Genomic DNA, 47,076 nt, shown 5'->3' with positions numbered 1-47,076 from the left:
CGATAGGGCTCTGCGATTCGTTCAAAAGTTATTTTAGCAAATTCAGATATTTCCTCATCAATCACTTGTCTACGGTATTTAGTTACTAGTACAAGGTGATAATAGAGAAGAAATACTGAATGATTATTAGTGTCTAACTCCATTGTGTTATCAACTCATTTCTTATATAGACTGATTGTAACACAGAACAAAAAGGCAATCAATCTTATATGTCTATGTCGGTATGAGGGTTATCCACGATAACCCTCATACCGAACAGCATTCATCACCCACCTATGGAGGATGGGCGACTTCTGCCTAGTTAAGTTAAATTGTCCATGTTAGTCTAGTTCACCTCCTCGTATAATATATTTAGAAAAAATTACGCTCCTTGAAAATTCAAATAAATCACAATGTAATGGTTTCCTGTTGTTATTATAACCCGCCAAGAGAAGCAGATGTATTTGTTCGTATCATGTTAAAAAAAATCATGTGCAATAATAAACAAAGATCAAAAGTCTCACTTTTTTTGAACAACAACGGAATACCCCCGAAACCTAAGTATGGAAAATAATCGGGTTACTTCACAAACTTCTAAGCATTGCCTATCTCATCAAGCTAAATGATTTGATAAATACTTATTATTCAAGGCCGATTCAATTGTATTGAAAACATTTAAATCCAAGTCTTTTTTGAAAGTCCAAGCTCGCTTAGTAACGCTTTATCTCTTTTAAATACTTTTAAAAATAATTTCTTATCAATTTCGTCTAATTCAATTTTATAAAATAAATTCGCAAGATAAATTTGAGTTATTTTAAGGTTCTTTTCCGCAATACTCGACTTATCTTGTTTAGACTTCCGGAAGTATTCGTTTAAGTCCTGTTCAGTAAATTTGGGCTGTAATCCTAAAATTGGATTTACCAATAATCCGGTGGAAGAATTCATTAGATTTACAAAAGTCCCTAATTGCGTTTGCTGGTATTCACTCATCTCGTTGTAATCAGTACCATAATGATGAATCTCAGCAATTATTTGAGACAACAAATCGGTTTCCTCTTGAATTTTTTGAATACGCTCATTCAGCTCAACTAGAGCAAGTTTGAAAGAATTTATTTCACGATGACTAATTAACATGAGAATACTTTCAAGTCGTTTTTGACTTCCTTTTTCTTTTAAAAAAATTAAACCCATTCCTATTACTGTTATGCTAGTAAGTACCCAACCAACTGGTCCCGCCAATGCCAACAATGTATTTCCAGCAGCCATTCCGCCACCACCAGCTAGTAAGGTCCCTCCACCAAGCCAAGCAAGTGCCGCATTGGTTGCTGCAGCACCTGATAAAGTAGAAATAGCCGTTCCCGTTGAAGCCACCCCAAAAGTCGTTGCTACCCCCATTGCAACCGTTGGCCCAAATGTAGCAACGGTTGAGCCTACTCCAATCCCTACAACTCCTGAGCTTACCGCTTTAAACTTCGTCATTTTAAAATCAGATTCAATTTTTTTAACCTGCGTGCTCCAATTTGAGCGAATTTTTTTTAGATTTTCCAATTCTAATGTTTTCTCACTAGGCATTCCGCGAATTTCATCAAATACTGCTTGCAACGCATTTAATTGTTTAACTAAAGGAAAAGTCGTTTCTCCTAGTTCTTCTATTTTTCCATTATTTTTTTTTACGATTGACTCTATTTCCATTTGAGCGATTTGTAATTTTGTATACTTTCTCATTTACTCTTACCTCCAAAATATACATCAATATCTTGCTTCGTTCTTAAAATTTTCTCAGGTGTAACCTTTCTTTTTTCGGCTAACTCAATTGATGCTTCAAAAGCTTTTTGGTACACTTGGCTATTTGAAAAATCTTTTATAAAGATCATTAAATCGGAGTCATCGTATATATCAGCCAAGTTTTGCAGTCCTTCAAGATAATATTCAACAAGTATTTTTTCTTGCTTAATAGTTGATAAAGGTTGTTTATGTTTGAATAATTGAATCCGTCTGTTTGTTTCACCATAAAGTGAAATTGTGAACCGCCCAATCCCGATAATATTTACTCGCATGAAAAAAACAACAGGATTAAATGCCGTTACGCCAACACCCATTCCTTGAATCGTAGCATCGCTTAGATCAATTAGACAAAAAGTACCATGTGCGATGGTTAGCATTCGTTTAACTGTTGGATTTGAAAAAGGCTCACAACTATTCCATAAATTCTTCATTATCCATTCTTCCTTGGCATATCCATTAAAATACTGAAGCATCCTTCTAATCGAATAAAATAGTCGAACAACTAATTCATTAATTAGAACCGGGATACTTTGGGCAACTTGAAAGCGAATATCAAAGCCTTGCGTAAAAATTTTCATAGCTATTTCATTCATTGATTGGTTAAAGTCTGACACTGGAATTTTAAGTGTTCTTTTTATCGCAATGATATCATTCGTCCAAGTCCATAATGGTGATGGTATCCCCATCCCCCGTCCTTTGCTCCCAGAAGAACCCGCTACATCTGATACTAAATGACCAAACCAATTGGTAAAAGCGCAAAATAATTTACTTAAGAGATTTTCCCCTTTCAGTTCAAAACCGCTATCTGCTTTTTGCAATGAAATAAGTTCACCGACAGTAACAAAATGCGACTGATTTGTAAATTGATCCAAGATCGAGAAAAACAACCCTAATAAACTTGGATGATGTGCCAACGACTTAAAGTGGTGATTGGTAGGTGTTAAACCAAAAATGCTTTGACCCGCATCGCCTGCTCCGTGTTGATCATAAGGAATGGCAAACTTATTTTCTAAGTACCGAATCGCAGATGCTAAGGAATCCCCATTCTTAGCCGGCCAACCACAAAGCTTAGCAAAATCCTTCACACGATTGTCCACCCAATTATCGGTAAGAGCTGTTAGTGGAGAATTTACAGGGTCTCCTCCAACTAAAAAGATATCCATTATTCCACATAAAGCACCTGAACTAACTGCTAGGGAATAATCTAATTTATCACACTCTGGCTTAAGTGATTTTATCGTATCGATCGTTTCATTTAAGTTCGCTAATTCTAATTGAGCTTGATTCAATTCCTTTTCGATTGTTGTATAAAATTCAAACTTGTCCCCGGCATCTTTAATTTCAAACAAGACTTTTTGAGCCATTAGATTATACTCCCATCATAAAAAATTATTCGTTGAAGCTATTTTTCTAAAAATGATTAGTGAATAAGAATCTTATTCCCTTCCTCATCATTTAACCGTTTATTCCTATTGGCCATGAGAAAAACATGCTCACTTGAATCGTTAACAAATCTTGAAATTTTCCTTCCCACCAGAATTTTCCAAACATAAAATCAGCTAAATTTCTCAAAGAAATCTTAGTAAAATTAGTAAATCTGCACGACAAAACTCATCTCTCAGTTGACGAGATATAATGGCTATTATTGTAACGCAACACAAGAAAGCGGATACGAAATATTCATTATAAATATACAAGTTTTAATTTTGTGCTTATAATTTGCTCCTTCATTATTTGTTTTTTCCTTATTCTTTTCGCGAACTGAGAATAATTAACAATGACGATCGTCTGATGAATCATAGCAAAAAGCCATAGTCGCGATCCCCCATTTGCTTTTTGTTATGATTCAAGCACCTGCAATCTCTAAGTTCTTCTAAACTTTTCTATACTCAGTCTGCTTGCTCTCTTTTAATCGCTCATTATATTTTCAATTTTAAAAAAACAAAGAACACCTTAACAGTCTAAAAAATCAGTCCTCATATTTTATTCGATAATAATCAAGAGACTTCTTAATATGATCCTGTGCAGTCTTCGTAGTATCTAACAAATAATCTTTCTCTACTTCCCAATTGGATAAGCCACGATAATAAAACATTTTCAAATCATCTGATATAATAAATGGAGTAAGATTATTTTTTAGCAATTCTTTAAACATAATTAATCGGCCGACACGCCCATTCCCATCTTGAAATGGATGGATTGCTTCAAATTCATAATGGAATGCAACAATTTCTTCAAATGTATGTTGCTTTTTGACATTATAATTTTGTATTAGGTTCTTCATTACCTTATCCACATCTTCTGGTGAAGTTGTTTCTTTTCCACCAACTTCATTAGGTAATTGCTTATACGCCCCGACATTAAACCAATCTTTTCTAGAATCACTTGTACCATTTTTCAAAATTTGATGGATTTCTTTTATCATCGATTCACTGAGTTGTTTTGTCGCCTTTTCAATCACATAATTAATTGCGGAAAAGTGATTAGCGGTTTCTACGATATCATCCACATTCACTCCAGTAGCCTCAAAACCAATTGTATTTGTTTCAAAGATATAGCGCGTTTGTTCATGAGTTAACGTGCTTCCTTCGATATGATTTGAATTATAAGTTAAATCCACTTGCACTTTATGGTAAATACCGCCTTTTATTTTTGAGTTTTTTTCTTCTCTCAAAATCTCTAATAAGTTGCGATTTTTGATTTCTTTTTTATTTAATCTGCTTGGTTTATCCGCGGATAAAGGAATTTGCCAAATTTTCCCTTTTCGAATAGCTCCTTCAATTCTACCGTGATTCGCATAATTTCGAACAGAGCGTTCAGAAATCCCCCATTTCTCAGCGGTTTCTTTTACTGATAAGTAGTCCATGGTACACCTCCACTTACTCTATTATAACAATTTATCGGCAAAAATTAAAATTTAGACAGGCAGATGTAACCTTTTATTGCCAAATAAAAAATATTGGTTTGGATGAACAATTCGCTCATCGAAACCAATATTAGATGCATCGATTTTAAAATACTCACTCTACTCCCAACGCTTTAAATACTGCATCTTCAGGCGTTTGATAAAAAATCAAATTAAAGGTACCCATTAATTCAGGAGGAACACTGCCTAAATCAGCTGCGCTTGTCATTGGTACTAATACCTTTTTTGCTCCTGCATCTTTAGCTACTTGTAAAGAGTTTGCTAAGTTTTCCACTTTAATCATGGAACCACCAATTGTAATATCTCCTAATATAACTAAGCTTGGTAAGACAGGTTTACTTAAAATCGATGAACATAAAGCAATCATTGTTGGTAAATTTAAGACTGAAGTCATGCCAATTCCATTTAAATCTTGTACATGAACGACAAAATCCTTTGTTGCTAAACTAATACTCTGGCTAATGCTTTTTGCATTTGCCCGTAGATATTTGTAAGCTGAATCCATCGCTTCTTTTGCTTCTCGATCAGAACCAATCCCTGTACGTTCAAAACGACCATTGCCGGAGCTAATTTGTGTTTCTAATTTATAAGTACCCAATTGACCGCTTTTCCCATAAGAAACTGAATAAAGATGACCTGGTTTCCCTATGCCTTCAGGAATGAGCGTTCCACCACCTTGTTCTGGTACAGGCACATATTCTTCTCTACCTTCTTCTAAATCAATATAAGAGAAATTAACATCATAAAATTCCATACCACCTATTTTCTTTAGTTGTTCTTTTACACGGCGGCGCATTTCTAGTGCAAATCGTAATACTTTTTCAACATCTTCTTTCTCGTAATTACCATCAGGATAGATTAATTTCATCATGCCAGAGACTGTTCTTCTAACAGCAATCGTGTCTCTTTGATTTAGCTGGACACCTAATTTAAAAAATGGGTCAAAACTATCTGAAAAACTTATTTTTCGCATTTCTCTCATCACTTCAGAAAGATAATCGGTAATAAAGCCATAATCATCTGTAAAAAAATCTGGACGGTATTTAGGTATTTCCCAACCTGGTAGGTAACAATGCATACGATCTAAAAATGCTGAATCGGTTCCCATGACTTCTGGAAACGGCTCAAATAAATTGGAAGTTTTTAAAATGACATCGACACTTTGATTTATATTTCCGACAAATACCATTGAAGCAGAAGCATTTTTTTCTTCTTTTCCTCTAGCAAAAGACCCCGATGCCATATAATCTTTCATAATTTGAACGCCATCATTGTCTTTAAATCGAATGCCTGCAACTTCATCAAATGCTACACAGTCCCACATGCCAACTAAACCCATTGTCCGAGTCGCCATATTATAAAATAAATTAGCAACCGTCGTTTGACCACCAGAAACTAAAATCGAATTAGGTGAAATTTCCTTATAAACATGTGACTTTCCAGTTCCGCGTGGTCCTAATTCACATAGGTTATAATTATTTTCTATCAAGGGAATTAATCTTGCTAAATGGAGCCATTTAACCCTTTCAGAAAAATGGGTCGGTTCCATCCCTACAGAGCGTAAAACTAAATCAATCCATTCTTCTGTTGTAAATGAGCCTCTCGCATTTTTGAAATCATCAATATCTAATCCTGGCATTTGAATAGGATCTACTTTTCTTGCCACAAACGGACTATTCATACGGTTGTTTTCGTCATACCAATACTCCATTGCAACAATACACCAAATACCACCACCAAGAAGTCGATCATATTTTTTTACATGCTCATCACTAATTTGAACATCTCTAAGCCCTAAATTAGAAAAAGAAGCTTCGTAACAATCTTTAGAGGCATTTAATGTAACCGATATCTTATCAATAACCGTATAGCCACCTAATTCTCGAATTCGTGCTTTGATTTTTTCTGCTTCGTCGGGTCGTACGTAGTTGCGAGCTAAGATATTTTTTACGTTTTCTACCCCTTGGTTCACTAAAGTCTCATCTAGAGAAGAAGCATACATACCTAATAAATATTCCAGTACATAAACCGGAACATTGGCGCCTTCTTTTATTTTCTTCGTTAAGTCTTTACGGACAAACTTACCAGCAAAATTTGAAGAAAGTTTATCTAAAATGACTTGATCCATTCATTCTTCCTCCTAAAAACCAAAGTCAAAATCACCTGCAAAAGGATTATCGACAACAAATTCTACTCGATCGATTTCTACATTTGTTTGTGCGTCTTTCATGATTAAATAAACTTTTTCTTGAGAATCGTATTTGCGATTAATAAAATCAAATGTAAAATTCGTAAACCGATCACTGGCTGCTGTTGAATCTGAATCGGCATAATAAGCTTGTTCATTTGAGATTCGATTACCCGTCTCGTCTTCGAAATACAATTGATATTGCGCTTTTGTTATTGACTCACTCACTGCATCTGTTTGATAGAATTCTAACGAAAGAGAAAGACCGATAACTTTTCTTTTCGTCGTCATTAATTGTACTTTTGTTTGTTCTTTCGCGCTTGAACCTCTAGCAATTGAAATTTCTAAAACAGGCACTAACAACTCTTGAGGAGAAGAACCACCATGAACATAGTTTTGTCCGCCACCTTTTTTCTTGAAAATAGTAGCTGTTTCTGGGTAGTGAACATAACGAGCATCGGCATTTTTAAGCACATCACCTAATTTCATACTTGTAATTCCGACTTCTTTATACTGATGATTACTAATAATAAAGCGGCGTTCCACTCGATCAGATTCATCAAATGATGGATTTTCAATTTTCTCATGCTCCTCAACTTTCGAACGTCGGTAAAGAAAACCATGATCACTCGTAATAATAAAGCGATAAATATTGGCTCCGTTTGAAATGCGCGGTAATAATAAAGTTAATTCATCAATTGTCTTTTGAACAGCATCAAATACTTGATGTTCCTGACCATGATCTCCTGTTCGATCAATTTGATCGTGGTATAAATAAATAACTTCCAATCCATTAAATAATTCCCGAAGTTCTTTTGCATTTCCTTTTGAAATCACTTCATCATAAGTAACAGCTAGTGAATTAGGATTTTTATTTTTTAGTATCTTATCTCGATTTATAGTTCCAGTTGTACTAATATCATTAATTTTTATTTCAAAATCATTTACATAATCCAATTTTTCATTTCTTGATTTCAGCAAGGCAGCTTTGCCAAATTCTGTAACAGAAGGCAATACGGTAAAGTTTGTTTCCATTTTTGTTGAGTACTTCTTGTCTTTTTGAAGAACCATCTGTAATTCTTTAGCCGCCTCATATCGTAAAGCATCAGATATAATCACGACTGTTTTCATTTTCTTCCTTGCATGGCTGTCATAAAAATCTAATAAGGACGGTCTTTCATCTAAATAAAGTAAATTATTCCAAGCATACGAAATTTCATCTAAGAAAACTTTGTACTCTTTCTCGACTAATCCTTGCAATTCTAAGAAGTTATCTTGATTACTAATTTGATCAAGATGCCAAATAAACTTACGATAATATTGATCAATTACAAAAGATTCTTCTTCGTAATGCAATAAGACATTTGACAATTGACGAATATTTAATTGACCTAGTAAATTTAATAACTTTTGAGCATTTAAAACAACTTGATAATGGTGATGATACTTACCACCAAAATGACTTCTTTCTTTATAAAGAACTACCTCTTGCATCGTTAAACCACCAACAACCGCTGTCGAATCTCCACTAAGCAATTGATTAATATAGTATTGTATAATCCTTTGATGAATGAATTCAAAGGTATCTGATCTGACTAGCTCTTCAATCGTAATTTTACTTAAAATACGTTCCCCGTTTATTAACTGGTATACTTCCTGACTTAAATTATCATATGCTTCTCGGTACCTAGAATCATTCATAAATAAATCCATGAATGACACAATTGCGTTTGTTTGCTCAATGACTTCATATTCTTTTAAATTCATTGGGAGATTTTGATAACCTAATTGACCAAAGAAGGCATTACTATAAAAACAAAGCACTAACTTTTGAATTGTCGGTTGTTCTGATTGAAAACCATAATATTTAAAAATAGCACCCCAAAAAGTTTCTAATAAGCCATATTTCTCAAGTTGTGAATACAAACGATTTTCTCTTAAAGAATATTCAACAAATAAAGCTTGTACCACACTATATAATTGCGGTGCATTTGCTTTTGTTACAACAGCCATTAACTTTGTTTCAAATTCTTCTTTCGTTTGGATTACACCAGACGTCACTTTTTGAAAATCTGCAATTCGAGTTTTAGCAGAAAAGAAGGCGCTGTACTGAACCATTACCTCGTGTAGCTCGGTTGGTATTTCAAGTTGATTCATAACCAACGAGATACGATCTGCATTAAATAAAGTTGAATATTTTAATAAACTAAGGAGATGGTTATTATTATCTTCATCACTCAACCTTTGAAACGGTGCGTAAATTAAATAATTATTCTCTTTGTCTTCTAATTCAAAAAAGCGTTTTGTTAAAAATTGTGTGTGTGCATCGATTTTTTTTATTCGCGCATTTTTTAATTGAATGACACCATTATCAATATCTTCTTCAAATTCTTTTTTTGGGTCAAACCAAAAAATAAGCTTCCGCTCCCCATAAGAAATAAATAATTCGTTTAATCGATCTTGAATTTGGTTTAAATTTAAATCAGACATAAATAAATCCCCTTCATTTTACGGTTCTTTTACTCCTTTGGATAAAATCACATATTTTGTTTTATCATCTGGATCTCGTTGTAGTTTATCGTAATTTACAATGACGCCATCATCCAGGTCTAATGTGATTTTTTTTAGAGCAAGATGACCGATCTTTTCGTCAAATTCTCTTAATTCACGGATTTGTTTATGAATTTTTTGAATTTCTTTTTCAAATTTAGCGCTATCTTTAGGATTTGACGTTACTGTTTTTTCAACTTCTCTTTGTTCAATTCGTCCATTATAAGCTTGATTAAGTTTTGATATGTATTCTGTTCGAAGAATTCCTAGCAAATCTGAATTATAACGATGCAGGTACATTAACCCCTTAAACCCATTTTCTTTTCCGGAATCAAATTGCCAATAAATTGGTCTTTTTTTATAAATTTGCAAATGATTACTGTAAAAATCTTTAACAAAATATCGTCGAATAATCTCACGGCTCGTTCCTGTGCCTTTCAGAGTATCCGCAATATACTGTAAATTTTCTTCTAAAGTATCTTTGCCATAAACAACCGAAACAAACTCAACAAATTTCTCCACAATGTCAATCGAAGAGTCGCTGAAAATTTGATTTTCACTTATCAATAAAAAATTATTTTCAACTGGTTTGAAAGTTGTATATTTTGATGCATCAAATTCTCCTCCCGCAAAAACTAAACCTTCAATATCTAATGAATAACGCCCAAACATACAACCTACTGCATAACTGATTAAAGACTTGATATCCCTTTCTCGATCAGCTAATGACACTGACACTTCAGCATCAGCCACTTGATAATCAAGTTCGTCTTGTAAGCCATATAAATCAATAAATATCTTATTTAACTCTTCTTCATTTGCTTTTAGCTGATCAAAGCGGGCTTGAGCTTCTTTTTCCCAAGCTTTAAATTTATCTTCAATTAAAGTTGCCACCTTATTCCCTCCAATTAAATATTCTTCTTTTAATTATACCATGCAATCGGAGGCATTCTATTAAAATTTAAATTTGCTTTTTGATAAACTCGATGAGCAACAACTAAAATCTGGAAGGAATGAGATTATGCAAAAAGAAGAAACGCTAGCAACCTATTTTTATCAGTGGATGGAGACTTTCAAGAAACCGGCCCTTGCTCCTGTCACTTATATAAAGTATCAAAATACTTATCGCCAAATTCAACAATATTTTAATAATGAAAATATTCACTCCATTTCTCGCTTATCTTACCAACAAGTATTAAACGAATTTGCAAAGACGCATGCCAAACGAACAACTGCAGGGTTTCATAAACAAATTCGAGCAGCTATTTTAGATGCCGTTGAAGAAGGCCTAATTACGACTGATTTCACCAGAAAAGCAATTATTACTGGTCGGAAAAATAAGAAAAAACAGAAATTTCTCTCTTATACAGAGTGGCAAAAATTAATTACTTACACCTCTAACAATTGTACCAATTCTTTAAATTTAATTATTTATCTGTCTGCTGTTACTGGCATGCGCTACGCTGAAGTATTAGGGCTCACCATTGCAGATATTGATTTTAAAAATAAAATTGTCACTATCAATAAAACTTGGGATTATAAATACCATACTGGTTTTAAAAGAACCAAAAATAAAAGTTCTGTTCGAACAATTGATCTAGATTACCAAACATTAGAACTCCTTAGAAAATTAATTGCTAAACGTCAATTTAAAGAAGAACATCAACAAATTTGTGTTGATTATAAATATTCCTTACCTGTTAGTGCTACGATTAATCGATATTTAGAAAATCTCTGCGAAAAGTTAGATATTCCTATTATCTCATTCCACGGATTAAGGCACACTCATGCTTCTATTTTGTTATTTAAAGGCGTCAACCTAATCAGTGTAAGCAAACGACTTGGGCACAAAGACGTAACAACTACTCAAAGTGTATATTTTCACGTCATCAAAGAGATGGAAGAACGAGAAACTGACTTAATTTTAAGTATTTTAGATGAAGCAATAAAATAACGCTCTACAAGAGTTAAAACTTTTAGACAACGCAATGGGGTCTGGACATGTTTTAGTCTATGCATTTGATGTTTTTATCAAATTATACGTAGCAGAAGGTTACAGCGAACGCGAAGCTGCTGAGCTTATAATGACTCATAACTTATTTGGATTAGAAATCGACAAACGTGCATTTCAATTGGCTTATTTTGCTCTGATGATGAAAGGGCGACAATATAGTCGTAGAATCCTAAATAAAAATATCAAATTAAATTTACACCAATTTAGTAATATTGATAATATTTCTGAAGAATTTTATGCTCGGATTGAAGAGCTGTCCTTAATGGACAAAGATCAATTTACTAACACATTGGATCGCTTTAAAGTATTAGTCGATAAGTTTAAAGCCGCAACTGAAATAGGCTCTGTAATTAATGTTACTGATATAAATTTCACTGATGTCGAAGAATTCCGAAATCTAGTTAATGTTTTCCCTGAGTTTTCAAATATGGATGAACTTTACGCTATCCCAGTTATTCACGAACAATTAAACGAGATGCTAGACATCGTTGAAATTATGATTGCAAAATATGCAGCCGTGGTAACCAATCCACCTTATCTCAATAAAATGAGTGGCATTTTAGGCTCTTATGTAACTGCGAATTATAAAGATGTAAAAACAGATTTATTCTCTGTTTTTATAAAAATGAATAGTAACTTACTTGAAGAAAATGGTTATGCAGGTTTCATGACACCGTTTGTATGGATGTTTATTAAATCTTATGAGCAACTTAGAGATTATTTAATCACGAATAAGAGCATCTCTAGCTTGATTCAAATGGAATATTCTGCTTTTGAAGAAGCAACTGTTCCTGTCTGCTGTTTTACCATAAAGAATACCCTGCTTGAACCCATTGGAAATTACTTTAAATTATCTGATTTTAAGGGTGGTATGAAAGTACAAGAAGAAAAAGTATTGGAAGGCATTCAAAACCCAGAAGTTAGTTATTTTTATCAAACCAATCAAGAAAACTTCAAGAAAATTCCTGGGGAACCTATTTCTTTTTGGGTAAGTGAAAATGTATTAAATTCATTTGATGAAGTATTACTTAGAAATATTTCAATTTCCGACGGTCAAACAAAGACGGGGAATAACAATAAGTATTTACGTCTATGGTACGAAATCTCATTTCAAAAATTTGGAAAGAAGAATATGTGGGTACCGCATGCAAAAGGTGGTACATATAGAAGATGGTACGGTAATTTAGACACAGTTATAAACTGGTCAAATGAAGCTAGACTTCACTATCAAAACGATAATGTAGCTAGAATTGCACCAGAACACATTTGGTTTCGCAAAGGCATCTCATGGACATTAATTTCAAGTTCTAATAAACTTTCAATGCGAGTCCTTCCTGACACAGCAACATTTAATTTAGCAGCACCATCAATTTTTATTCAACCAGATTTTCTTAACTCACATATTTTAGGATTATTGAATTCTCCTGTTGCTGAAAATTATAGAAATATATTTAATCCAACGCTAAATACCAATATTGGAGATATACTAAATATTCCAATAATATCGGGTAAAGAGGATATCACATCTAATATTGTGGAGCATAACATTAAAATTTCCAAAAATGATTGGGATATATTTGAAAATTCTTGGGATTTTAAAAAGCATTCATTAATCTAATTTCGTAATATAATGTAGTTTAAATAAGAGACTAACCTAAAATTAGTTTAGTCTCTTATTATCTGTATTGAAAACCAAGATTAAAACGCCATTAACAGGGCGTATTTAATATTACCGAAGTATAATAGAGAGCTTCATAATTACCTTCAGAAGCATCAGTACCTTTAACTTTCTATTTCACGATAATGAAGTGGGATGTTAGAACTAGTAGTATCTGGCCTATTATCGCTTCTTTGAGTAATAACCTATATTTTGAGAATATGACCAGAGTTTTCCTATTATAAAAGAAAATAAAGTTAAGTTAAAGGATGATTTTTAAACTCCCAGTAGTTCTCAAAAGATTGAGAATATAAATTCACATCTTTAATACATGACTGAACAATGGGTATAACTTTTTCAGACAATTTATCGGTATCTAAATCTGGAATTAATATTATATCACCAACTTTATAATCTAAAGTTGGCGAAAAAAATTTAAGATAGGCCGATGCAACTGTAGAGTTTAATAACCCAAGTATAATATATATATCAGAGTTATCTTTTTTGAACCCCATAGCTCCTTTTGAATCAAACATATAACCACCTGGAGAGTAACGGGCAGAAAAATTCCCAGATGTTAATGAGCTCCACGTTAAACCTGCTTTTAATGCGTACTCTCCATTATAGTTATGAGATCTGATTCTTCCGGTTTTAGGGTCTTTGTTATTTTTTATATCAAATCCATTATTTTCCCAGTTAACAACAAAATCTTGCCTTGTATCCCATTTCCTATATTTCCCACCTTTATTATACGGAAACCATTTGTAACCACTTAAATAATTTGATTGAGAAAAACCAATTTTATTAAATTCAATTTCTTGCCAAAACCTTAAGAACCTATCATTATCTGCAGTTGCCATCCCTTCTCTAGTAACTATTATGTCACCTAAAAGAGAATTTTCAAAAGAATTAATAAAATTTTCACTTACCCAATACGAAATCGGCATGCCTGGAATCTTAGTAAAGTTGTCTTGCAAAGTAGAAAATAGGTAATCTGATTTTCCAGATTGTATTGCTTTATAGGCTTTTTTCTCTTTTTCTTCATGATTTGGAAAGTCTACTAGTCTTAAATAACTACCGGTGTAATTCAAGTGTTTTATTGGTGACATAACAAAGGCCGTTGTTTGTACTACTTCACCACCAATTTCTTCAAAAGCACGAGTGCCTAGGTGAATCATATTAATAATTGTTTGTTGATTGATCTTTAAACGTAATTTTTCAAAACTGGATAAAAACATCCAAGCATGTTGAGTGATCATTGCATAATAACCTAATGGATCAAGTAGAGTTTTTAACCGTTCCATGAAAATAGCGAATAAATCACTTTTACTAGCAGGATATTCTTTTTTTACAAATGCTGCTAACTCTTTATTCATTCCAGCAGCCCCCATATAGGGCGGATTCGTGATGGCAATCGTATATTCCATTTGTAATAACTCAGCCACTTGAATAATTTGTTTTAATTCTTCATCAAAAAAAGATACAGTTTCTTTAGAGATACCTGATTTTAAATTTTTAAAATCAATTCCTTCAAAAGAAATTAAAGATCCTAAATCAGGACTCATTTTAAATGCATTTAAAATCAATGTTAAATCAACTTGGCCTTTTTCTTGATTAGGAAAATTGAAGTGCACTAACTGCAACTCACTTTCTGATATCCCAAAGTTGTCAGGAATTTGATAGACATTTGGTTGGAGATTTTTCATTAAGAAGTGACGATTATATTGTCGGCCCTTCATCATCAGAGCAAAGTAAGCCAATTGAAATGCTCGCTTATCAATATCTAACCCAAATAAATTTCTTTCAAGAATAATTTCAACTGCTGTACGCGTGGATTCTCCTTCTGCCTCATATAATTGTAAAAATACTTCAAAAGCATAGACTAGAATGTGCCCACTTCCCATTGAAGGGTCGATAAGTTTTAACTCTTGTAGAGCGAAATCACTTTTATTCTTTCGCTCGTCTAAAATCTGTAATTGAACCTCTTCTGGTTGTTCTGCTGATGGCAAATAATATTTCCAACCAAATTCATCGGCAATTTCTTTTTCCGTTCGCGTTTCAAAGCGATTAGCTAATTTTTGATCAATATAGTAACGTCCTAAAGAGTTTTCCACCATATAGCGAACAATCCAATCTGGCGTAAATAATTGGGTTGCCGCCGGAATTTCATCAGCACGAATTTTCCGATTTCCTCGTGCAAAAACTTTATCCTTTGGTTCCGTATTATAGTACTGATACATCCAGCCGATAATCTCAATTTGCCCGCCTAAACTGACATCAAAATCTTCTTCTGGAATCGTTAAAAGACTTGCAATAACACCATTATCATCAATATATGAAATACTAAACAATAGTTCGGTATAATCATCAATTTTTTCAAATAAATTTGGTAATTGTTGATTTAAATTATTACATACTCGAATAAATACTAGTTGATAGAGTTCATCTACGGCTTGTGCAGAACCGTCACTGATTAAGTCAACTATGATTTTCTTGGTTGGTTCATCAAATTCTTGATACAAATTCGTTTCTAGTAAATTGGTGATTATATCCGGTTCTTTTTTTCCGATGGATTCGCTGGAAAGAACTCGCTGCCGATCGGGCAAATAATTATTTACTTCCATAAATCGTATAGCAATCAAACGGTTAAACCAAGTATACGCAACTTCTTCCACTAGAGTGTTATAAGCAATTTTAGAGTCAGAATTCGCTTCTCTTTTTTGTAGTTCTTCAACTAATTTAGCACGTTTGACGATGTCTTTACCTGAAAATCGCTCACGATTCCCCTTAATTTCTATTAAACTTGAATCGATTTGTATGATTTCGTCAATGCCTGACTCAGTAACACCTAATTTAGCAAGTTTGGCACCTACTCTTGCAATTAGGATATTTCGCGCATTGATTGCAAAATTTCGAATTGCTTTTTTATCCATTTCAATCTCCATTTCTTAAATATCTATTTTTTAGATTTGAATATCGATTTCATTGTCGGTTCCTAATTGTTCAAGCAAAGTATTTCTTAATTGACGAATGAATTGGTCAACATCTGTTGAATTTTTCAAACGGGTTGGCGAAGTAATTAGTGAACGAATTTGAATACTTTTTACTTTTTTCGGTGGTTCTTCTTCTTTATCGACCAAGGGATCTACTACTGGCGGTTTTTCTCGCAGTTCATTTTCTTTTCTATTAAATTCAGCTATGAAATTTACCTTGAAAGTGTCTGCTTGTACAGGTGCAAGTGCGACTTCATCTAGTTTTTCATACGTCATTAACGCTTCTAACAAGTAATCAAATTTTTGATTGATTCTTTCTTGAAAACTTTTTTCAACTTCACCTTCAAATGTACGGCTCTGCATATTTTCTAGAACATCTCTTTTAAGTTCCTCTACTTTCTTCGCTGCAATTAATGATTTACTCTCAATAAATTCAGCGTAAGCTGCTTCAAATTGACTGTTTAAGCTACTTAAATTAGGTATCTCTCGATAAGGGATTTTCTTTTGCATGATACGTTTCATTTCAGAAATGATACTGTCAATTACATCTGTTGAATCTTGAATAGTACTTGTTTCAACTTTATTAATATAATCTGTTGCCTTTTCCCAAATTAATTTTTGGCTACTTTTATGAAAATTGCGAATATCAACTAAGTCTTCCGCCCAATCCAATAAACTATCCTCTTCGGCCACTAGTATATTGAAGAAGTCATTTGTGTCTGTTGTATTTTCTATTTTTTGTAGTAATCGTACATTAGTAGTAATTAAATCTGATTCTGGGTAATAATAGCCATTATGATTTTTATAACCATTAAATTCTTCGATCATCTTATTAATTTTATCTTTAAAACTTGTCTTCGTTAGATCATCATTGGTTTCATCGACAAGACTTCGAACCTCAAATAACTCTATACCAAGTTCTTTAGCTAATCTTTTTTTCTCTTCTCCAACGACTTTTTTTATCTCAATTCGAATTTTTTCTGGCGTGCGACGATTAAAAATAGCGTCAGAAACTTCTTTTAAATTATCTGTTAGAGACAATGAAATACCGTTTTTAATTATTTTAATGGCACCTTCTTTGAATAAGCGCGCAATAATCCACTCTAGATCTTCATTGACAAAGCCATATGGTTCTTTCCCCACAAAATTATCTCTAAGCGATCTCATCGTAACTGTTAAGCTAATTTTAGATTGAAGTTTAATATATCTCTCGACTTCTTCTAACGCATTTTGATTTTCTTTTGGAACGATTAACTCATTTACATTAGAAGTCAAATAACGGTTAATATCTTGTTCCGTTATGGCTGAATCAATCAAGTCATTTTTATGGTAGACTAACGCCGCCATTTGTTGTAAAGCATCATTTAATCGGGTTTTAAAATCACTCCCTTTAACTTCCAACTGCACATTATTAAAAAAGAAAGTTGTATTTTTCAAAAAATCACTAAGCTGATTTCTCATAACCTCGTTTAGTTCTTGGTTTTCTGAACTTTTTTCTGCTTTTACCGTTTGGAAGTTCTTAATCGTGTTATTCGCAAATGTTGTTGTGACATATTTTTCTACTCGTAAATATTTTCTTAAGTCATTCATGAATCGATCATCGAGTGGTAAATGAACAAGTAACATATTTTTTGTACTCGCTAAAACTAATCTATCTGAGTTTTCCCATAACTCCGTATCTAGTGGTGTGATGATTTTCACTTCTAATTGTGCATTGACATTTTTAGAATGCATTAGGTCATCAACGTAACGGTTATAAAGAAAATTGTAACGATTTTCAAAAACTTTTCCTCTAGCATGACGATTTAAATAAGAAAAACTATTTCTTCCAACTTTATCATCAAAAATATCCGTCGCCAATTTCTTTTTAATATCCGAATCTGTTAATTCAATCTTATTGATTACTCGAGTAACTTCTTGCTCTTCATCGGTTTGGAAAATATAATTTTGTAAATTTTGGCGAATTAAATTTTCGTTAATCAATATTTTTAATGCTGCATCGACTTTTTTTCTCAATGCTAATTTATCTTCATCAACATGACGAAGCATTAAATTCGTAATATTATTTAGGGTCGGCTTAATGTTTTGGTCCACATATTTAATCATAAATAATACTTTTAAGACATCGACATTAAAGAAATCGTCGGCATCTGAAACAATCCTTGAGTTATCAGCAGCCTTTTTAATGACTGCATCATTTTTTGTTTCGTTTAACCATTTTTCAAGTGAGGGATAAAACTGATCTAAAGAAATTAATGAGCCATTTTCTTTATCCGCATTTCGTTCAGCTGTTTCTTTGAAAAAAGCAAGTAAGGATCGTTCCCCTCTAGAAAGGTTGGTTCCTTGTATACTGTGTTCAGAAATTTGAGTTAAAATATTCGCTAATAAATTAAATTGATATGGAATAAACGGATAAACATCTGCATAATTTTCAGCATCTGTGTATAATTTTAATTCAGGACTATCTTCAAATTGTAGTTTCATTGAAATATCATTCTCGTGATTTGGATAATCTGCTTCTAGGTACTGTTGTGCATTGATATTTTTCTTAAGAATTCTTTTTTGAATCACTTCATCAGCATTAGCAGAAGATAAAGACAAGGTCGTTTCAAACCGCCCTTTGATTTTAGAGAAATCCATCGCAGAACTTCCAGAAATATCAGTTACTGCATCAATTAGTTCTTGACTTGTAACAATCACCCAAGCTTTCCCACGCGACTTATTCCCTAATTCTTCAACAATCGTTTGGAGTTGTAATGTCAACGAACGGTTGCCCCCAATATATTGACCAATTTCGTCGACTAAAAAAACAATGTGTTCATTGTTGCCTTTTGATTGTAAATATTCTTCAACTAAATCAGCAAATTCTTCAATACTAATTTTATAATCTGACTCATTCTTAATAAACCAGTTACGCGCAGCTGATTCTGAAAAACATTCTGCTTTTACTAACGAGTCAACAACAATATCTTCTAAAAAGTCAATCTCATGGCGTGTTTCTTCCCAAGTTTCTCCATAATTTTGTTCAAAAATTGCTTTAAAATGGGAGAATTTCCCTTGTTTGTCTAAGTTTCTCTCTAAATCAGCCAGTTGTGGAATCGTTGAATAACCCAAGCTGTGATTAAAGACTTTTAAAAATACATTTACTAGGCTACTTTTTTCTTCAATCCCTGTTTGATGCTTCGACTCGACATTAAATAAGATTACGTTTGTTGGGGTGTCTACAGCCAATTTCATATCTGCAATCGTTATATCATCTTTTATTTTTCGAGTGATTTCATCTCCTTCAGTAAAAAAATCAAAAGCATTTTTCCCATTGATTTCTTTATTTTCAAGGATATAAGATAGTATTTTTAGAAAATGTGATTTACCTGATCCAAAAAAACCTTGAATCCATACGCCCATTTTACTTGTATCACCAATAATTCCTTTTTTATAGGCATCAAAAAAAGTTTTAAAGTGAGCTTGCAATTCTTTCGTGACTACGTATTCATCTAATTCTTGATAGACTTGCTCGTCATTAGCTTGCGAAGCAGTTATAACGCCTTCAATGTTGCGATGGATATCTTTTAAAAACATGTCTTTAATCTTCATTCTAATCCTCCTCAATCAATCCGAAAAGCTCGGTAGTAGTTGTTATCTTTTTTGGTCTCTAATATTGTTAACCGTAGACGGTCGTATTCACCTGGATACATCATAATTACTGGTGACTTAGTAAACACCAAATGCATTTTATTTAATACCGAATGCGCTCTAACCAATGGATATATTTCTCCCATTCCAGTCAGTATCACTACGGTATTATCAACGACTCTTTCAGTAATATATTTTGTGAAATACATCTCGGTATCATCAAAGTCTTCCATTTTTAACAACCGATTAATTCGAGAAGCGACAAAGAAAATATCGTGTTTTTCTTCCATTTTTGCAACTGCCTTCGTATACCCTTTATCTTCAATGTAATTCATCATCAATTCATAAAGGTTAAAAACTTGAATGGTATAACCATCTAGTTGAGGACTATTGTTCTTTGATAAATTACGAACGTACTCTCTAACTAATAGTTCATCTTTAGGGTTATAATCGAAAATATAGTAGCCAACCTCATTACCTAGTCCCTTGTTGGCTAAAAAGTCGTCTGAATTAATGGTTTCTTTTAAATGTCTGAGTCGTTGTTGAATTGGTTTATTCATTATTTTAATATCCTCCAGCAATTGCTTTTAAAATATCTAATCGATCATTTTCTTTTAACCACTGAACTACGCGATCATCAATTATTTTAGGAGTAATTAAGTCGTCTCCTTTTTCCTCTCTTATTAGACCTGCTTCTAACAGATACTTTTTATAAGCACTCGCTAACCGATGATACGTATAGGGTTTCCATGACATAACGACTTCATTTAATCGTTGTTTTTCAGAAAAAAATGAACGATAATCTGTAAGTGTTAACTTATAAATATTTTTGTGTAACTTTTCTTGGTATACTTCTAATAAAAATTCAAGAAATAGATCGTTTAATCTTAATACAGCAATTAACACAACTATTTTTTGATTATCAATGTTTAATTTCGGAAAGAGTTGATACATCTCTGAATCAAGTGCGTTAGCCCTTCTTCTCGCCCCATTAAAAGTCTCGTTCGCACGACTAGCACTAACTGCGGCAAAAATATTCGCCTCTTCACTTAATTTTTTTATTTCTGCTTCTGTTTTTCCTTCATTCAAAAATTCGATATATTGTTTGGTTTCATGGAACCAAAAACCTTGTGACACTAGTCCTGCACTATATATTTTTTTCGACATTTTTTACCTCGCTTTGTATCAAGTCATCCACAATCCTATTAAATTTCAATAGATAAATAACTGTTCGTTTCTATTCATATAGTTTATTTAAAATGATTGATTTTAATAGATAGTATCAATATAAATATACCATAACTTATGATTGATAAGATATAGAAGAAACGCTTTTCAGTAGGGATTTAGTAAATCAAAAAAACAGACACACCCCTACCTAAGCAGTTGTATCTGTTTTTTCTAAATTATTCTTTGATTATTCTTTGATTATTCTTCCGTACACGCTAAACTCATTTTCAAACGATTCAAGCCGTCAAGTAGTTTTTCTTTTGGCAGCCCACATTTAAACGTAAGAAGTATTCACCATTCCCCCCGTAAATCCGACCATCCATAATCGTGACTTTGCCAATGTGATTCAAGCGTTCTTGTAATTGATCCATTGGAAGGTTTAACAAACGGGTATCTAGCCACATCAAGTAGGTGGATTCGGAACGATTGATTTTAATTGCTGGGAGATGTTCTTTCACAAAATTTTCGACTATTTTGATATTTTGATCAATATAAAGATTGAATTCTTCAACCCAATTCTCATAATTTCTAATTTCAAAAGGTTTCTACAGCAGCCGTATAAAGATTTCTTCGTCATTTATGTAGTCTTTTTTCTGCTACCCACTCTTGCGACCACTTCTCGATTTCACGCATCAACGGTTCAAGCGCTTTGCCTTTTTCGGTTAAAGAATATTCGATTCTCACAGGTGTTTCTGGGTAAACATGACGTTGGACGATATTTTGTTGTTCTAAATCTTTAAGTTTCGTTGACAGTACTTTACTACTCAAACCAACAGCCGATTCAATCGTACAAAAACGTTGGGTACCTGAAAGTAGTTGATAAATGATTAAGCCATTCCATCTTTGACCGAGCAAACTCATTGCTGTTTCAAATTTAGGACAAATATTTTTATCCAAATTTTTCTCCACCTTTCAAAAAAGAGTGCTTGCATTTTATTTTCATTGATTGTTTAATCATTTTATTAATCATCCAAGTTTAATTATTTGACCAAAATCAAATCCAAGCGTAAACTTAGTTACATAAAGTAAGCGACTGTTTATAAGTTTATTATAACTGATTTTTAAATTATTTTATAGTTGTACGTTTAAAGTTTCGAATTCGAAATATCTGTTCACAATTTTTTTAAACCAAGGAGGATTTTTATGATGTCATTTCACCAAGCACCTACGACTTTTGTTGGCCAAGTCGATTTAAAAGTTAGCGACCTTGAACGCTCTTTACAGTTTTATCAAAAAATAATTGGTTTTTCCATTTTAAATCAAACCGATTCGTCCGCGACTTTAACAGCCGATGGGCAACACCCACTGCTAACGATTACACAACCAGAACAAGCCACTTACGGACAACAACCAGCGATTGGGCTGTATCACTTTGCTCTACTTTTACCTATGCGTTCTGATTTAGCGAATCTTGTCCGGCATTTTGCCCAAATTGGGCTGCCTTTTGCTTCAGGAGATCATCTTGTTAGTGAAGCAATTTACTTAAATGACCCGGATGGAAATGGCATTGAGGTTTACATCGATCGCGATCCGCAAACTTGGCGTTGGCAGAACAATGAAGTCGAAATGGCGACACTTGCGGTTAACTTTGAAGATTTATTACAAACTACTTCTCTTGATTCGTGGCAAGTACTCCCCAAAGAAACAGTCATGGGGCACGTGCACTTGCAAGTTGCTGATATCGCTAGTAGCAGAAATTTTTATGTGAATGGCTTAGGTTTCCAAGTGGTTAGTCATTTCGGTCAACAAGCGTTATTTTTATCCGATAATGACTATCATCACCATATTGCTTTTAATACTTGGGCTGGGGCTAATGCGACAAAGCCACTCGCAAATCAAGTGGGTCTCATTGGCTTTACATTAATTTATGCGAATGAAGTGAAACGACAAACGGCCATCGATGGACTTGAGAAGATTGGTGCGGTGGTCTTCAAAGAAAACAATGATTGGGTGACAATTGATCCTTCGGGGAATCGTATCAACTTAAAAGTCACACCCTAACTAAAAAATTTCAATTAGAACAACATTGCGCGAAATAAAAATAGTGATTGCCGGTTTTACAATTAGATTGCGTAAAAAAGCCATTTGGACTTATAAAAATAAGTTCAAATGGCTTCTTTTCCTTTTTAACGATTAATCAAGTAACTCTGCTAAAATTTCGCGTACTTTGGCATTGTCGTTGGCATACCCTAAAGTCACACGTAACCATTGTGGCCTTAAGCCAGCACGAACAATGTAACCTCTTTTCATTAGTTCATGGGCAAGTTGGGTGCTGTCTTGTTTGGTATCAAAGTAAATAAAATTGGCTTGGGACTTATAATAAAATAGACCTCGCGCCTCTAAAAAGTGCTCCCACTTCTCCCTTTCTTCATGGTTAATCGCAACCGTTCTTAAGACAAACTCTTGATCGGCTAAGGCTTCAATCCCGGCTTTTTGGGCAATCGTGCTTGTATTAAACGGTGGTCGCACAATTTCAAAGGCCGACATGAGCCCAAGAGGAACAATCGCATAACCAATTCGTAGAGCGGCCAATCCATAAACTTTTGAAAAAGTACGCATCACTAGTAGATTCGGATAATCATCTACGACTGGTAAACTGGTCGATTCAATTTCTTTAGTGACAAAGTCTTGATAAGCTTCATCGCTAATCACTAAGACTTCTTGCGGGACTTGTGCGACAAAATCGCGAATTTGATTTTGTGGTAAATAGGTACCCGTTGGATTATTTGGATTACACAACCAGATAATTTTAGTTTTTGGGGTAATCGCTTGAAGCATTGCATTTAAATCCATTTCACCTGTTTGATCGTTGACGGGGATTTTGACAACTTTGGCGCCTTCTACTACGGCATGTAACTCATATTGAGAAAAAGTTGGATCGGCCACAATGATTTCATCGCCAGCATTTAAAACGGCACGTGAAATAATCTGAATGACGTCATCTAATCCTGCGCCTACTAAAATTTGCTCAGTTGGTATTTGGTGAAACGCCGCAATGGCAGCTTTTAAATCTTTGGCGCCACCATCTGGGTAATATTCCAAATCAGTGACAGCTGCTTGAAGAGCTTCTTTAACTTTTGGTGAGGTCCCAAATGGGTTTTCATTTGACGCGAGTTTGACCACTTTTTCTAACCCATATTCTTTTTGAACATCTTTCATCGGACGTCCTGGTACATAAGGTGTTAAGGTGCTTAATGTTTTTTTTACTTGCATCAAAAAAGTCCCCTTTCGTTTTACTTAATCACATTTCTCTTTTTAGTATTCCGTAATCGTCTGGCGATCTTGTGTTTTACTAACTTTCCCTTGGCGTTGATTTAGTTCATGGGCTAAGTCTTCTAATGAAACCCCTTGTTCGACCCACAAGACGCTCAGGTGATAGAGTAAGTCGGCACTTTCGGCAATTAATTCTGCTTGATCGTTGTTTTTAGCTGCAATCACGACTTCAGTTGCTTCTTCGCCAACTTTTTTTAAGATTTTATCGAGACCCTTGGTAAAAAGATAGTTCGTGTACGAACCGGCTTTCGGTGTTTCTTTGCGACTCGCAATTTCTGCATATAATGTTTTTAAACTTTCCATCTTACTTCGCGCTCCTTACTTCTTGAAAAAAACAAGTTCGACTGCCCGTATGACAAGCTGCGCCGATTTGTTCGACGGCAATTAGTAACGTATCTTGGTCACAATCTAAGTAAATGCTTTTGACTTTTTGAAAATGCCCACTCGTTGCGCCTTTGTGCCACAAATTTTGTCTAGACCGAGAGTAAAACCAAGTTTCGCCACTATCGAGTGTTTTTTGGTAACTTTCTTCGTTCATATAAGCCAGCATTAAAACTTCTTTATTTTCGTAATCAGTGATAATGGCTGGAATGAGTCCTTTTGAAAAGTCCGGTTTTAGCATCGAACACTCACCCCTTGCGCGTTTAGAGCTGCTTTTACTTCTGGGATTGTTAGTTCCCCATAATGAAAAATTGAAGCGGCTAAAGCAGCACTGGCATGCGTTTTTGTAAAGACATCGACCATGTGCTGAACGTTACCACAGCCACCAGAAGCAATCACAGGTACCGTGACGGCTTGAGCAACTGCTTCAGTTAAAGCAAGGTCATAGCCAGCTTTTGTGCCATCGCCATCCATACTTGTTAAAAGGATTTCACCAGCCCCAAGTGAAACGACTTCTTGCGCCCACTCAACCACGTCTTTCCCCGTGTCTTGGCGACCACCGTGGCTATAGACGTGCCATGTTTTTGTTTCGGGATGGTATTTGGCGTCAATGGCAACGACAATACATTGATTGCCGAATTTTTCAGCACCCTCTTTAATCAGCTGAGGTTCTTTTAAAGCCGCTGAATTTAAAGAGATTTTATCTGCACCCGCACGCAGTAATGCTTGCATGTCTGCTACTGAGCGAATCCCACCACCAACCGTTAAAGGAATAAATACTTCTGCTGCCGTTTGACGAACCACTTCCACCATCGTATTGCGTTCTTCAACGGTTGCGGTAATATCTAGGAAAACAAGCTCATCCGCACCGGCTTCTGAATAAGCTTTGGCAATTTCAACGGGGCTACCAATATCTTGTAAATTCACAAAGTTCACCCCTTTGACGACACGGCCATTCGTTACGTCAAGACAAGGAATAATTCGTTTGGTTAACATGTCGCTTCCACCTCCACGACATCTGTCATCGTAATATTGCCATTGTATAGCGCTTTACCTGAAATGACACCCGCGACACCCAACGCTTTCACTGCTTCTAAATCTTGGCGTGAACTAATCCCACCAGAAGCAATTATTGCGACTTGAGGAACAGCTTGTTGAATGGCTGCTAGTTGTTCTAAGTTTGGTCCTTGTAAAGTACCGTCTTTCGCAATATCGGTGAAGATAATCGTTTCAACTCCAATTGCAGCCATTTTTTGTGCGACTTCTAAATAATTTTGATCAGAAACTTCTAACCAACCACGGGTAGCGACTTGACCCTTTTTAGCATCAATACCAACAATTATTCGCTTACCATATTTTTTGACCGCTTCAGCCACAAAGCTTGGATCTTCAATCGCTTTTGATCCGATAATTACACGCGCAACGCCATTGGTTAAATAGCGATCGACTTGCTCCATCGACCGTATACCTCCACCAACTTGAACAGGAATCTTTAGTTGGTTGGCAATCTCTTTAATGATGTCAAAATTAGTCAAATCACCATTTAAAGCACCGTCTAAATCCACTAAGTGTAAAGCACTTGCTCCTTCTTTAGCAAACGCCTGTGCTTGCGCAAATGGGTCTGGATTAACAACCGTTTCCAGCGCAAAATCGCCCTGGTATAGTCGAACACAACGACCTTCTTTTAAATCAATTGCTGGATAAATAATCATGATTGAATCCCCTTTACAAATGCTTTTAAAATCTCTTGACCAATTGTACTGCTTTTTTCAGGATGAAACTGCGTGCCATAGATATGACCTTTACGCACAATCCCTGGTACCTCTACGCCATAATGACTCGTTGCTAAAATGTATTCTTTTGGGCAATCGACGTAATACGAATGCACGTAATAAACAAACGCATCGGCTAAGTTCGCCACAAAAGGATCGTCTTGTTGAATGTTCAGACGATTCCAGCCCATATGTGGAACCGCAAGATTTGGTAGTGTCGGTAATGGTTTCACTTCACCCGGAATGAAAGCAAGTCCTTTTGTTAGGCCGTGTTCATCGCTTTGTTCAAATAAAAGTTGCATCCCTAAGCATACCCCTAAAAGAGGCGTCCCATTTTTGACAGCTGTTTTGATTGGTTCGATTAAACCTTTTTCTTCCAAAGTTTTCATCGCCTTTGGAAAAGCACCAACTCCGGGTAAAATTAAGCCATCCGCTGCTAAAATATCCGTTGCTTCACCGGAAATTTTTGGTGTCACTCCTATTTTTTCAAAAGCTTTGCTAATGCTCCGTAAATTCCCAGCATCATAATCAACGAGTACTAGCATTAAAGAACCCCCTTCGTTGAATTGACTCCTTGAATATTCGGATTGACTTCAATCGCCTGGCGCAAAGCTCGGCCAAATGCTTTAAATAAGGCTTCAATTTGGTGATGGGTATTTTTCCCGTATAAGACTTTTAAATGTAAGTTCATTTGTGCATTAAAGGCCAGTGCTTGGAAAAACTCTTCGACTAATTCCGTATCAAAATCGCCTAATTTAGGATTATTAAAGACCGCGTCAAAAACCAAATACGAACGACCGCTTAAATCTAACGCCGCAAAACCTAAACTTTCATCCATTGGCACATATTCATGCCCATAACGATTAATCCCAACTTTATCGCCAAGTGCGGCTTTTAAACATTGACCAATCACAATGCCAACATCTTCAACGGTGTGGTGACTATCGACTTCTAAATCCCCATCGGCCACGCATTTAAAACTAATTCGGCTATGGCGGGCAAAAAGGGTTAACATGTGATCAAAAAAGCCCACTCCTGTTTGAATTTCACAAATCGGATTTTTTTCATCTAAAGCTAAGGACAGTTCAATTTGTGTTTCCCCAGTTTTTCTCGTTAAACTTGCTTCTCTCATTTTCAAATCGTCTCCTTACTTGATAAGTTTGGTTAATCGAGCGCCTCAAAACGAACTTGTATGGCGCGCGCATGGGCATCTAAGCCTTCTTCAATCGCCAAGTCCATCACTGCATCTTTTTCTTTGGCAAGTGCTTCTTTTGTATAAGATAAAAAGGCCGTGCGTTTAATAAAGTCTTCAACGCCTAATGGTGAGAAAAAGCGCGCCGTGCCACTTGTTGGTAATACATGGTTTGGCCCCGCTAAATAATCACCTAAAGGTTCTGATGCGTAAGCTCCTAAAAAGACGGATCCGGCATGTTTCACTTGATTTAAGTGACTCATTGGGTCAACTAATTGAATTTCTAAATGCTCGGGTGCAATTTCGTTCATTAAAGCAAATTGCGTGGTTTCGTCTTCTACGACAATTAGCGCACCGTGATTAGCTAAAGCTTGGCGGGCAATCGCTGCTCTTGGCAAGGTTTTTAATTGTTGTTCAAGCGCTGCATCAACTTCAATGGCCACCTTTTCGCTCGTAGAAATTAAAATGGCCCGCGCCAACACGTCATGCTCAGCTTGTGCAAGTAAATCTGCCGCAATATAAGCAGGATTGGCTTGTTCATCGGCTAAAACAACGACTTCTGACGGGCCAGCAATCATATCAATGGCCACTTGCCCAAATAGAATCTTTTTGGCCGTTGCTACATAGATATTCCCTGGGCCAACAATTTTATCAACTTTAGGGATACTTTTTGTGCCATACGCCAGTGCGGCAATCGCTTGGGCCCCACCAATTTGATAAACCTCATCGACACCGGCAATTTTAGCAGCGGCGAGTAAACTATCCGGTAGCCCGGCAGGATCGGCTGGCGTAACCATTACAATTCGCTTTACGCCGGCAATTTTAGCTGGAATGGCATTCATTAACACGGAAGAAGGATAACGAGCAGTACCACCAGGGACATAAATACCAACTGTTTCAATTGGTAGTACGAGCTGCCCACGAATGACCCCCGTTTTTTCAGCATCAATAAAACCTGTTTGCTTTTGCTTCAAATGAAAAGATTCAATATTTTCTTTTGCAGCTTCTAAAGCACGCAATAAATTAGGAGCAGTGTTTTGGTAGGCTGTTTCGATTTCTGCTTCACTTAATTTAAAATTCGTTAATTTAATTTTGTCAAAAGTTTCTGTATAGCGACGAACCGCTTCGTCACCGTTTATTTGCACTTCTTTTAAAATAGCTTTCACTTGCGCTTCCACTTGGTCTTCTTCAACCGCTGCTTGTTGTTTTTCTAACGTATCGAGTAAAAAATTTAAATCGCCTTTAATAATCTCCATTTAATCACCCTTTTCCTTATTAATGTACGCATCCAATTGATCAACTAATTGACAAACGGCTTGTTTTTTTCGTTTTAAAGAAACTTGATTAACGATTAAACGGGTGGAAATGGCGTCCATCTCTTCAAAAATCACGAGGCCATTTTCCCGTAATGTATCACCTGTTTCAACAATATCAACAATTGCATCCGCTAATCCTAAAAGTGGTGCAATTTCAACAGAACCTTCAATTTTAATAATTTCAATATCTTCCCCTTTGGCTTGGAAATAACGAGCAGCGGTCCGAGGGTATTTTGTTGCAATAATTTTACGACGATAATCGGTTGGGTCATAACTTGGTTGAGACGCCACGCAAAAACGACATTGACCGATTTTTAAATCAAGCATTTCATAATGTTCGCCACCATCTTCATAGATGACGTCGCTGCCGACAATTCCAATATCCGCGACTCCTTGTTGCACATACGTTAAAACGTCAACGGCTTTCACTAAAATAAATTGGTACTTATCATCTGGGCTAGTAAAAACAAGTTTACGATTTTTGTTGCGCAAAAAATCACAATTAATCCCGATTTTTTCAAGTAAAGCAACCGTACTTTTTTCAATGCGGCCTTTGGTTAAAGCAATTGTTAATTTACTCATTGGTCACGTCCTCCACTTGATAAAATTTTACACCACTTGCCTGAACATGCACCACTTGCGGAATCTGCCACTGCTTGGCGTACTGCAACGAATCTTCTAAATTCTGATGTAAGCTTAAACGACTCGCTGCTTCACTAGCAATTAAGGCTTCTGCTGCTTGTAAACAATCTTCTTCAAAGTGAATCAAAGTTTTCGTTTCAACGGGATTTTCCCATCCTGTTTGACGATTAATAATGCTGTAAATTTTATCAAGGTAAAAAACTAACCCGACTGCTGGAACAGGTGCCACTGAAAATTCCGTTAGCAATTGATCATAGCGTCCGCCACTAAAGAAACTCCCTGCTGACTGATCGGTATACCCTTTAAAGGTCATTCCGCTATAATATTTCAATTCACGAACCAAACCTAAATCGACAGTAATTGCTTGTTCTGGGTAGACTTGGTGAATTTGAGCGATTAAAGCTTCCATCTCTGAAATTGCATCCAAGATGGCTGGTTGATTGGTTAATTGACGCGCTTGGGCTAAAATTTCCCAATCACCAAATAAACGTGAGAGTTGCGAAACAAAAGGATAAAGTTTGTGCGTTTCGTATTTTTTTAAAAAAGCAAGTAAATTGGGGGTGTTTTTACTTTGTAGGATTTGTGCAAAAACTTGCTGTTCTTCATTTGATAACCCTAGTTCTACAACAATGCTTTCTACAATCGCTGCATGGCCCAATTCTATTTGAAAATCAGCAATCCCACATTTTTGCGAAATACTGACCGCATTAATTAAACACTCGGTTTCGGCTTTTAGTGACTCATAGCCAATTAATTCCATTCCTGCTTGTAACTGTTCACTGTAGTCGCCAGAATGGCCTTTAATCACACGGAAAATCTTCCCACTATAAAAGAGTTGCACAGGAGGAATAATCCCTGTTGTACTAACGACGCGACCAACCGGTAAAGTCATATCCGGACGCAAGACGACAATTCGGCCTTGTTCGTCAAAAAAGCGATAACGCGACGTCGCTTTTTGGTCCATTCCTTCAAAAACTTCTTCAAACTCAATCAGTGGGGTCTCGATTCGCTGATAGCCACGATGTTCAAAATGATGGTTCACGATGCTCTCCAAATGATAGCTTTGCATCGCCTCTTTAAATAGTTTGTCTTTTGTGCCATTTGGCAAGCTTCGATTCCACTTCATATTCGCACCCCTCATTAAATTAGAATTAAATATCGTTAAATTAAAGATGATAAAATCCTCAGAATATTATGACTATCCTAGCAAGGATTTGCAAAAATGTAAACTATTTTATTGGAAAAGACTCGTTTTTTCATGAAAATCATTCGGTTTTGAATAACTACCGTTTAATTCTTACCATTTCTTAATGATTTGCGCTTTTCAAACGTCAGCTAATTTTTTGTTTTAAAAAAAAGGTAAAGAAAGTATCAACCTTTCATTACCTTTTACTCTTTTTATTTAATTGATTCAGCAGCGTTTTTTCCAGCAAGTCGCCCTGAAGTATAAGCAAATCCTAAAGTCCCACCTTCAAAATCAACATAGGCGCTTCCGTACATTCCACCGGCATCTGCACCAGCAACATATAAATTGTCTACAACTTCGCCTTCTGGTGTCACGGCTTGAATTTGGTCATTGATTCGTACACCTCCAAGTGTTCCAAGATTTCGAGCAACATATTTTACTGCATAAAATGGTCCTTTTGAAACAGAAATCATCCGTTCAGGATCTGAAAAGAATAAGTCATCTTTCCCTTGAGCTTTTGCTGTATTATATTGCGTAACTGAAGCAGATAGATTCGCACCATCCATCCCCATTTGTTCAGCTAACTCACTTACACTATTCGCTTTAAAAACAACTCCTGTTTTTGTTAATTGATCTAATAATGGTGTAAAATCAGTTGGCGTATTTTGACGTTTAATAAAGTCATCTGTATCGTTTGGCTCATTAAATTCATAGAAAAATTGACGATTTCCTTCAAAACGTCCATAAGTATCTTCAATTGCAACCGTTCCGGATTCTTTAATCGTATCTAGCATTCCTTGGTCAAAAATCACATACTCTGTTTGTTTTGGTTGAGAAGCAATCTCAGCTCCATGGACAGAATACAAACTCGCATCTGTTTCATCACTAAAACGTTGGCCAAAAATATTGACACGTAAATTAGGATAAGCAGAAAATGCATTTAACGCAAACCAGTCCCCACCTACTAACTCAGCCATTTGACCAATCTCTTCATTTTTAAAAGTTTCCCAAAAGTACTGTGTCGTACCCGTGCCGTACTTACCTGCTCCAGCGCTCCAAGCCATTTGTAAGCCATCCCCTGTATTGTGCGCAATTTCCCCTTGGGTATTCGGTGTTCCTAAATAATTATCTAACATTTCTTGATTTCCACCATAACCACCACAAGCTAAAATTACAGATTTGGCAGTCACTTCTAAAGTACTTCCATCTTCTTTTTTCGCTTTCACGCCAATAACTTTGCCTTCTTTATTGGTTCGTAATTCGGTTGCGGGAGTGCTAAAGTAGACTTTGCCACCTGCTTGCTCTAAGTTGTTTACTAAATTCGTAATTGCAACGGTTCCACCTTCTTGATACCCGTGCAAAGTTGTCGGAGCATCGCGGTGTTCATAGCCGCCACCAGCACCCGCTTGGACTAAACTCATTTTAGCCCCATTTTCATTTAGCCAATCGACCGTTTGCCCAGCATTGTCAATAATTTCACGTACTAAAATGGAGTTCATATGACCTTGAGAAGCTTCTTTGTAGCGGTCATATAGCCACTCTTTATCTACGGTTGCGTTTTCTTCTACTTGTTGCTTAGAATCCGCCGCAAACATCCCACCTGCTAATGTTCCTGCACCCATTGGTTTCGCTGTTTTTTCTAGTAAAACGACTTCAACACCATTTTGTTTAGCCGTTAAAGCAGCTGCCGAACCTGCAGCTCCAGCTCCGATTACCACAACATCCGTTTCTATTTGTTCAATTTCTTTGTTTTCTTCTTTTGTTTCTTTTGCAACTAGCTTAGCTGGATCCACACCCGCTTTGATCAATGCATCATTTGCCCCATCTTTAATCGCATCAGAAATAACCGTAGCCCCAGCCACTGCATCGACATTCGTTGTTTGTGATTTTACAATATTAGCTGGAATTTTTTCTAAGGCTGCTTCAGCAATGTCTTGTGTTTCATGGTGTTCCAAAACTTGGACTTTTTCGATTTTATCTTTACTCAAGGTTACTTCGACTTTAACGTCTCCGTTTTTTCCTTTTCCAATCCCTTCGTAAGTTCCCGCTTGATACGCCGCTTGGGTACTTTGACAACCTGCCATACTCATTAAGATTAATGGAACAATTAATCCTCGCCACATTTTTTGTTTTTTCATTTTATTTTCCTCCAATTTACGCAATTCGAGCTTGCACATTGTGTAAATTGTAACAAATGAATTTTTAGTAAATAAGAGTAAAGGAACAGATTGTTATTCCTCTTTCCACAGTTTATTTCGCATTTGTCCTGGTGATATTTGATAAAACTCTTTAAACTTTCGGTAAAAGAAAGAAGAAGAGGAATAACCCAAATAATTAATAATTTCTTCAATTGAAATTTGTGGATTCGCTAACAATGATGCTGCCACGTTTAACTTTTTTATTTGAATAAGTTCCATAAAACTTTTACCTGTTGTTTTTTTTAAAGTATTCGATAAATAATTTGGATTATAGCCAAAAAATAAGGCCATCTTATGTAAATCGGCTTTTTGGAAATGAATATCGATGTAATCAAGAAAATCTTCTTTTTGATATTTTGTCTTTTTGGTATATTGTTCTGGTGAAACAAGATAATGACCCTTTAATAGCTCTACCAAACATATTTTTAGATTTAACTCTACAATTAACTTTGAATATTTTGAATTGGTGATTTGCTCTGTAATCAGCCGTTCGATTAAGTAAGAGGGGTCATCTTTTTTATTGACGCCAAACAAGACGTAACCAAAATTGATAACTTGTTTATAAGGGTTGTCTTTTTCTTTGATTTCATTTAAGACTGGTTCTGAGAAAAAATCTTGCAATTTTTTTAAACTTCCAAATTCAACCTTAACCAACATTGTACCAGAATCAATTTGTGCAATTTTATAGATTTTTTCAACTGCTAAATAAAGAATATTGCCTGGTAATAACGTAACTTTTTTATCTTCTACAATGACATCGCACTGCCCACTAAAAACATAAAAGAGCTGCTTTGTTTTTGAAACTTCAAAAACACCTTTTCTTCCAACAGGATGAAGCGCTATTTTTGATATACCTTCATTCGCACTTTCATTTTGATACAACGACAATATTTCCCAATATTCTCTGTCTGTTTCTTCCAGTTGTTCTTGTCTTTTTTGTTTTCCCACAAACAAACTACCTAAATCATAAAAATCCATCATTTTCACCTTTTTTCATCTAAAACTTATCTCTTATTATACCTCAGGCACTTTTAAAATAAAAAACTTTTTGGCGGATACCGTATACAATACATCCGGTATCTTTGCCAAAAAGTTTTTTATTTAGATATTCCTTTTGATTCCCCCGTTTGGTAATCAATCGTATAGCCTGGTTGAACATTATATAAAAAGACATTAAAAGACACCTCATTGTCTTCAATGCTCTGTGCTTCGATTTGTACGCCTCGAGCCACAAGCTCTGTATTTTTAAAGTAAGGCGTCACCCGATAGCGAATATGATTCGTTGTCGATTTGAGATACTTGGCTACAACTTGTTCGTATTCTTTCATCGTCACTTGATTCATATATTGCGTACCTGTCATCAAATTTTTTAAATTGGCGTTTTCTCCTGTAAACTGATGGGCAATTAAGTGTGAACGATTATAGAGCATGTCGCCATTTTGCATTTTCTTTTGTTTCCATCCCGTAGGACGGACACTTGAAATATCACCACGTTTTTCGGTGGGCATAAAATCACGTTGTAACATCGCATCAGCTTGCCCTACTCGATTCAGTGCATCTAAATTTGAAAAATGTTGCCAATAACCTTTTTGTATGCTCAGTTCTGCTTCTGTAAAATTCGGTTTATTTTGATTGATTTCAACAACATAATGATTGCCATCAAATTCAGGTAAGGCTTCTAATGATGGGTACGTTTTTTTCGGTTCGTTGAAGATATCAACAATGGTTTCTAAATTATTTGGATCAAATTTGCTTAAATCAATCTGACCAGCTGTTGCCGTAAAAACTAGTAAAGCAATTAGTCCAAACAGCAAACCTTTTACTTTTGTTTGTTTTCCTTGGTTCTTTTTTACCATTTTTTCTCCATTCATAATCTCGTTTCATAAAAAGAAGCGAAAACTTAAAATTCAAGTTTCCGCCTATTTGTTGCGTTTTATTCGAAGTGATCACCGTAAACATCATCAACTGTTTGATTTGGATCAATTACGATGTATAAGCTCTTTGTTTTTTCGCTGACACGTGTTGATTGGTATTCGTTGTCTAAACCTTCTGTTGATTTGTCTTTGTATGGGAAGTAAACCAAATCAGGGGTACCTGCTTGGTATAAGATTTCCATACGCTCGATGTCTTCGTATTTCAATGCACGAGAGAACATTCCTAATTCTAATCCACCAAGGTTGATATCGTGTGTTGCTACGTGGTCACCTTCTGCATAGATTTCAATTTTGAAACCAGCACATGGGTGAATTTCCACAAATTCGCTTCCTTTGATTCGACCAAAACTAGTGGTAATTTGTTTAATCCATAAGTCTCCGATGTAACGACGATCAACCGTCCATGTTTCTCCATTACGGAATAACAATTTTAAAGCTTTCATTTCTCTTGCCATGTCAAAACGCTCCTTCAGTTTTGTTTGTATGTTACTACTTATTCAGTTTAACATAACAAACTATTAGCGTAAATAAAACCGCTTGAAGTTAAACATTTCACAGATTAATGACTTCAGAATGGTTTGTTTTTAAATAGGTTAGTAAAGCCGCTTGCTCATTGACTACTTCTTGGTTAATGACGGCTTGTTCACACAAACTTAACGCCTCTTTTAACCAAACGCCCCCTCTTTTTTCAAATGTCGTCATTAGGTCATGACCATTTATCGCAAGCTCGGTTAAATGCTTGATTGCAAGTTGCTCATAAGCAGCTAAACTTCTTTGACTTTGTTCCGTTTTACCATAATAAGGCAACAAACTTTCAATAAGAGCGATATTTTCAGCTTGCAATTCATATAACAAAGTTGCCGTGTAAGCTGATTTTTTGCGCCACTGAAGCCCATACACCACTTGTTGCACCTGACGAATCATTTGGTTGGAGCATTTCCACTGTTTTAAAAAAGAACGGATTTCATTTTCTGACAAAGCAAGTTGATCAACGAGTAACGCCCATGCTTGTACTTCATTTTGCAGTGGACGATCTGGTAAAGCAGCAAAGGCCTCTAAAGCCTGGCGTTGTTCTTTTAGCCCTGGACAATAGTCGTAACACTTTGTTTCAATTAACATGGCAATGCCAAGTTTTCGATTCACCCCTAAAAGCAATTTGACAAATTCGATATTTATGCGTTCAACAGAAATCTTGCTTAGTAATGCATGGTTTTCAAGAATGGATGCTTTCGTTTTTTCTTCTAAAGTAAAGCCTAATTGACTAACAAAACGCAACCCACGCATCATTCGAAGGGCATCTTCATGAAATCGCTCGTACGGATCACCAACTGCTCGTAAAATTTGTCGTTCTAAATCTTCTAGGCCGCCAAACAAGTCAATCACGGCCCCATCTTCTTTTAGTGCAAAGGCATTAATCGTAAAGTCACGCCGCTTGAGATCTTCTTCTAATGAACGAACAAATTCTACATGATCGGGGCGTCGAAAATCTTGATACGTAGATTCGGTTCGGAAGGTAGTAATCTCATATTGCTCTTCCTCTTCTAGAACCAAGACGGTGCCGTGTTCAATCCCAACATCCACTGTGCGAGGAAATAATGCTTTAATTTCAGCTGGAAAAGCACTTGTTGCAATGTCAACATCGTGGATGGGATGATTCAATAAAACATCTCGCACGCTTCCTCCAACAAAGTAAGCTTCAAAGCCTGCCTGTTCAATTTTTTTTAAGATTGGTAAGGCTTTTTCATATTCAATTGGTAATTTTTTTAGTTTCACTTTTCCTCACCTTTCTTTGTTTCTTCTGTCATTCCGTCTTTTCGTTCAAAACGAAAATGGTCTCGTTGTCGAAACTTCGCCATATTGGTTTCAAAAGCTTGCGTTAAATCAATTTCTAACGCATTGGCCATAATGATTGTCGTAATTAAGACATCGGTTAATTCTTCTGCTACTTCCTTTGCCGGTTCACTGATTTTTTTGGTTTTTTCACCATAATTGTGATTGACTTCTCGCGCCAATTCTCCTACTTCTTCGGTTAGACGAGCAAGTAGCGTTAAAGGGGAAAAATACCCTGCTTTAAATTGTTGAATATAATCATCGACTTCGCTTTGCATCGTAGCTAAAGTTTTATTTTCTTTTTCCATTGATTGCACCTCAGCTCTATCTTAGCAAAAGAAAAGTAAAATTCCTAGAAAAAGAAAATTGTCCTGGGGCTTTTTTCATGATACATTTAACTGTAGTTTGTTAGTGAAAAGGAGTCTTGCCAATGAAACATCTATTTTCTATTAAAACACTACGAGATTTTGTTGTGATGATTATCGGTACCGCGATTTTTGCGTTTGCGATTGTTTATTTAAATATTCCAAATGACTTAGCAGAAGGGGGCATTACAGGAATTACCTTAATTTTACGGGCGCTATTTGGAATTAACCCTGCTTTGAGTACGCTTATTTTAAATATCCCCTTAATTTTTATTGGCCGAAAATATTTAGGTGTTCGAACTTTTTATTATACGATTGTAGGGACGGTGGCTCTTTCTTTTTGGTTAGCTGTTTGGCAAAAAATTCCTATCGTCATTGATTTAGAGCATGATATTTTAATTGCTGCCTTGCTCGGTGGGGTCATTACTGGTGTAGGTAGTGGGATGGTCTATCGGGTAGGTGGCACAACTGGTGGTAGTGATATTTTAGCGCGTATTGTTGAAAAATATTTCGGCATTTCCGTTGGTCGTTCTTTGTTAATCTTTGATAGTCTTGTTTTAGTTGCTTCTTTATCTTATATCGACTTAAACAAAATGATGTATACTCTTATTTTTGCTTACGTCTTTTCGCGAGTGATTGATTCGGTGTTAGATGGTGGTTATTCAGCCAAAGGACTTTTAATTATGTCTGAAAAAAATGAAGAAATCGCGCCAAAACTAATGGAAGAACTTGACCGTGGGATTACTTTTCTAAATGGTGAAGGGGGTTTTTCAAAGATTGATAAACGGATTATTTACATGGTTTTGACACCAAGAGAAATTTCTCAAGCCAAAGAAGTCATTCACGAATTTGATAAAAATGCCTTCATTTCAGTCATTAATGTTCATGAAGTGCTCGGTGAAGGCTTTAGTTATAAACGAAAGAAAAAGAAATTATTCGGTTAAAAAATGAATAGACAAAAAAGAAAGCGGTAGAAACAAGCTCTGCCGCTTTCTTTTTATGCTTACTGTAAGACTTCTTTTTGCTCTAATAAAGCTTTCACTTGATTCGTCAAGGCTAAAAAAGTTGCTTGATCGCCTTCTTCAAGGGCTTCATCAATTTGACGATACAGTCCTTGAATTTGCAGATCAATTTCTTCTTGCTTCAAGTAGTGATTGACTTTATTAACCATCTCTAGATCCAAAGAATCATTCCATTTATGGTAAGGATTGTCTTCTAAAACAGCTAAATAAAAATCATTGTTCCACGATTCAGGGAAAATACATTCCAAATAAAGTGGTTTTTGCCAATTAAAACGAATTTCATGAAAAATTTGATCGCTATCAACAAAAACTTGTCCATCTAGATGTAAAGCGATGGATTGATCAGAGACAGTTGAGCTTTTCACACAAATTCCTCGAGGGGTTGCTTTTGCTGCTTCAACAAAAACAACACGACTTAAAATCGTTTCATGGGTGACTAAATAATTTAAAATCCAAGAAACTTCCCTTTGAACAAAATACTCATGGGTAATTAACCAAGTTAAAAATCTTTTTTTGTCTACTACATCAATGGCCATCTTTCACGCCTACCTTTCTTGTAAGTCTTCTAAGATTGACAGTACTTCTAAATCTCCTGGCTCCAAATTCAAATAATTGACTAAATATTCACTCGCTTCTCTTAAACGGCCTTCTTCGCGCAAGAATAATCCATACTCTTTTAAGAAATCGGCTTCGTCTTGCAATGAAAAACTCGCTTCAGCATAAAATTTTGCGGCTTGTTCAAATTCTTCTAGTTGGTAGTAAGCTTGCGCTAAGTTCCATAAAGCATAAGGTTGATCGGTATTTTCCATCGCCTCAACTGCTTCAATCGCTTCTTCGTATAACTCTTCAGATAAATATAAGTTACTTAAAATTAATAACGTTTCGTCTTCTTTTTCACCGGTTTGCAAAGCATCAATCAGATATTGTTCGGCCTTTTTACTATCATGAAGTCGATAACTATTTTCTGAAGCAAAATGATAAAAATCAACTTGATAAGGGTTTTCCTTGAGCCCTTCTTCGATTACGGCTTGTGCTTCTTCTAAACGCTCTTCTGCTTGTAATGCTTCCGCTAAATATAAATAAACAGCTTGATATTGCGGATCTAATTGCCGAATTTTATCGAGTGCTTCAATCGCTTTTTCATTTTCTTTTAGTTGTAACTGGACAAAAGCCAATTGGAATAAATTATCGGGCGTTTCTTTTTTTTCAACCGCTGCTTCTAAATAAGGAATAGACGCTTCAAAATCACCTTGCATACTAAGCAAATTGCCGATTCTTTCGACAAGTGCCACGCCAGCCACTTCTTCCATTTTTAAAGCGAGTAATTTTTGGTATTGTTCATGTGCTTTAGACCATTGTTGATTTGAAAAATATAATTCAGCTAAAGCAAAAGTAATTAATGGCTCTTCTGGTAAGATTTTTTCGGCTTCTTTCAGTTTCGCTTCACTAACTTCTGGAATACCTAAAACTTGGTAAATATCAGCCGTAATGAGCAAAGCGCTCGGATAATTTTCACTGTTTGGTTGGATTTTTTCTAGGTACGCAAAAGCTGCTTCAATATCATCGTTTTCAATGGCAATTTCAGCTAATGGTAGTAAAAAATCCGCTTCATTTTCAGGTAATCGTTTAATTAGCGTTTCATAAATGCTTTTTGTTTCCTCTAAAAACCCCATCGAAAATAAGACTTCGCCTAACTCCATTAAAATTTCTGATTGGTCTTTTCGTAGTGCCTCATTTAATTCAATTTGTGCTTGCGCTAAATCTTCTTGCTCAAGTGCAAGTAACATTTTTTCACTGTGCGTCATTTGGTTTTCTCCTTAGATGAAATTGAGAGAGGTGCTTATAAGTTTCAAAGCCTTTGATTAAATCCGCTGCTTTGACGGCCTTTTTATCACCAAGCACCCCAATTTGCGTAATGATTGGTAAATATCTTTTATCTTCTAATAAATTTAACACATTTTCTAGGTATTCCGCCATGAAAATTTGTTCAGGAATTTCTAAAGGAAAACCTAGATAGGCTAACCAATGATAAAAATTTTCAAAATGAAATGGAAAATCTTGAACAACCGCGTTCCAAGAAAAATGAAGCAAAAAACCCAGTAATCGCTTCATGTTTTCAGACAAAAGGTGACCATTTTGTGTAAGATAAAAGGCTTCTTCAAAAATTTTCCCGTAAGCTTGAATTTCAAGCGCTCGCTCTTCATAGGCTTGTGTCAACTCTTCAATAAATGCCGCTAATGAGTTCGTTTGACGCTGTTTTGGATTAGGGAATTCTTGATAAAGTCGTTGTAGTAAAGAATAATCATACAATAATGCTGTTTGAATAAAAACCCATAAGTCGACAAGTTTCCCTTCATTTTGAAAAGTCATCATCGTCTGGTCAACAAAAATTTCTTTTGGCAAGTTTATTTGTTTTAAAACGGGTAGACTTGTTTTTTGTTGAATTGTCATCTGGGGAATCAAAGCTTGTGCGTAGCTTTGAAATGAGACAGGAATTACCCAAAACGTACTAGACAAAATACTCACTTGTTGTAAAAAACCGGTTAATTCAACAACCCCAGCATTGCCAAGAGCGATAAATAAGTATTCTTTTGACTTTGGAAAGGGCTCCAAAAAATGAAGCAGGCTCATCCACTCTTCTAATGTATTGGCATATAATTGATTGCGACAAATATACCAGTCAATTTGATTTTTTTTAAACAGGGTTGGCATTTTTTCAAAAAAATGTTCATAGTAACGCTGATTCGTCAAAATAACAAGGTGTTTTTCCGCAATTTGACTCGTATCAATACTCGCACTCAAAGATGCGCCGTACGTTATCTTTGTCTTTTGTTGGGCATTTTGATAGTGAATTTGCATCTGCCATCACCTCTTTTATTCGTTACTTGTATTATAACACAGCCTTTTGTATTCTCAACGAAACAAGTTTTTTATCGTCCTTTGGATAGGAGTTCTTTGCTAATTAGCCGACACAATAAAAACCGCTTAGGATATTTTACTTTCCTAAACGGTTTTTATTCTTAAACTAACAAGGTAAACAAAGTTGGATTCTCGTTAATTTTAACATAATTGGGATCAAAGTCAGCAATTCGGTCAAATAAAGGGGGAACATCTTTTGATTCTTTTGATAAAACCCCTAACATCACTGGGCCTTTGCCACGATTAATTTTTTTCGTGTATTCAAATCGAGTAATATCATCATTGGGCCCTAGTACATCGTTCACAAATTCTTTTAACGCACCTGGTCTTTGCGGAAAATGTACTAAGAAATAATTCATGACTCCTTGATAAATGAGCGCCCGTTCTTCGATTTCAGCCATTCTTGAGCTATCGTTATTCCCACCACTAATGATGCAGACAACTGTTTTTCCTTTAATTTCTTCCTTCATTGTTTCTAAGGCAGAAACGCTAAGTGCACCCGCTGGTTCGGCCACAATGGCTTGTTTCGCGTAAAGTTCTAAAATGGTTTGGCAAACGTGGCCTTCATCAATGGTAATGAGTTGATCGACGTGTTTATGACTTTGTTGATAAGTCAATTCGCCAACTTTTTTCACTGCTGCACCATCAACAAATTTGTCAATTTCGGCTAAATCAACCGGCTTTTCCTCTTCAAAAGCTGCTTGCATGGAAGCGGCGCCTTTTGGTTCAACACCAATGACTTTCGTTGCGGGGCTGACTTCTTTGACAAAAGTACTCACGCCACTAATTAAACCGCCACCGCCGATTGCAACCATCACATAGTCTGGTTGCAAATTCAGCTTTGCAAAGTCTTCCATCACTTCAACTGCGACTGTCCCTTGACCGGCGATGACTGATGGATCATCAAACGGATCAATAAAAGGCATCCCTTCTAAAAAGGCATATTCTTTTGCTGCTTGGGCCGATAAATCAAACGTGTCACCTACTAATCGAATAGTCACCCATTTACCGCCAAAAAATTCAACTTGACTAACTTTTTGGCTCGGTGTCGTAATTGGCATAAAAATCGTTGCTGGGATTTGTCTTTCGCTACAAGCATAGGCGACTCCTTGTGCATGATTTCCGGCACTCGCACAAACGACTCCTTGTTTTAATTCTTCTGGACTCTTTGATTGAATGGCATAATACGCCCCTCGTAATTTAAACGAGCGCACTTTTTGTAAATCTTCTCGTTTTAAATAAATTTGTGATTGATATTTCTCTGATAAGTAACGGTCATATTGTAAAGGGGTGTGCAAAACCGCTCCTTTTAGCGCTTCGTGAGCCGTTTTAATTTGTTTGCTTGTCACGTAGTCCAAATGATTCCCCTCACTTTTTATTTATTAATCTTGACCTTGAACAAATGGCATCATTTTACGCAATTCTGCTCCAACAGTCTCGATTGGATGACCCGCTCTTTCCGCACGCATTGCTTTAAAGTTTTTAAAGTCTTGTGCATTGTCTTCAATAAAGCCATTGGCAAAGTTGCCATTTTGAATGTCTGTTAATACTTCTTTCATTCGGTCTTTTACATCCGAAGTAATGACACGTGGGCCTGAAACATAATCGCCATATTCTGCCGTGTTTGAAATCGAATCGCGCATTTTCTTAAAGCCACCTTCATAGATTAAGTCAATAATTAATTTTAATTCATGACAAACTTCAAAATAAGCTAACTCTGGTTGGTAACCTGCTTCGGTTAAAGTCTCAAAACCAGCTTCAATTAAACTTGTTAAGCCTCCGCAAAGAACCGCTTGTTCACCAAATAAATCCGTTTCTGTTTCCTCTTTAAAGGTTGTTTCTAAAACACCAACACGGGTTGCCCCAATTCCTTTTGCATAAGCCAATGCTTTTTCTTTCGCTTGACCACTTGCATCTTGGTAAACCGCGTATAAAGCTGGCACCGCAAAACCTTCCGTAAATGTACGACGAACTAAGTGTCCTGGTCCTTTTGGCGCTACTAGGAAAACATCTACATCAGATGGAGGAGCAATCACGTTAAAGTGAACGTTAAATCCATGGGCAAAGACGAGTGAATTGCCTGCTTCTAAGTTTGGTGCAATTTCATTTTCATAAAGTGCGCCTTGAATTTCATCTGGTGCTAAAATCATAACAACGTCTGCTTTTTTAGTTGCTTCACTTACTGGGTAAACGTCAAAGCCATCTTCACGAGCCGCTTGAGCAGATTTCCCTTCACGTAGACCAATAATGACTTGATGGCCATTGTCGCGTAAGTTTTGTGCGTGAGCATGCCCTTGGGAGCCATACCCAATAATTGCAATCGTTTTTCCTTTCAATTCATCCGTTGTTACGCTCTCATCATAATATACTTTAACCATTTATTCTTCCTCCAATTTATCTGTTTTTTTATATGTTAACCACGAACAAGTCCCGTAATACCGGTGCGGGCAAGCTGTTTTAAACCGTATGGGCGTAAAACTTCAATACACGCGTCGACTTTTTCGTGAGTTCCAACCACTTGAATCATAATTGTTTTTTGTGCCACATCGACAATATCTGCTCGAAATGGCGCGATTACTGCTTGAATTTCTGAACGAATCGTTGTTGGTGCGTTGACTTTAATTAAAGCCAATTCTCTTTCTAAATGGGGGTCGTCTGTGATATCTGAAACTTTCATCACTTCAATTTGTTTGTTTAGCTGTTTCAATACTTGCTCAGCTTCCGCATTGTCTTGCACGTTAACGACAATTGTCATACGTGAAAGGTCAAATTGTTCCGTCACGCCAACTGATATGCTCTCAATATTCACTTGACGACGATTTAGGACACTCGTAATTCGACTTAATACACCCGATTTATTTGCGACTAAAGCAACTAATACCCGTCTCATTTCCCATCCACCCCAATCATATGATGATTTGGTGCTCCTGATGGCACCATTGGTAATACATGTTCGGTTGTTGAAATGACTACTTCAATGAGCTGTGGGCCTTTATAAGCAAAAGCATCCACTAAATCTTGTGAAATTGTTGCGGGGTTATCTAGACGAGTCGCTTTCACACCATAAGCTTCTGATAATTTAATAAAATCTGGTTGGTATTCAAAGACCGATGCACTACGACGATTGTTGTGGAAACGCTCTTGCCACTGGCGAACCATCCCTAGTGAAGAATTATTTAATAAAATGAATTTTACATTCAAACCATATTCATTTAGTAACATCATTTCTTGGTTGGTCATTTGGAAACCACCATCGCCTACAAAAACAACGACATCTCTATCTGGGTGAGCAAATTGGGCGCCGATTCCTGCTGGGACACCATATCCCATCGTGCCAAGTCCGCCACTTGTAATAAGTTGTTTACCAAATGTAAAAGGATAAAATTGAGCTGCCCACATTTGATGCTGCCCAACATCTGTAATTACATACGCTTCACCGTTCGTTATCTTGCCTATTTCTTCAATCACTTGTTGCGGTTTGATTTCGGTCGGGTGATTTTTTTCATATACATAAGGAAATTCCTCTTTGCGTTTTTGACAAAGGTTTTGCCAAGCTGCAAAATCCGTTTCAACAGTTGGATAATCTAGGAATTTTTCTAAAGCTTTTTTAGCATCTGCCACAATTGGAATATCAGTTGAAATTACCTTGCCAATTTCAGCTGGATCAATATCAACATGAGCAATCGTTGCAAGTGGCGCAAATTCAGCCGGTGCCGTAGCTAAACGGTCATCAAAGCGGCTACCTATATTTAACAAGAAATCACATTCATACAGTGCCATATTGGCCGCATAAGTACCATGCATTCCTCCCATTCCGATAAAGTCTGGCGATGACGTTGGTAAAGCACCTAAACCCAACAATGTTGAAACAGTCGGAATATGATATTTTTCAGCGAAAGCACGTAATTCTTCTTCTCCACCAGCAGCGGTAATTCCTGCACCAATTAATAAAACAGGGCGACGTGCTTTGTGTAAAGCTTGCATGACCTTTTCAATTTGACTTTCTGCCGGATAGATATTCGGTTGATAACTACTCAACCCTTTAAATTCACAAACTGCTTGTTTATAGGCATGTTCCATTGTCATATCTTTTGGCAAATCAATCAAAACGGGGCCTTTTCGTCCAGTTGTCGCAATATGAAAGGCTTCAATAATGGTCTGTTCCAGTTCCTTCACATCGCGTACCTGATAGTTATGCTTTGTAATCGGAAGGGTAATACCTAAAACATCTGCTTCTTGAAAGGCGTCTTTTCCAACGACTCGGCTAGATACTTGCCCCGTAATTACGACCAATGGCGTTGAATCTGCCATCGCATCCGCAATCCCTGTAACCACATTTGTTGCCCCAGGACCACTTGTTACAAGGACAACACCTGGTCTTCCAGTCGCTTTTGCATAGCCTTGAGCCGCGTGGACTGCTCCTTGTTCATGACGTGTTAAAATGTTTGGAATCTCCTCATCATACAACGAGTCATAAATCGGTAAAACGGCCCCACCAGGATAACCAAAAATCATTTCAACATCTTGATCTTTTAAACACTTAATTAACAGGTCAGCCCCAGAATAGGACGTTTCTTTTTGCTGTTTTTCTTCTTTTGTGTTTTCCATTACCTTCCCTCCTACTCTTTCCAATCCCCTCAATATCTTTTATCTTTTCAATTCATGAAAATAAAAATTAAAAAGCATCCTTCTACTTGTTGGTAGAATAGGATGCTTTCATAAAGAATCCTATTCTCGTAAACACGAACAGGACTCAAACAACGGCATAAATCTTCTCCGTGTTATAAGCCCTTTACCTAATAATGACTAATAAAAATAGGTTGTTCGTATACATGAAAATCGTCTCCTTTTTGCAGATGGATATTTTTTAATTTTTTTATAATATATACTTAATCAAATTAAAAGTCAATGAATATTGTCAGAAAATTTGAAATTAATTTAGAATCCAGTGAAATTCACTGGAAAAACGCCTTATTTATTACTTTTTTCGACTTTTCTTCTTTTTTTTCAATTTTTTTTGAGATAATCAATTTTTTTATTTTTTGTCATTATTCTTTTTTTACGCGTATAATGAGAATGAGGTGATTAATATGAAAATAATAGGTCATTCAGATGCCATTAAAAAAATCAAACAAGCACACCGGATTACTTTTTTAACTGGTGCCGGGATTTCTACCCCTTCTGGTATCCCAGATTATCGCTCGCTTAAGGGCGTCTATCACGGAATTGAAACACCAGAATATTTACTCAGCATTGATTGTTTAGATCATGAACCAAAAAAGTTTTACGACTGGATTTGAGTCAATATCTTAGACACGATTTGTGAGAATTTTTTTCGAGATTTCCTGCAGAAGAGTTTCCTATTGTTTCCATCTGTCGTCAAGCCAAAACCGCTTGACAACAGATGAAAACAATGGCGTCTTAAACCTGCGAAATTCTCGCCAAAAAAATGGTAGGTGAAGAGATCAAGAGATTTCAAGCGCCTGCTGTTCCATTTCAATTGGGGTTAAATATTTAATACTGCTGTGAATTCGTTTGCGATTATAAAATCCTTCAATATAACAGAAAATTGCTTGATGTGCTTCTTCATAGGTTTGATACTCATGATGATGGATTTCTTCTTTTTTGATACTGGCATGAAAAGATTCGATCCCTGCGTTATCATAAGGGCATCCTTTTCGACTAAAAGAATGTGCAATATTCTTCTCTTGTAGTGTTTTTTCAAAGGCTACACTTGTGTATTGTGAACCTTGATCAGAGTGTAAAATTAAGTCGCTTGTAATTTCCTGATTGCGTAATGCGTTCTCTACTGTTTCTAAAACTAAGTCTGTCGTCATCTGTTTACCAAAGCGCCATCCAATATTTTTTTTGAATGTAAATCTTGAATTGAAGATAAATAATGTCTACTGAATAAATTAAAAACGTTGAAACGACGCCATTTACCTCCGATATTTGGTATAATTAATGCAATACTTTTAACGATAGAACACGAAAATCCGTGCACTTTTATCAATTTTGGAGGCCTCTGATGTATAAACCACAAATTTACACACAACTTACTTTTGAAGATTTCAATCAACCGGTTGGCTTA

General features: G+C 35.9%; 40 protein-coding genes and 2 pseudogenes. 5 read left to right on the top strand and 37 right to left on the bottom strand.

Annotation, left to right across the window (positions count from 1 at the left end; all coding sequences use genetic code 11):
* From JOD14_RS07845 to JOD14_RS07815, 7 genes are all read right to left on the bottom strand, one after another.
* The coding region (locus JOD14_RS07845; protein ID WP_204654278.1) for a transposase at positions 1–143 on the bottom strand (143 nt) is incomplete at its 3' end.
* Positions 144–654: 511 nt separating this feature from the next.
* Entirely contained in the window at positions 655–1,704 is a 1,050-nt protein-coding gene (locus tag JOD14_RS07840) for a hypothetical protein (RefSeq protein ID WP_239576142.1), read from the bottom strand.
* Positions 1,701–3,128 (bottom strand): hypothetical protein, encoded by a 1,428-nt coding sequence (locus JOD14_RS07835; protein WP_204654276.1) that lies wholly within the window; start codon positions 3,126–3,128, stop codon positions 1,701–1,703. The genes JOD14_RS07840 and JOD14_RS07835 overlap by 4 nt, the downstream gene beginning before the upstream one ends.
* A gap of 605 nt (positions 3,129–3,733) precedes the next feature.
* Positions 3,734–4,630: a Fic family protein gene (locus JOD14_RS07830; protein ID WP_204654275.1), complete on the bottom strand. Its 897-nt coding sequence runs from the start codon at positions 4,628–4,630 to the stop codon at positions 3,734–3,736.
* Between the two features lie 154 nt (positions 4,631–4,784).
* Positions 4,785–6,818 (bottom strand): protease Lon-related BREX system protein BrxL, encoded by a 2,034-nt coding sequence (brxL, locus tag JOD14_RS07825; protein WP_204654274.1) that lies wholly within the window; start codon positions 6,816–6,818, stop codon positions 4,785–4,787.
* A gap of 12 nt (positions 6,819–6,830) precedes the next feature.
* The gene (pglZ, locus tag JOD14_RS07820; RefSeq protein ID WP_204654273.1) at positions 6,831–9,368 is read right to left on the bottom strand and encodes a BREX-1 system phosphatase PglZ type A; all 2,538 of its coding nucleotides are present in this window, start codon (positions 9,366–9,368) and stop codon (positions 6,831–6,833) included.
* 18 nt (positions 9,369–9,386) lie between these two features.
* On the bottom strand, positions 9,387–10,322 hold the full coding sequence (locus tag JOD14_RS07815; protein ID WP_204654272.1) for a BREX-1 system adenine-specific DNA-methyltransferase PglX: 936 nt from the start codon (positions 10,320–10,322) through the stop codon (positions 9,387–9,389).
* Between the two features lie 127 nt (positions 10,323–10,449).
* Between JOD14_RS07815 and JOD14_RS07810 the strand changes: the two genes are divergently transcribed.
* Together JOD14_RS07810 and pglX (JOD14_RS07805) are read left to right on the top strand one after the other, a co-directional pair.
* Positions 10,450–11,382: a tyrosine-type recombinase/integrase gene (locus JOD14_RS07810; protein WP_204654271.1), complete on the top strand. Its 933-nt coding sequence runs from the start codon at positions 10,450–10,452 to the stop codon at positions 11,380–11,382.
* Positions 11,383–11,398: 16 nt separating this feature from the next.
* A pseudogene (gene pglX / locus JOD14_RS07805) lies at positions 11,399–13,060 on the top strand (BREX-1 system adenine-specific DNA-methyltransferase PglX); the annotation flags it as partial.
* Positions 13,061–13,356: 296 nt separating this feature from the next.
* Here the strand turns inward: pglX (JOD14_RS07805) and pglX (JOD14_RS07800) are convergent.
* The 6 genes from pglX (JOD14_RS07800) to JOD14_RS07775 all read right to left on the bottom strand — a co-directional run bounded on the left by pglX (JOD14_RS07800) (position 13,357) and on the right by JOD14_RS07775 (position 21,852).
* Positions 13,357–16,032, bottom strand: coding sequence for a BREX-1 system adenine-specific DNA-methyltransferase PglX (pglX, locus tag JOD14_RS07800; protein ID WP_204654269.1), 2,676 nt, complete (start codon positions 16,030–16,032; stop codon positions 13,357–13,359).
* A 30-nt stretch (positions 16,033–16,062) separates the two neighbouring features.
* Entirely contained in the window at positions 16,063–19,686 is a 3,624-nt protein-coding gene (gene brxC, locus JOD14_RS07795) for a BREX system P-loop protein BrxC (protein WP_204654268.1), read from the bottom strand.
* 11 nt (positions 19,687–19,697) lie between these two features.
* On the bottom strand, positions 19,698–20,285 hold the full coding sequence (locus JOD14_RS07790) for a DUF1788 domain-containing protein (protein WP_204654267.1): 588 nt from the start codon (positions 20,283–20,285) through the stop codon (positions 19,698–19,700).
* Positions 20,286–20,289: 4 nt separating this feature from the next.
* Positions 20,290–20,892 (bottom strand): DUF1819 family protein, encoded by a 603-nt coding sequence (locus JOD14_RS07785; RefSeq protein ID WP_204654266.1) that lies wholly within the window; start codon positions 20,890–20,892, stop codon positions 20,290–20,292.
* A 299-nt stretch (positions 20,893–21,191) separates the two neighbouring features.
* Positions 21,192–21,413 (bottom strand): hypothetical protein, encoded by a 222-nt coding sequence (locus JOD14_RS07780; RefSeq protein ID WP_204654265.1) that lies wholly within the window; start codon positions 21,411–21,413, stop codon positions 21,192–21,194.
* Positions 21,414–21,528: 115 nt separating this feature from the next.
* Positions 21,529–21,852, bottom strand: coding sequence for a winged helix-turn-helix transcriptional regulator (locus JOD14_RS07775; protein ID WP_204654264.1), 324 nt, complete (start codon positions 21,850–21,852; stop codon positions 21,529–21,531).
* Between the two features lie 246 nt (positions 21,853–22,098).
* Here JOD14_RS07775 and JOD14_RS07770 point away from each other — a divergent pair, with 246 nt between their 5' ends.
* Complete coding sequence (locus tag JOD14_RS07770) at positions 22,099–22,956, top strand: VOC family protein (RefSeq protein WP_239576141.1); 858 nt, start codon at positions 22,099–22,101, stop codon at positions 22,954–22,956.
* Positions 22,957–23,088: 132 nt separating this feature from the next.
* Here JOD14_RS07770 and hisC read toward each other — a convergent pair whose 3' ends face one another.
* The 16 genes from hisC to JOD14_RS07690 form a co-directional block, all read right to left on the bottom strand.
* Positions 23,089–24,168 carry a histidinol-phosphate transaminase gene (gene hisC, locus JOD14_RS07765; RefSeq protein WP_204654263.1) on the bottom strand — a complete coding sequence of 360 codons (1,080 nt, stop codon included), beginning with the start codon at positions 24,166–24,168 and terminating at the stop codon, positions 23,089–23,091.
* Positions 24,169–24,210: 42 nt separating this feature from the next.
* A complete protein-coding gene (hisE, locus tag JOD14_RS07760) occupies positions 24,211–24,531 on the bottom strand; it encodes a phosphoribosyl-ATP diphosphatase (RefSeq protein ID WP_204654262.1) in 321 nt (106 codons plus the stop codon).
* Position 24,532: 1 nt separating this feature from the next.
* Positions 24,533–24,850, bottom strand: coding sequence for a phosphoribosyl-AMP cyclohydrolase (gene hisI / locus JOD14_RS07755; RefSeq protein WP_204654261.1), 318 nt, complete (start codon positions 24,848–24,850; stop codon positions 24,533–24,535).
* On the bottom strand, positions 24,844–25,605 hold the full coding sequence (gene hisF / locus JOD14_RS07750; RefSeq protein ID WP_204654260.1) for an imidazole glycerol phosphate synthase subunit HisF: 762 nt from the start codon (positions 25,603–25,605) through the stop codon (positions 24,844–24,846). The genes hisI and hisF overlap by 7 nt, the downstream gene beginning before the upstream one ends.
* Positions 25,599–26,321 carry a 1-(5-phosphoribosyl)-5-[(5-phosphoribosylamino)methylideneamino]imidazole-4-carboxamide isomerase gene (hisA, locus tag JOD14_RS07745; RefSeq protein ID WP_204654259.1) on the bottom strand — a complete coding sequence of 241 codons (723 nt, stop codon included), beginning with the start codon at positions 26,319–26,321 and terminating at the stop codon, positions 25,599–25,601. The genes hisF and hisA overlap by 7 nt, the downstream gene beginning before the upstream one ends.
* Positions 26,318–26,926, bottom strand: a complete 609-nt coding sequence (gene hisH / locus JOD14_RS07740) for an imidazole glycerol phosphate synthase subunit HisH (RefSeq protein WP_204654258.1) — start codon at positions 26,924–26,926, stop codon at positions 26,318–26,320. The genes hisA and hisH overlap by 4 nt, the downstream gene beginning before the upstream one ends.
* Positions 26,926–27,513: an imidazoleglycerol-phosphate dehydratase HisB gene (gene hisB / locus JOD14_RS07735; RefSeq protein ID WP_204654257.1), complete on the bottom strand. Its 588-nt coding sequence runs from the start codon at positions 27,511–27,513 to the stop codon at positions 26,926–26,928. The genes hisH and hisB overlap by 1 nt, the downstream gene beginning before the upstream one ends.
* A gap of 32 nt (positions 27,514–27,545) precedes the next feature.
* Positions 27,546–28,829, bottom strand: a complete 1,284-nt coding sequence (hisD, locus tag JOD14_RS07730; RefSeq protein ID WP_204654256.1) for a histidinol dehydrogenase — start codon at positions 28,827–28,829, stop codon at positions 27,546–27,548.
* A complete protein-coding gene (hisG, locus tag JOD14_RS07725; RefSeq protein WP_204654255.1) occupies positions 28,830–29,471 on the bottom strand; it encodes an ATP phosphoribosyltransferase in 642 nt (213 codons plus the stop codon).
* A complete protein-coding gene (gene hisZ, locus JOD14_RS07720) occupies positions 29,464–30,657 on the bottom strand; it encodes an ATP phosphoribosyltransferase regulatory subunit (protein WP_204654254.1) in 1,194 nt (397 codons plus the stop codon). The genes hisG and hisZ overlap by 8 nt, the downstream gene beginning before the upstream one ends.
* Positions 30,658–30,929: 272 nt before the next feature.
* Entirely contained in the window at positions 30,930–32,855 is a 1,926-nt protein-coding gene (locus tag JOD14_RS07715; RefSeq protein ID WP_204654253.1) for an FAD-dependent oxidoreductase, read from the bottom strand.
* Between the two features lie 93 nt (positions 32,856–32,948).
* The gene (locus tag JOD14_RS07710; protein WP_204654252.1) at positions 32,949–33,893 is read right to left on the bottom strand and encodes a helix-turn-helix domain-containing protein; all 945 of its coding nucleotides are present in this window, start codon (positions 33,891–33,893) and stop codon (positions 32,949–32,951) included.
* Between the two features lie 119 nt (positions 33,894–34,012).
* A complete protein-coding gene (locus JOD14_RS07705; RefSeq protein WP_204654251.1) occupies positions 34,013–34,771 on the bottom strand; it encodes a DNA/RNA non-specific endonuclease in 759 nt (252 codons plus the stop codon).
* Positions 34,772–34,848: 77 nt separating this feature from the next.
* Positions 34,849–35,304 (bottom strand): hypothetical protein, encoded by a 456-nt coding sequence (locus JOD14_RS07700; RefSeq protein ID WP_204654250.1) that lies wholly within the window; start codon positions 35,302–35,304, stop codon positions 34,849–34,851.
* Positions 35,305–35,401: 97 nt separating this feature from the next.
* Complete coding sequence (locus JOD14_RS07695) at positions 35,402–36,622, bottom strand: CCA tRNA nucleotidyltransferase (protein WP_204654249.1); 1,221 nt, start codon at positions 36,620–36,622, stop codon at positions 35,402–35,404.
* Positions 36,619–36,987, bottom strand: a complete 369-nt coding sequence (locus tag JOD14_RS07690) for a nucleotide pyrophosphohydrolase (protein ID WP_204654248.1) — start codon at positions 36,985–36,987, stop codon at positions 36,619–36,621. The genes JOD14_RS07695 and JOD14_RS07690 overlap by 4 nt, the downstream gene beginning before the upstream one ends.
* A 122-nt stretch (positions 36,988–37,109) precedes the next feature.
* Here JOD14_RS07690 and JOD14_RS07685 point away from each other — a divergent pair, with 122 nt between their 5' ends.
* Positions 37,110–37,988 carry a YitT family protein gene (locus JOD14_RS07685; protein ID WP_204654247.1) on the top strand — a complete coding sequence of 293 codons (879 nt, stop codon included), beginning with the start codon at positions 37,110–37,112 and terminating at the stop codon, positions 37,986–37,988.
* Between the two features lie 59 nt (positions 37,989–38,047).
* Here the strand turns inward: JOD14_RS07685 and JOD14_RS07680 are convergent, their stop codons facing one another.
* The 7 genes from JOD14_RS07680 to ilvB form a co-directional block, all read right to left on the bottom strand.
* A complete protein-coding gene (locus JOD14_RS07680) occupies positions 38,048–38,602 on the bottom strand; it encodes a YpiB family protein (protein WP_204654246.1) in 555 nt (184 codons plus the stop codon).
* A gap of 9 nt (positions 38,603–38,611) precedes the next feature.
* Positions 38,612–39,871, bottom strand: a complete 1,260-nt coding sequence (locus JOD14_RS07675; RefSeq protein WP_204654245.1) for a tetratricopeptide repeat protein — start codon at positions 39,869–39,871, stop codon at positions 38,612–38,614.
* The gene (locus tag JOD14_RS07670) at positions 39,858–40,925 is read right to left on the bottom strand and encodes a hypothetical protein (RefSeq protein WP_204654244.1); all 1,068 of its coding nucleotides are present in this window, start codon (positions 40,923–40,925) and stop codon (positions 39,858–39,860) included. Before JOD14_RS07670 ends, JOD14_RS07675 begins: the two co-directional genes overlap by 14 nt.
* Before the next feature lie 161 nt (positions 40,926–41,086).
* Positions 41,087–42,343, bottom strand: coding sequence for a threonine ammonia-lyase IlvA (gene ilvA, locus JOD14_RS07665; RefSeq protein WP_204654243.1), 1,257 nt, complete (start codon positions 42,341–42,343; stop codon positions 41,087–41,089).
* A 24-nt stretch (positions 42,344–42,367) separates the two neighbouring features.
* Complete coding sequence (ilvC, locus tag JOD14_RS07660; protein ID WP_204654242.1) at positions 42,368–43,363, bottom strand: ketol-acid reductoisomerase; 996 nt, start codon at positions 43,361–43,363, stop codon at positions 42,368–42,370.
* Between the two features lie 35 nt (positions 43,364–43,398).
* Complete coding sequence (gene ilvN / locus JOD14_RS07655) at positions 43,399–43,875, bottom strand: acetolactate synthase small subunit (protein WP_204654241.1); 477 nt, start codon at positions 43,873–43,875, stop codon at positions 43,399–43,401.
* A complete protein-coding gene (gene ilvB, locus JOD14_RS07650) occupies positions 43,872–45,593 on the bottom strand; it encodes a biosynthetic-type acetolactate synthase large subunit (protein ID WP_204654240.1) in 1,722 nt (573 codons plus the stop codon). The genes ilvN and ilvB overlap by 4 nt, the downstream gene beginning before the upstream one ends.
* Positions 45,594–46,075: 482 nt before the next feature.
* Here ilvB and JOD14_RS07645 point away from each other — a divergent pair.
* Positions 46,076–46,282 (top strand): annotated as a pseudogene (locus tag JOD14_RS07645) (Sir2 family NAD-dependent protein deacetylase); the annotation flags it as partial.
* 168 nt (positions 46,283–46,450) lie between these two features.
* On the opposite strand, the gene JOD14_RS07640 reads toward JOD14_RS07645, so the two are convergent.
* Positions 46,451–46,846 carry a DDE-type integrase/transposase/recombinase gene (locus tag JOD14_RS07640; protein ID WP_338031682.1) on the bottom strand — a complete coding sequence of 132 codons (396 nt, stop codon included), beginning with the start codon at positions 46,844–46,846 and terminating at the stop codon, positions 46,451–46,453.
* Between the last annotated feature and the right edge of the window lie 230 nt (positions 46,847–47,076).

The sequence above is a fragment of the Enterococcus lemanii genome, assembly GCF_016909125.1.
In the GTDB taxonomy this organism is placed as follows: Bacteria; Bacillota; Bacilli; order Lactobacillales; family Enterococcaceae; genus Enterococcus_I; species Enterococcus_I lemanii.
This window is presented reverse-complemented; position numbering and strand designations above follow the sequence as displayed.

Bases quoted from the DNA above. Each gene is read 5' to 3' on its own strand.
- pglZ (WP_204654273.1), bottom strand. From the start codon at position 9,368: ATGTCTGATTTAAATTTAAACCAAATTCAAGATCGATTAAACGAATTA.
- JOD14_RS07710 (WP_204654252.1), bottom strand. From the start codon at position 33,893: ATGGATTTTTATGATTTAGGTAGTTTGTTTGTGGGAAAACAAAAAAGA.
- JOD14_RS07670 (WP_204654244.1), bottom strand. From the start codon at position 40,925: ATGCAAATTCACTATCAAAATGCCCAACAAAAGACAAAGATAACGTAC.
- hisG (WP_204654255.1), bottom strand. From the start codon at position 29,471: ATGAGTAAATTAACAATTGCTTTAACCAAAGGCCGCATTGAAAAAAGT.
- hisH (WP_204654258.1), bottom strand. From the start codon at position 26,926: ATGCTAGTACTCGTTGATTATGATGCTGGGAATTTACGGAGCATTAGC.
- hisA (WP_204654259.1), bottom strand. From the start codon at position 26,321: ATGATTATTTATCCAGCAATTGATTTAAAAGAAGGTCGTTGTGTTCGA.
- hisF (WP_204654260.1), bottom strand. From the start codon at position 25,605: ATGTTAACCAAACGAATTATTCCTTGTCTTGACGTAACGAATGGCCGT.
- JOD14_RS07785 (WP_204654266.1), bottom strand. From the start codon at position 20,892: ATGTCGAAAAAAATATATAGTGCAGGACTAGTGTCACAAGGTTTTTGG.
- pglX (WP_204654269.1), bottom strand. From the start codon at position 16,032: ATGGATAAAAAAGCAATTCGAAATTTTGCAATCAATGCGCGAAATATC.
- JOD14_RS07715 (WP_204654253.1), bottom strand. From the start codon at position 32,855: ATGAAAAAACAAAAAATGTGGCGAGGATTAATTGTTCCATTAATCTTA.
- JOD14_RS07840 (WP_239576142.1), bottom strand. From the start codon at position 1,704: ATGAGAAAGTATACAAAATTACAAATCGCTCAAATGGAAATAGAGTCA.
- JOD14_RS07680 (WP_204654246.1), bottom strand. From the start codon at position 38,602: ATGGCCATTGATGTAGTAGACAAAAAAAGATTTTTAACTTGGTTAATT.
- JOD14_RS07690 (WP_204654248.1), bottom strand. From the start codon at position 36,987: ATGGAAAAAGAAAATAAAACTTTAGCTACGATGCAAAGCGAAGTCGAT.
- ilvB (WP_204654240.1), bottom strand. From the start codon at position 45,593: ATGGAAAACACAAAAGAAGAAAAACAGCAAAAAGAAACGTCCTATTCT.
- brxC (WP_204654268.1), bottom strand. From the start codon at position 19,686: ATGAAGATTAAAGACATGTTTTTAAAAGATATCCATCGCAACATTGAA.
- hisC (WP_204654263.1), bottom strand. From the start codon at position 24,168: ATGCAAGTAAAAAAAACATTAAGCACCTTAACACCTTATGTACCAGGA.
- hisE (WP_204654262.1), bottom strand. From the start codon at position 24,531: ATGGAAAGTTTAAAAACATTATATGCAGAAATTGCGAGTCGCAAAGAA.
- JOD14_RS07700 (WP_204654250.1), bottom strand. From the start codon at position 35,304: ATGGCAAGAGAAATGAAAGCTTTAAAATTGTTATTCCGTAATGGAGAA.
- brxL (WP_204654274.1), bottom strand. From the start codon at position 6,818: ATGGATCAAGTCATTTTAGATAAACTTTCTTCAAATTTTGCTGGTAAG.
- JOD14_RS07675 (WP_204654245.1), bottom strand. From the start codon at position 39,871: ATGACGCACAGTGAAAAAATGTTACTTGCACTTGAGCAAGAAGATTTA.
- ilvN (WP_204654241.1), bottom strand. From the start codon at position 43,875: ATGAGACGGGTATTAGTTGCTTTAGTCGCAAATAAATCGGGTGTATTA.
- ilvC (WP_204654242.1), bottom strand. From the start codon at position 43,363: ATGGTTAAAGTATATTATGATGAGAGCGTAACAACGGATGAATTGAAA.
- hisI (WP_204654261.1), bottom strand. From the start codon at position 24,850: ATGCTAAAACCGGACTTTTCAAAAGGACTCATTCCAGCCATTATCACT.
- hisZ (WP_204654254.1), bottom strand. From the start codon at position 30,657: ATGAAGTGGAATCGAAGCTTGCCAAATGGCACAAAAGACAAACTATTT.
- JOD14_RS07770 (WP_239576141.1), top strand. From the start codon at position 22,099: ATGATGTCATTTCACCAAGCACCTACGACTTTTGTTGGCCAAGTCGAT.
- JOD14_RS07830 (WP_204654275.1), bottom strand. From the start codon at position 4,630: ATGGACTACTTATCAGTAAAAGAAACCGCTGAGAAATGGGGGATTTCT.
- JOD14_RS07705 (WP_204654251.1), bottom strand. From the start codon at position 34,771: ATGGTAAAAAAGAACCAAGGAAAACAAACAAAAGTAAAAGGTTTGCTG.
- JOD14_RS07790 (WP_204654267.1), bottom strand. From the start codon at position 20,285: ATGAATAAACCAATTCAACAACGACTCAGACATTTAAAAGAAACCATT.
- JOD14_RS07685 (WP_204654247.1), top strand. From the start codon at position 37,110: ATGAAACATCTATTTTCTATTAAAACACTACGAGATTTTGTTGTGATG.
- JOD14_RS07810 (WP_204654271.1), top strand. From the start codon at position 10,450: ATGCAAAAAGAAGAAACGCTAGCAACCTATTTTTATCAGTGGATGGAG.
- JOD14_RS07835 (WP_204654276.1), bottom strand. From the start codon at position 3,128: ATGGCTCAAAAAGTCTTGTTTGAAATTAAAGATGCCGGGGACAAGTTT.
- hisD (WP_204654256.1), bottom strand. From the start codon at position 28,829: ATGGAGATTATTAAAGGCGATTTAAATTTTTTACTCGATACGTTAGAA.
- hisB (WP_204654257.1), bottom strand. From the start codon at position 27,513: ATGAGAGAAGCAAGTTTAACGAGAAAAACTGGGGAAACACAAATTGAA.